This window comes from Streptomyces sp. NPDC019937 (assembly GCF_040631655.1).
In the GTDB taxonomy this organism is placed as follows: Bacteria; Actinomycetota; Actinomycetes; order Streptomycetales; family Streptomycetaceae; genus Streptomyces.
Genome location: NZ_JBEYAL010000015.1, coordinates 1 through 57,671, shown reverse-complemented (window position 1 = coordinate 57,671; position 57,671 = coordinate 1). Strand labels below are relative to the sequence as shown.

46 protein-coding genes, 1 tRNA gene and 1 pseudogene (1 of these 48 running past the window's edge) are annotated in these 57,671 nt (G+C 71.1%); 20 read left to right on the top strand and 28 right to left on the bottom strand.

Features of this window, described 5'->3' with window-relative positions:
• Nucleotides 1–230, top strand: the 3' portion of a protein-coding gene (locus tag ABZ562_RS17005) for a ferredoxin (RefSeq protein WP_361479492.1). Its footprint begins 61 nt before the window's first position; the window shows 230 of its 291 coding nt (coding positions 62–291); the start codon falls outside the window, past its left edge; it ends in the stop codon at nt 228–230.
• 28 nt (nt 231–258) lie between these two features.
• Here ABZ562_RS17005 and ABZ562_RS17000 read toward each other — a convergent pair whose 3' ends face one another.
• From ABZ562_RS17000 to ABZ562_RS16990, 3 genes are all read right to left on the bottom strand, one after another.
• A complete protein-coding gene (locus tag ABZ562_RS17000) occupies nt 259–861 on the bottom strand; it encodes a hypothetical protein (protein WP_361479490.1) in 603 nt (200 codons plus the stop codon).
• A gap of 116 nt (nt 862–977) precedes the next feature.
• Nucleotides 978–1,943 (bottom strand): tRNA (adenine-N1)-methyltransferase, encoded by a 966-nt coding sequence (locus ABZ562_RS16995; RefSeq protein WP_361479488.1) that lies wholly within the window; start codon nt 1,941–1,943, stop codon nt 978–980.
• 59 nt (nt 1,944–2,002) lie between these two features.
• On the bottom strand, nt 2,003–3,247 hold the full coding sequence (locus tag ABZ562_RS16990; RefSeq protein WP_361479486.1) for a site-2 protease family protein: 1,245 nt from the start codon (nt 3,245–3,247) through the stop codon (nt 2,003–2,005).
• A gap of 128 nt (nt 3,248–3,375) precedes the next feature.
• Between ABZ562_RS16990 and ABZ562_RS16985 the strand changes: the two genes are divergently transcribed.
• Together ABZ562_RS16985 and ABZ562_RS16980 are read left to right on the top strand one after the other, a co-directional pair.
• A complete protein-coding gene (locus ABZ562_RS16985) occupies nt 3,376–4,308 on the top strand; it encodes a PD-(D/E)XK nuclease family protein (protein ID WP_361479483.1) in 933 nt (310 codons plus the stop codon).
• 13 nt (nt 4,309–4,321) lie between these two features.
• Entirely contained in the window at nt 4,322–4,993 is a 672-nt protein-coding gene (locus tag ABZ562_RS16980) for a response regulator transcription factor (protein WP_009719179.1), read from the top strand.
• Between the two features lie 57 nt (nt 4,994–5,050).
• On the opposite strand, the gene ABZ562_RS16975 is transcribed toward ABZ562_RS16980, so the two are convergent.
• The 4 genes from ABZ562_RS16975 to metH all read right to left on the bottom strand — a co-directional run bounded on the left by ABZ562_RS16975 (nt 5,051) and on the right by metH (nt 12,978).
• The gene (locus ABZ562_RS16975; RefSeq protein WP_361479480.1) at nt 5,051–6,646 is read right to left on the bottom strand and encodes an ABC transporter substrate-binding protein; all 1,596 of its coding nucleotides are present in this window, start codon (nt 6,644–6,646) and stop codon (nt 5,051–5,053) included.
• Nucleotides 6,647–6,701: 55 nt separating this feature from the next.
• Complete coding sequence (locus ABZ562_RS16970; protein ID WP_361479477.1) at nt 6,702–8,306, bottom strand: ABC transporter substrate-binding protein; 1,605 nt, start codon at nt 8,304–8,306, stop codon at nt 6,702–6,704.
• A 339-nt stretch (nt 8,307–8,645) separates the two neighbouring features.
• Nucleotides 8,646–9,347 carry an HAD family phosphatase gene (locus tag ABZ562_RS16965; protein ID WP_361479474.1) on the bottom strand — a complete coding sequence of 234 codons (702 nt, stop codon included), beginning with the start codon at nt 9,345–9,347 and terminating at the stop codon, nt 8,646–8,648.
• Between the two features lie 127 nt (nt 9,348–9,474).
• Entirely contained in the window at nt 9,475–12,978 is a 3,504-nt protein-coding gene (gene metH / locus ABZ562_RS16960; protein ID WP_361479471.1) for a methionine synthase, read from the bottom strand.
• Nucleotides 12,979–13,214: 236 nt separating this feature from the next.
• Between metH and ABZ562_RS16955 the strand changes: the two genes are divergently transcribed.
• From ABZ562_RS16955 to ABZ562_RS16930, 6 genes are all read left to right on the top strand, one after another.
• The gene (locus ABZ562_RS16955; protein ID WP_361479468.1) at nt 13,215–13,979 is read left to right on the top strand and encodes an IclR family transcriptional regulator; all 765 of its coding nucleotides are present in this window, start codon (nt 13,215–13,217) and stop codon (nt 13,977–13,979) included.
• A gap of 323 nt (nt 13,980–14,302) precedes the next feature.
• Complete coding sequence (locus tag ABZ562_RS16950) at nt 14,303–15,097, top strand: MIP/aquaporin family protein (RefSeq protein ID WP_361479465.1); 795 nt, start codon at nt 14,303–14,305, stop codon at nt 15,095–15,097.
• A 37-nt stretch (nt 15,098–15,134) separates the two neighbouring features.
• Nucleotides 15,135–16,682, top strand: a complete 1,548-nt coding sequence (gene glpK, locus ABZ562_RS16945) for a glycerol kinase GlpK (RefSeq protein ID WP_361479462.1) — start codon at nt 15,135–15,137, stop codon at nt 16,680–16,682.
• 5 nt (nt 16,683–16,687) lie between these two features.
• On the top strand, nt 16,688–18,298 hold the full coding sequence (locus tag ABZ562_RS16940; RefSeq protein WP_361479459.1) for a glycerol-3-phosphate dehydrogenase/oxidase: 1,611 nt from the start codon (nt 16,688–16,690) through the stop codon (nt 18,296–18,298).
• 279 nt (nt 18,299–18,577) lie between these two features.
• Nucleotides 18,578–19,048 (top strand): hypothetical protein, encoded by a 471-nt coding sequence (locus ABZ562_RS16935; protein ID WP_361479456.1) that lies wholly within the window; start codon nt 18,578–18,580, stop codon nt 19,046–19,048.
• Between the two features lie 109 nt (nt 19,049–19,157).
• The gene (locus ABZ562_RS16930) at nt 19,158–19,829 is read left to right on the top strand and encodes a FadR/GntR family transcriptional regulator (RefSeq protein WP_361479453.1); all 672 of its coding nucleotides are present in this window, start codon (nt 19,158–19,160) and stop codon (nt 19,827–19,829) included.
• A gap of 272 nt (nt 19,830–20,101) precedes the next feature.
• On the opposite strand, the gene ABZ562_RS16925 is transcribed toward ABZ562_RS16930, so the two are convergent.
• The 7 genes from ABZ562_RS16925 to ABZ562_RS16895 form a co-directional block, all read right to left on the bottom strand.
• A complete protein-coding gene (locus ABZ562_RS16925) occupies nt 20,102–20,950 on the bottom strand; it encodes an amidohydrolase family protein (RefSeq protein WP_361479857.1) in 849 nt (282 codons plus the stop codon).
• Nucleotides 20,951–20,979: 29 nt separating this feature from the next.
• Entirely contained in the window at nt 20,980–21,975 is a 996-nt protein-coding gene (locus ABZ562_RS16920) for an aldo/keto reductase (protein WP_361479450.1), read from the bottom strand.
• Between the two features lie 39 nt (nt 21,976–22,014).
• Nucleotides 22,015–23,055: an ABC transporter permease gene (locus ABZ562_RS16915; RefSeq protein WP_361479447.1), complete on the bottom strand. Its 1,041-nt coding sequence runs from the start codon at nt 23,053–23,055 to the stop codon at nt 22,015–22,017.
• Nucleotides 23,052–24,674 (bottom strand): sugar ABC transporter ATP-binding protein, encoded by a 1,623-nt coding sequence (locus ABZ562_RS16910; RefSeq protein WP_361479444.1) that lies wholly within the window; start codon nt 24,672–24,674, stop codon nt 23,052–23,054. The genes ABZ562_RS16915 and ABZ562_RS16910 overlap by 4 nt, the downstream gene beginning before the upstream one ends.
• A gap of 2 nt (nt 24,675–24,676) precedes the next feature.
• On the bottom strand, nt 24,677–25,711 hold the full coding sequence (locus ABZ562_RS16905) for a sugar ABC transporter substrate-binding protein (protein ID WP_361479441.1): 1,035 nt from the start codon (nt 25,709–25,711) through the stop codon (nt 24,677–24,679).
• Between the two features lie 160 nt (nt 25,712–25,871).
• On the bottom strand, nt 25,872–26,648 hold the full coding sequence (locus ABZ562_RS16900; RefSeq protein ID WP_361479438.1) for an SDR family oxidoreductase: 777 nt from the start codon (nt 26,646–26,648) through the stop codon (nt 25,872–25,874).
• The gene (locus tag ABZ562_RS16895; protein ID WP_361479855.1) at nt 26,645–28,015 is read right to left on the bottom strand and encodes an enolase C-terminal domain-like protein; all 1,371 of its coding nucleotides are present in this window, start codon (nt 28,013–28,015) and stop codon (nt 26,645–26,647) included. Before ABZ562_RS16895 ends, ABZ562_RS16900 begins: the two co-directional genes overlap by 4 nt.
• 257 nt (nt 28,016–28,272) lie before the next feature.
• Between ABZ562_RS16895 and ABZ562_RS16890 the strand changes: the two genes are divergently transcribed.
• Entirely contained in the window at nt 28,273–29,331 is a 1,059-nt protein-coding gene (locus tag ABZ562_RS16890; RefSeq protein WP_361479435.1) for a PAC2 family protein, read from the top strand.
• Between the two features lie 125 nt (nt 29,332–29,456).
• Here the strand turns inward: ABZ562_RS16890 and mshC are convergent, their stop codons facing one another.
• The 4 genes from mshC to ABZ562_RS16870 all read right to left on the bottom strand — a co-directional run bounded on the left by mshC (nt 29,457) and on the right by ABZ562_RS16870 (nt 33,058).
• Nucleotides 29,457–30,686 (bottom strand): cysteine--1-D-myo-inosityl 2-amino-2-deoxy-alpha-D-glucopyranoside ligase, encoded by a 1,230-nt coding sequence (gene mshC / locus ABZ562_RS16885; protein WP_361479432.1) that lies wholly within the window; start codon nt 30,684–30,686, stop codon nt 29,457–29,459.
• A gap of 142 nt (nt 30,687–30,828) precedes the next feature.
• Nucleotides 30,829–31,707 (bottom strand): SCO1664 family protein, encoded by an 879-nt coding sequence (locus tag ABZ562_RS16880; protein WP_361479429.1) that lies wholly within the window; start codon nt 31,705–31,707, stop codon nt 30,829–30,831.
• Nucleotides 31,671–32,261: a DUF3090 domain-containing protein gene (locus ABZ562_RS16875; RefSeq protein ID WP_361479426.1), complete on the bottom strand. Its 591-nt coding sequence runs from the start codon at nt 32,259–32,261 to the stop codon at nt 31,671–31,673. The genes ABZ562_RS16880 and ABZ562_RS16875 overlap by 37 nt, the downstream gene beginning before the upstream one ends.
• 101 nt (nt 32,262–32,362) lie before the next feature.
• A complete protein-coding gene (locus ABZ562_RS16870) occupies nt 32,363–33,058 on the bottom strand; it encodes a histidine phosphatase family protein (protein ID WP_361479423.1) in 696 nt (231 codons plus the stop codon).
• A gap of 97 nt (nt 33,059–33,155) precedes the next feature.
• Between ABZ562_RS16870 and ABZ562_RS16865 the strand changes: the two genes are divergently transcribed.
• Entirely contained in the window at nt 33,156–34,148 is a 993-nt protein-coding gene (locus ABZ562_RS16865; protein ID WP_361479420.1) for a magnesium and cobalt transport protein CorA, read from the top strand.
• 27 nt (nt 34,149–34,175) lie between these two features.
• Here the strand turns inward: ABZ562_RS16865 and ABZ562_RS16860 are convergent, their stop codons facing one another.
• On the bottom strand, nt 34,176–34,973 hold the full coding sequence (locus tag ABZ562_RS16860) for a ferritin-like domain-containing protein (RefSeq protein ID WP_361479417.1): 798 nt from the start codon (nt 34,971–34,973) through the stop codon (nt 34,176–34,178).
• A gap of 255 nt (nt 34,974–35,228) precedes the next feature.
• Complete coding sequence (locus tag ABZ562_RS16855) at nt 35,229–36,278, bottom strand: LLM class F420-dependent oxidoreductase (protein ID WP_361479852.1); 1,050 nt, start codon at nt 36,276–36,278, stop codon at nt 35,229–35,231.
• A gap of 150 nt (nt 36,279–36,428) precedes the next feature.
• Between ABZ562_RS16855 and ABZ562_RS16850 the strand changes: the two genes are divergently transcribed.
• Nucleotides 36,429–37,409 carry an aldo/keto reductase gene (locus ABZ562_RS16850; protein WP_361479414.1) on the top strand — a complete coding sequence of 327 codons (981 nt, stop codon included), beginning with the start codon at nt 36,429–36,431 and terminating at the stop codon, nt 37,407–37,409.
• Nucleotides 37,406–39,691 carry a helix-hairpin-helix domain-containing protein gene (locus ABZ562_RS16845; protein ID WP_361479411.1) on the top strand — a complete coding sequence of 762 codons (2,286 nt, stop codon included), beginning with the start codon at nt 37,406–37,408 and terminating at the stop codon, nt 39,689–39,691. The genes ABZ562_RS16850 and ABZ562_RS16845 overlap by 4 nt, the downstream gene beginning before the upstream one ends.
• Before the next feature lie 72 nt (nt 39,692–39,763).
• Here ABZ562_RS16845 and ABZ562_RS16840 read toward each other — a convergent pair whose 3' ends face one another.
• On the bottom strand, nt 39,764–40,441 hold the full coding sequence (locus ABZ562_RS16840; RefSeq protein ID WP_361479408.1) for a hypothetical protein: 678 nt from the start codon (nt 40,439–40,441) through the stop codon (nt 39,764–39,766).
• 47 nt (nt 40,442–40,488) lie between these two features.
• On the opposite strand from ABZ562_RS16840, the gene ABZ562_RS16835 reads away from it, so the two are divergent.
• Nucleotides 40,489–40,677 carry a DUF5703 family protein gene (locus ABZ562_RS16835; protein WP_079152252.1) on the top strand — a complete coding sequence of 63 codons (189 nt, stop codon included), beginning with the start codon at nt 40,489–40,491 and terminating at the stop codon, nt 40,675–40,677.
• A gap of 77 nt (nt 40,678–40,754) precedes the next feature.
• Here ABZ562_RS16835 and ABZ562_RS16830 read toward each other — a convergent pair whose 3' ends face one another.
• Together ABZ562_RS16830 and ABZ562_RS16825 are read right to left on the bottom strand one after the other, a co-directional pair.
• Nucleotides 40,755–41,669 (bottom strand): chaplin, encoded by a 915-nt coding sequence (locus ABZ562_RS16830; RefSeq protein ID WP_361479405.1) that lies wholly within the window; start codon nt 41,667–41,669, stop codon nt 40,755–40,757.
• A gap of 333 nt (nt 41,670–42,002) precedes the next feature.
• The gene (locus tag ABZ562_RS16825) at nt 42,003–43,343 is read right to left on the bottom strand and encodes a M20/M25/M40 family metallo-hydrolase (RefSeq protein ID WP_361479403.1); all 1,341 of its coding nucleotides are present in this window, start codon (nt 43,341–43,343) and stop codon (nt 42,003–42,005) included.
• 248 nt (nt 43,344–43,591) lie between these two features.
• On the opposite strand from ABZ562_RS16825, the gene ABZ562_RS16820 reads away from it, so the two are divergent.
• Nucleotides 43,592–43,676: transfer RNA gene (locus ABZ562_RS16820), tRNA-Leu, on the top strand.
• A 279-nt stretch (nt 43,677–43,955) separates the two neighbouring features.
• On the opposite strand, the gene ABZ562_RS16815 is transcribed toward ABZ562_RS16820, so the two are convergent.
• From ABZ562_RS16815 to ABZ562_RS16795, 5 genes are all read right to left on the bottom strand, one after another.
• Nucleotides 43,956–45,965: a right-handed parallel beta-helix repeat-containing protein gene (locus ABZ562_RS16815; protein WP_361479400.1), complete on the bottom strand. Its 2,010-nt coding sequence runs from the start codon at nt 45,963–45,965 to the stop codon at nt 43,956–43,958.
• Between the two features lie 288 nt (nt 45,966–46,253).
• Nucleotides 46,254–48,185 (bottom strand): hypothetical protein, encoded by a 1,932-nt coding sequence (locus ABZ562_RS16810; RefSeq protein ID WP_361479397.1) that lies wholly within the window; start codon nt 48,183–48,185, stop codon nt 46,254–46,256.
• 89 nt (nt 48,186–48,274) lie between these two features.
• On the bottom strand, nt 48,275–49,168 hold the full coding sequence (locus ABZ562_RS16805) for a carbohydrate ABC transporter permease (protein WP_361479394.1): 894 nt from the start codon (nt 49,166–49,168) through the stop codon (nt 48,275–48,277).
• Nucleotides 49,169–49,205: 37 nt separating this feature from the next.
• On the bottom strand, nt 49,206–50,084 hold the full coding sequence (locus ABZ562_RS16800; protein ID WP_361479849.1) for a sugar ABC transporter permease: 879 nt from the start codon (nt 50,082–50,084) through the stop codon (nt 49,206–49,208).
• A 35-nt stretch (nt 50,085–50,119) separates the two neighbouring features.
• Nucleotides 50,120–51,388, bottom strand: a complete 1,269-nt coding sequence (locus ABZ562_RS16795; RefSeq protein WP_361479846.1) for an extracellular solute-binding protein — start codon at nt 51,386–51,388, stop codon at nt 50,120–50,122.
• A 519-nt stretch (nt 51,389–51,907) separates the two neighbouring features.
• On the opposite strand from ABZ562_RS16795, the gene ABZ562_RS16790 reads away from it, so the two are divergent.
• From ABZ562_RS16790 to ABZ562_RS16770, 5 genes and pseudogenes are all read left to right on the top strand, one after another.
• Entirely contained in the window at nt 51,908–52,654 is a 747-nt protein-coding gene (locus ABZ562_RS16790; protein ID WP_361479843.1) for a FadR/GntR family transcriptional regulator, read from the top strand.
• Between the two features lie 399 nt (nt 52,655–53,053).
• Nucleotides 53,054–54,019 (top strand): annotated as a pseudogene (locus tag ABZ562_RS16785) (arabinofuranosidase catalytic domain-containing protein); the annotation flags it as partial.
• A 191-nt stretch (nt 54,020–54,210) separates the two neighbouring features.
• Nucleotides 54,211–55,566 (top strand): glycoside hydrolase family 43 protein, encoded by a 1,356-nt coding sequence (locus ABZ562_RS16780; protein ID WP_361479391.1) that lies wholly within the window; start codon nt 54,211–54,213, stop codon nt 55,564–55,566.
• A gap of 166 nt (nt 55,567–55,732) precedes the next feature.
• On the top strand, nt 55,733–56,647 hold the full coding sequence (locus tag ABZ562_RS16775) for an alpha/beta hydrolase (RefSeq protein WP_361479388.1): 915 nt from the start codon (nt 55,733–55,735) through the stop codon (nt 56,645–56,647).
• A 366-nt stretch (nt 56,648–57,013) separates the two neighbouring features.
• Nucleotides 57,014–57,499, top strand: coding sequence for a helix-turn-helix transcriptional regulator (locus ABZ562_RS16770; RefSeq protein ID WP_361479385.1), 486 nt, complete (start codon nt 57,014–57,016; stop codon nt 57,497–57,499).
• Nucleotides 57,500–57,671 lie beyond the last annotated feature (172 nt).

The following is a 57,671-nucleotide window of genomic DNA, read 5'->3' as shown; positions in this document are numbered from 1 at the left end:
ATGGGATCTGTGCCCAGTACGCGCCCGAGGTCTTCGAACTCGACATCGACGGTCTAGCCTACGTCAAGAGCGCCGACGACGAGCTTCTGCAGGACAAGGGCGCGACGACCAAGGTGCCGCTGCCGCTGCTCACCGAGGTCGTGGACTCCGCCAAGGAGTGCCCGGGCGACTGCATCCATGTGCGGCGCGCCGCGGACAAGGTCGAGGTGTACGGCCCGGACGCGGAGTAGCGCCCGGCGCGCGACAGCGCGTGACCGGTCAGACACTCCCCGGCACGGGAAGGGCCTTCAGTACGAACTCGCCGTCCCGCCACTGCCAGTTGACCTTGCGCTGCAGATCGGGACAGCACCGCGGAACCTTGGTGGACGAGTAGCCCAGCAAAGTGGCCGAAACCTTCGTTCCGCGCACGGCGAAATCCTTGACGCTCATCCCCTCCTTCGGATCGACGAAGGTCGCAACGATCCGGGGGGCCGCACCCGCGCGCTCCGGCTGGGCGAGCACGTAGACGCCGCTGGGCGGGTTGCCGGCCGCGGTCTCGCAGCGGACCACGGCGACGGTTTCCGGCCGCCCGTCCCCGTCGAGGTCTCCCGAGGCCCGGTCCACGACGCCGGGCTCGGCCCGGCCGCAGTCCATCGGGTAGTGCGCGGCCCGTGGATCGGGGGCCAGCAGGGCCGGAAGGCCGTCGGCGCGGTGCGCGGAGAGGGTGGTGGGGGCCGAGGTGGCCTTGGCGGCGGGGGGCTGGAAGACCGCCGCCCCGGCGACGACGGCGGCCACGGCGGCCGCGGTCGCGATCCAGTGCACCGGACGGGTGCGGGTGTGTGCGAGATCCGGGCCCAGAGACTGCACGCGGGACGACTCCATGACATGGCTGCGGCGGAGGGGGTGCTCCGCATCGTGCCACATCTCACACCGGCGCGGCCACCGCCCCGCAGGGGGGAAGTCGGTGGCCGCGCCGAGTCGTTGACGTGACCGGGCGGTCAGCCGCCGTCGGCCGCGGGGGCCTGGCCGCCGGACGCGCCCCGCTTGCCCTCCGGGGCGCCGCCGGCGCCGGTGTCCTTCCCGCTGCCGTAGCCGGGGTAGTCGTCGCCGTACGCGCCCTTGGCGGGCCGGCGGCGGCGCAGCGGCGGCTCCACGCCGTCCGCGAGGCGGCGGGCGGTGAGCAGGAAGCCGGTGTGGCCGATCATGCGGTGGTCGGGGCGCACCGCCAGGCCCTCGACGTGCCAGGTGCGGACCATGGTCTCCCAGGCGGACGGCTCGTTGAAGGTGCCGTGCTCGCGGATGGACTCCACGGTGCGGGCCAGCTGGGTGGTGGTGGCCACGTAGGCGCACAGGATGCCGCCGGGCACGAGCGCCTTGGACACCGCCTCCAGGCACTCCCAGGGGGCGAGCATGTCCAGGATGACGCGGTCGACGTCGGTGTCGGACAGGTTGTCCTGGAGGTCGCCGACGGTGAGCCGCCAGGCGGGGTGCGGGGCGCCGAAGTAGCGCTCGACGTTCTGGGAGGCGATCTCGGCGAAGTCGGCCCGGCGCTCGTAGGAGTGCAGCATGCCCTGGTCGCCGATGGCCCGCAGCAGGAAGGTGGAGAGCGAGCCGGAGCCGACGCCCGCCTCGACGACGCGTGCGCCGGGGAAGATGTCGGCCATCGCCAGGATCTGCCCCGCGTCCTTGGGGTAGACCACGGCGGCACCGCGTGGCATGGACAGGACATAGTCGGGGAGCAGGGGACGCAGCGCGAGATACGCGACGTTTCCCGTGGTGCGCACGACAGTTCCCTCGGGGGCGCCGATCAGCTCGTCATGGGGGAAGGAACCCTTGTGGGTGTGGAAATTCTTCCCGGCTTCGAGCGTGAACGTGTAGTGGCGTCCCTTGGGGTCGGTGAGCTGGACCTGGTCCCCGACCTGGAAGGGCCCGCGACGGCGGGCGGCACCGGTCGGTTCGGACATGTGAACAGCCTACCGGGGCCGGGAGGCTGTCCGGGACGGCGGGCCCCGGGGCGCCCGCCTCAGGCGGTCGGGGTGCGTGCCATGGCGTTGACGAAGGCGCGCTCGACGTCCGCCGTGGAGAGCACCCCGTAGATCTCGCCCGTCTCCTCCACCACCAGGTACTCGGTCGCCGGGGTGGCGCGCAGGGTGTCCAGCAGCTCCTCGCCGGTCAGCTCGGCGGAGACCCGCATCCCGTCCTTGAGGTCCTGGGCGAGGCCGCTGACCGCGACCCAGGGGCGCCGGTGCTCCGGGACCCCGACGATGGCCGCCTCCCGCACCACGGCGGTCGGGGCGCCGTGGCCGTCCACCACGACCAGGGCGCGCGCCCCGGCCTCGTTGGCCCGCCGCAGCGCCTCGGACAGCGGGGTGTCGGCGGCGACGGGCACGGCGCGCCGGGTGAGGTTGCGGGCGCGCAGGTCCGGCAGGCGCTCCCGCAGCCGGGCCATGCGCAGGCTGTTGCCCGCGCCGGTCCAGATGATCGCGGCCAGTATGGCGGCGAGCAGCGCGTCGGTGAGCGAGTCGACGCTGCCGAAGTCCTTGGGCTCGCCGCCGAGGCCGCCCGCCTGGGTGAGCAGCGGCAGTCCCACCAGGACGGCGACGGCGAGCGCCCGGCCGGTCCAGGCGGCGGCGACGGTGCCGGCCATGGGCCTGCCGCTGATCTTCCAGACGACGGCGCGCAGCATCCGCCCGCCGTCCAGCGGAAGGCCGGGGAGCAGGTTGAAGGCGGCCACGATGAGGTTGGAGATCATCAGCCCGGCGAGCAGCACCCCGGGCACCGAGTCGGGCTCCACGACCAGCATCCCGAGGTAGAAGACCCCGGAGAGGACCAGGGAGAGCAGCGGGCCGACGAAGGCGAGGACGAACTCCCGGCCGGGGGTCTCGGACTCCTTCTCGATCTCCGAGACGCCGCCGAAGAACTGCAGCTGGATCCGGCGCACCGGCAGCTTGAAGCGCAGGGCGGCCACGGTGTGGGCCAGCTCGTGCACCAGGACGGAGGCGTAGAAGGCGACCGCGAAGAACAGTGACACCAGGTAGCGGGCGGCGCCCAGCTCCGGCAGCACCCGCTCCAGCTGGCCGCCGAAGACCCAGGTGATGAGGGCGGCCACCAGGAACCAGCTGGGCGAGACATAGACGGGTACGCCGAAGGGGCGCCCCATCAGGATGCCGCCGCCCGCCTCGGGTGGGCGGCGCGGCTTGTCCGCCTCGGGCTCGGTCGTGCGGTCCGCTCCCCCGTCGCCGGACTGCCGCTGCCCGCTGTTGTCCACGGTGTCCCCTCGTCGGGTGCGTCCGTCGCACCCTGTTTTGATACGGTCCCCACGATCATGCAGTGCGAGGGGCTCGGACGTCGATGGTATGCGTCCGGCTGTCGGTGGCGGGTCGTAGGGTCTTGGCCATGGGAATCACCTCAGGGCAGCCCGAACAGCCGGACGGGGCACCGCAGTCAGGCCGTGCCGCGTCGCTCTCCCCGTCCCGAGCGGCCGACTTCATGCGGTGCCCCTTGCTGTACCGCTTCCGGGTGATCGACAAACTGCCGGAGAAGCCGAGCGCGGCCGCGACCCGGGGCACGGTGGTGCACGCGGTGCTGGAGCGCTTGTTCGACGCGCCCGCCGCCGAGCGCACCGCGCCGCGCGCCCGGGCGATGGTGCCGGGCGAGTGGGAGCGGCTGCTGGCGGCCAAGCCGGAGCTGGCGGAGCTGTTCCGGGGGGAGGACGGCGCGGAGTCCCCGGAGCAGCTGACCGAGTGGCTGGCGGGGGCCGAGAAGCTGGTGGAGGAGTGGTTCTCGCTGGAGGACCCGACACGGCTGGAGCCCGCCGAGCGGGAGCTGTTCGTGGAGACCGCGCTGGAGTCGGGGCTGACGCTGCGCGGGATCATCGACCGGGTGGACATCGCGCCGACCGGTGAGGTGCGGATCGTCGACTACAAGACGGGGAAGGCGCCCGGGCCGCGGTACGCGGGCGAGGCGCTGTTCCAGATGAAGTTCTACGCCCTGGTGCTGTGGCGGCTGCGCGGCACGGTGCCGCGCCGGCTGCAGCTGGTCTACCTGGGCAGCGGCGATGTGCTGAGTTACGACCCGGACGAGCGGGATCTGCTCGGCGTGGAGCGCAAGGTGCTGGCCCTGTGGGAGGCGATCCGGCTGGCGACGGAGACGGGGGACTTCCTGCCGCGCCGGACCAAGCTGTGCGGCTGGTGCGATCACCAGGCGCGCTGTCCGGAATTCGGTGGCACTCCCCCGCCGTATCCGCTGCCCGTGATCCCGGCGCAGTCCCCGCCCCTGTCCCCCGCTCCCTCCGGGGGCGACGGCTCCGGCAGAATGGACGCGGTCTAGCGAAGGAGATCCCGTGGCGATCCGCGTCCTACTGGTCGATGATCAACCGCTGCTGCGCACCGGCTTCCGGATGATCCTGGAGGCGGAGCAGGATCTGGCGGTCGTCGGCGAGGCGGGGGACGGTCTGCAGGCCCTCGACCAGGTGCGGGCGCTCCAGCCCGACGTGGTGCTGATGGACATCCGGATGCCGCGGATGGACGGGGTGGAGGCGACCCGGCAGATCACCGGCCCCGGGCGGGACGGCCCGGCGAAGGTGCTGGTGCTGACCACTTTCGACCTCGACGAGTACGTGGTGGAGGCGCTGCGCGCCGGGGCCAGCGGCTTTCTGCTGAAGGACGCGCCGGCCACCGAGCTGGTGCAGGCCATCCGGGTGGTGGCGGCGGGCGAGGCGATGCTGGCGCCGAGCATCACGCGCCGGCTGCTCGACAAGTACGCCGGGCACCTGCCGTCGGGTGAGGAGCCGGTCCCGGACACCCTGCACACGCTCACCGAGCGCGAGGTCGAGGTGCTCAAGCTGGTGGCCCGGGGCCTGTCGAACGCGGAGATCGCCGCGGATCTGTTCGTGAGCGAGACGACGGTCAAGACGCATGTGGGCCATGTGCTGACCAAGCTGGGGCTGCGGGACCGGGTGCAGGCCGCGGTCTACGCCTACGAGAGCGGGCTGGTCCGCCCCGGCGCGCAGTAGCCGCACCGCACCCGGCGCGCGGTGCGGGGCAGGCGCGCGCCGGGGCGGGACGCCGCGTCAGTCGGTCGGCGACTTCTTGATCTCCCAGAAGCGGAAGACCGTCGAGGCGTCCAGGGTCCACTGCAGCCCGGAGATGGAATCCTGGGCCACCGCGTACTGCTTGCCCTGCCACAGCGGCAGCATCGGCACATCGTCGGCGACCAGGTTCTGGATCTTCTGGAAGTCGCCGACCGTGGCCGCGCGGCTGGGCTGGCCGGCGGTGGCCGGGATGAGCTGCCCGGTGAGCTGCGCCGAGGTGTAGTGGTTGGCCAGGACGTTGCCGGCGCCGAAGAACGGGGCGACGAAGTTGTCCGGGTCCGGGTAGTCGGGCACCCAGCCCTTGACGTAGACGGGGTAGTCGCCCGCGGCCACGCCCTTCTCATAGGCGGCGGCGTCGGTGCTCTTCACGTCGACGTCGAACAGCCCGCTGGCGTTGAGCTGCTTGGCGATCTCGTGCAGGCCCGGCACGGTGCCGGGGCCGTAGCGGATCGGGGTGCCCCACAGGGTGAGCTTGACCTTGTCGGTGATCCCCTCCTCCCGCAGCGCCTGCTTGGCCTTCTCCGGCTGCGGCCGGTCGCCGTACTTGTCGAAGAAGGCCGTGTTGTGGCCGGTGATCCCGGCCGGGACGACGGAGTACAGCGGCTCGGCGGTGCGCTTGTAGACGTCCCGGACCAGGGTGGAGCGGTCGATGAGGTACGCCATGGCCTTGCGGACGCCCAGCTTCCCGGCCACCGGGTCCTCCATGTTGAAGACCAGGTGCTGGATCTCGGCGCCGGTTCCCTCGACGACGTTCAGGTTCTTGCCGCCGCTGAGGGACTCGGCCTGCAGGTCGGCCAGGTCCTTCATGGCCAGTCCCCGGTAGGCCAGGTCCACGTCGCCGTTCTGGACGGCGTCCTTCAGCTCCTGCTGCCGGCCCTTGAAGAACTTCAGGGTCAGCCCGGTGTTCTGGGCCTTGGCAGGGCCCTTGTAACCGCCGTTGACCGAGAAGTCCGCCTCCTCCTTGCTGAAGGAGTCCAGCTTGTAGACGCCGGAGCCGACCGCCTTGTTGTCGGTGCGCAGCTTGTCGGCCGGGTAGGCGCTGTGGTCCACGATGGACCCGGCGCCGGAGGCGATCTTCTGCGGGAAGGTGGCGTCCGGGGTCTTCAGGTTGAAGACGACGGTCCGCTCGTCCGGGGTCTTGATGTTCCCGATGGTGGAGAGCATCACCGCCGGGCCGTTCTCGTCGTTGATCCGCAGGGTGCGCTCGAACGAGAACTTGACGTCCTCCGAGGTGAGCGGATGCCCGTTGGAGAACGTCAGGTCGTTCCGCAGGGTGCAGGTGAAGACCTGGCTGGAGCCGTCCTTGAAGCCGCACTTCTCCGCCGCCTCCGGCTGCGGGGTGGTGCCGCCCTTGGGGAAGCTCAGCAGCGACTGGAACACGTTGTTGAACAACAGCCAGGAGCCCGGGTCGTAGCCGGATGCCGGGTCGGTGGCCAGCACCTCGTCCGACATTCCCATGACGACGTGCTCACCGCTGCCCGCGGCGTCCCCGTCCTCGCTCCCACAGCCGGTGAGCAGGGCGGCGGCAAGTCCCGCACCGAGCGGAGCTGCCAGCCACTGGTCACGTTTCCTCACGGGTGGTTTCCTCACAGTTTCGTCGTCTCGTATCCGGCCCCCGTCTGGCGTCGCGTCAGCTGCCGGCGCCTCGGCCCAGCTCCCATAGCTGCAGCATGGTCGAGGAGTCGAACGCGTATTCGGCCCCGGTGATGTTCTCTCGGGCCGCCACGTAGGTGTTCCCCTGCCACAGCGGCAGATAGGGCACATCGTCGGCGATGGTGTTCTGAATGGTCTGGAAGTCTCCGGCCGCGCGGGTGCGCTGGCTCTCCTGCCGGGTGCGCGGGATCAGCTCGTCCTGCACGGTGCTGTCGCGGTAGGGCGAGCCCAGGAAATTGTCCTTGGTCAGGAAGGGCGCGATGTAGTTGTCCGGGTCCGGGAAGTCCGGCAGCCACCCCATGCCGTAGGCGGCGTACGCGTGCTTGGCGAGGTTGGGGCGGAACTCGGTCCAGCGGACGCCCTTGATCCTGACCTTGAACAGGCCGCTGCGGTTGAGCTGGCGCTGCAGCTCCTTGAACTCCCGGGCGGTCTCCGGACCGTAGTGGTCGGTCGTGTACGTCAGGGTCAGCTTCACCGGGGTGCTGATCCCGGCATCGCGCAGGGCGCCGCGGGCCGCGTCGGGGTCGGGGTCGCCGTACTCGTTGTGGAACGAGTTGGTGTGCGAGATGACGTTGTTCGGGATCATCGAGTACAGGGGCTCGGCGGTCCGCTTGTAGACGTCGCGCACCAGCGCCTGCCGGTCCACCAGATGGGCGATGGCCTGCCGTACGGCCTTGGCCCTCACCGACGGGTCCTCGGTGTCGAAGACGAGGTAGCGGATGCCCTGGCCCGAGGACTCGAAGAGCCGGACGCCCTTGACCTCGCCCTTGTTGAGCTTGTCGATCTGGCCGGGCGCGAAGCCGCGGTGCACCACGTCGATGTCGCCCTTGGCCAGCGCCTTCTCCATCGCCGAGGCGGATTCGAAGAACCGCAGCTCGACCTTGTCGCTGTCCGGCTTCACATCGCCCCGGTAGTGGGGGTTCCGGGTGAAGAGCACCTTCACCAGCCGGTCGCCCCGGACCTCGGTCTTCGCCTGGTACGGGCCCGAGCCCACGAGGTCGAAGCCCTTGCGCAGTGCGTTCCCCCGGTAGACCTCGCTGTCCAGGATGGCCGCGGCCGGGGTGGTGAGCTTGGACGGGAAGGTCGCGTCGGGCGCGCGGAGGTGGATGACGACCTCACGGGAGGTCGGGGTCTCGACCTTGTCCACGTTCGAGAGCAGGGAGACCGGGCCGTTGCGGTCCTTGATGCGCAGCATGCGGTCGAGGGAGAACTTGACGTCCTCGGAGGTGAGCTCGTGACCGTTGGAGAACGTGAGCCCGCTGCGCAGGGTGCAGCGGTACTGCTCGCTCCGCCGGTCCTGGAAGCCGCACTTCTGCGCGGCGTCGGGTATCGGCTCGGTGCCCGAGCGGGGCAGCCGCATCAGCGTCTGGAAGCTGTTGTGCAGGACGCTCCAGGAGGCGAAGTCATAGGCCTGGGCGGGGTCCAGCGGGGCGGGCGCCGCCTTCGAGGCCTCGATCCGGTCGGTGCTCCCCAGGACGATGGCGCCGTCGTCGGAGCCCGAGCCGCCGGATCCACCGCATGCGGTGAGCACTGACGTCAGTAGGCCCGCCGCGGCCGGCAGCGCGAGCGACTTGCGCTTCATTGTCGGGAGTCTCCCTGCGATCGATCAACCACTCGCGACGAGATTAGTCCGAGGCGCCAGCCATGCTCAGACACAACGAAGTTGAGGCGATATCACGCACCGATAACGGATATGAGCCGACCGATATCCGAACGCGGTCGCGTATCGTACGGCATGTCACCAATCCGGACACAAGGGCTCGCCCAAATCGCACCAGACGGGACGCGCAGCAGATACCCACCCCACCTGTCGACGGCATATGCAGTGACAAACATCACGCCCGAAATGCCGTCGCCGCCGCACAAAAACGGGGAGCGCGTTATTCAGTCTGCAATTTACAGAAATACGCTCAGTGCGCGATCAGTGCAGTGCTGTGACCAGCGAGCGGAGAAATGGAAGATCGACTTCTTCCAGCGACCCGACGACCGTACGGCCCGCCGCGGGCTCGATCGGTACGACGGAGGGCACCGCCACCACCCGGCACCCGGCCGCCTCGGCGGCCCGTACCCCGGTCGCCGTGTCCTCGATGACCACGCACCGCGCCGGGTCGGCGGCCAGCCCCGCGGCGGCGAACAGATACGGGTCGGGGTGCGGCTTGGTGCGGCCGATCTCGTCTCCCGCGACCGTCAGCGCGAAGTTCTCGGGTCCGATGGACCGCAGCAGCCGGTCCATCACCCGCCGGTGCGAGGCGGAGACCAGGGCGGTCGGCACCTCGTGCGCGGCCAGCTCGGTGAGCAGCCGGCGCGCGCCGGGCAGCATGGGCACGGTCCCGTCGAGCAGCTCGGTGAAACGGCTGTTCAGCAGGCCGGACAGCTCCGCGAGCGCGATGTCGGCGCCGGTGGCCTCGATGAGGAACGAGGCGCTGCGGGCCATCGGGCCGCCGACCACCACCTCGCGGTACTCCTCGGCGAGGGCGTGGCCCAGCTCGGCGAAGATGGACACTTCCGCGTCCCACCAGATGTCCTCGGTGTCCACCAGGGTGCCGTCCATGTCGAGCAGGACCGCCTGCAGGGCGGAGCCCTCGGCAAAACGGGTGTCGACGGCGGGGATGCTGCTGGTCATCCAAACACCTCCGGATAAGGGGCACGAAGGCCGGCCCCCTTCCGCTGTGGGAAGACGACCGGCCTCTACCGGATCGACCAGTCTACGACGCGGGGCGTCGCGGCGCCTCCTGTCGGGCGCCCACCGGTTACCGGGCGTTGAAGTACTTGGCCTCCGGGTGATGGATGACGATCGCGTCGGTCGACTGCTCGGGGTGCAGCTGGAACTCCTCGGAGAGCTTCACCCCGATCCGCTCCGGCTCCAGCAGATCGGCGATCTTCGCCCGGTCCTCCAGGTCGGGGCAGGCGCCGTAGCCGAGCGAGAAGCGCGCGCCGCGGTACTTCAGCGCGAACATGTCCTCGATGTCGCCGGGGTCCTCACCGGCGAAGCCCAGCTCGGACCGGACCCGGGCGTGCCAGTACTCCGCCAGCGCCTCGGCGAGCTGCACGGACAGCCCGTGCAGCTCCAGGTAGTCGCGGTAGGAGTCGGCGGCGAACAGCTCGGCGGTCGCCTCGCCGATCTTCGAGCCGACGGTGACCACCTGGAGCCCGACCACATCGGTCTCGCCGGACTCCTCGGGCCGGAAGAAGTCCGCCAGGCACAGGCGGCGGCCCCGGCGCTGGCGCGGGAAGGTGAAGCGGGTCCGCTCGCTGCCGTCGTCGTTGAGCAGGACGAGGTCGTCGCCCTTGGAGACGCAGGGGAAGTAGCCGTAGACCACGGCGGCCTCCAGCAGGTTCTCCGTACGCAGCCTGTCCAGCCAGCCGCGCAGCCGCGGGCGCCCCTCGGACTCCACCAGCTCCGCGTAGCTCGGCCCGTCGCCCGTACGGGCCTCCTTGAGCCCCCACTGGCCCTTGAACAGCGCGCCCTCGTCCAGCCAGGACGCGTAGTCGACCTGCTGGATGCCCTTGACGACGCGGGTGCCCCAGAAGGGCGGGGTGGGCACCGGGTTGTCGGTGGCCACGTCGGAGCGCGCGGGGCCCTCCGGCTCCGGGTCGCTCAGGCCTACGTCCCGCTTGGGCACGCGGCGCTGCTTGAGGGCGGGCAGCTCCGCGCCGGGGACGCCGCGCTTGACGGCGATGAGGGCGTCCATCAGGCGCAGGCCCTCGAAGGCGTCGCGGGCGTAGCGGACCTCGCCCTCGTAGATCTCGTGGAGGTCCTGTTCGACGTAGGCGCGGGTGAGGGCGGCCCCGCCGAGGATGACGGGGTAGTCGGCGGCCAGGCTGCGCTGGTTCAGCTCCTCCAGGTTCTCCTTCATGATCACCGTGGACTTCACCAGCAGCCCCGACATGCCGATGACGTCGGCGCGGTGCTCCTGGGCGGCGTCCAGGATCGCGGAGACCGGCTGCTTGATGCCGAGGTTGACGACGTTGTAGCCGTTGTTGGAGAGGATGATGTCGACGAGGTTCTTGCCGATGTCGTGGACGTCGCCGCGGACGGTGGCGAGCACGATGGTGCCCTTGCCCTCGTCGTCGGACTTCTCCATGTGCGGCTCCAGATGGGCCACCGCGGTCTTCATCACCTCGGCGGACTGGAGCACGAACGGCAGCTGCATCTGGCCGGAGCCGAACAGCTCACCGACGACCTTCATGCCCTCCAGCAGCGTCTCGTTGACGATGTCCAGGGCGGGCCGCTCGGCGAGGGCTTCGTCGAGGTCGGCCTCCAGGCCGTTGCGCTCGCCGTCGATGATGCGCCGCTGGAGGCGCTCGTCCAGCGGCAGGGCGGCCAGTTCCTCGGCCTTGCCCGCCTTCAGGGACTTCGCGGTGGCGCCCTCGAACAGCGCCATCAGCTTCTGCAGCGGGTCGTACCCCTCGGCGCGCCGGTCGTAGATCAGGTCCAGGGCCGTGGTGACCTGCTCCTCGTCGAACCGCGCGATCGGCAGGATCTTGCTCGCGTGCACGATCGCCGAGTCCAGCCCGGCCTTGACGCACTCGTCCAGGAAGACGGAGTTGAGGAGGATGCGGGCGGCCGGGTTGAGGCCGAAGGAGATGTTCGACAGCCCCAGCGTGGTCTGCACATCGGGGTGACGGCGCTTCAGCTCGCGGATCGCCTCGATGGTGTTGACGCCGTCCTTGCGGGACTCCTCCTGACCGGTACAGATGGTGAAGGTCAGGCAGTCGATGAGGATGTCGGACTCGTGGATGCCCCAGTTGCCGGTCAGGTCGGCGATGATCCGCTCGGCGATCTCCACCTTGTGCTCGGCGGTGCGGGCCTGGCCCTCCTCGTCGATGGTCAGCGCGATCAGCGCGGCGCCGTGTTCCCGGGCGAGCCGGGTGACCCTGGCGAAGCGGGACTCGGGGCCGTCGCCGTCCTCGTAGTTGACCGAGTTGATGACCGCGCGGCCGCCCAGCTTCTCCAGTCCGGCCTGGATGACGTCCACCTCGGTGGAGTCCAGCACGATGGGCAGGGTGGAGGCGGTGGCGAAGCGGCCGGCCAGCTCCCGCATGTCGGCGACGCCGTCGCGGCCGACGTAGTCCACGCACAGGTCGAGCAGATGGGCACCCTCGCGGATCTGCTCACGGGCGATCTCCACGCAGTCGTCCCAGCGGCCCTCCAGCATGGCCTCGCGGAACTTCTTCGACCCGTTGGCGTTCGTCCGCTCCCCGATGGCCAGGTACGAGGTGTCCTGGCGGAACGGCACCGTCTGGTACAGCGAGGCGGCGCCCGGCTCGGGGCGCGGGTCGCGCGCGGTCGGGGTCAGGTCGCGGACCCGCTCGACGACCTGGCGCAGATGCTCGGGCGTGGTGCCGCAGCAGCCGCCGACCAGGGACATCCCGTACTCGCGGACGAAGGTCTCCTGGGCGTCGGCCAGCTCGCCCGGGGTGAGCGGGTAGTGGGCGCCGTCCTTGCCGAGGACCGGCAGGCCCGCGTTCGGCATGCACGACAGGGGCACGCGGGCGTGGCGGGCGAGGTAGCGCAGGTGCTCGCTCATCTCGGCCGGGCCGGTGGCGCAGTTCAGGCCGATCATGTCGATGCCCAGCGGCTCCAGCGCGGTCAGCGCCGCGCCGATCTCGGAGCCCAGCAGCATGGTGCCGGTGGTCTCGACGGTGACCGAGCAGATGATGGGCAGGTTGCTGCCGGTGGCGTCCAGGGCACGGCGGGCGCCGAGGACCGCGGCCTTGGTCTGCAGCAGGTCCTGGGTGGTCTCGACCAGGAGGGCGTCCGCACCACCGGCGATCATGCCTTCGGCGTTCTGCTGATAGGCGTCGCGCAGCGTGGTGTACGGGGCGTGGCCGAGGGTGGGGAGCTTGGTGCCGGGGCCCATCGAGCCGAGCACCCAGCGGTGGCGCCCGTCGGCGGCGAACTCGTCGGCCACCTCTCGGGCGATCCGGACGCCCGCCTCGGACAGCTCGTAGACCCGCTCGGGGATGTCGTACTCGCCCAGCGCCGCGTGGTTGGCGCCGAAGGTGTTCGTCTCGACGCAGTCCACGCCCACCTCGAAGTACGCCTCGTGGACCGAGCGGACGATGTCGGGGCGGGTGATGTTCAGGATCTCGTTGCAGCCCTCGAGCTGCTGGAAGTCGTCGAGGCTGGGGTCCTGCGCCTGGAGCATCGTGCCCATCGCGCCGTCGGCGACCACCACGCGGGAGGCAAGTGCCTCGCGGAGGGCGTCGACTCGGACGGCGGATGCGGACGATGACGTGTGCGAGGCCATGGATGTGCTCCCTGGAGTGCGACGGCTGTCGGCTTTGCGCCCTCGCTCGGGGAGGACGCACCAGGCCAGCCTAGCTGCCGGGCGCAAGGGGCAGGTGTCCGTCCCAGCACCCGGACGAACATCCTTCGGTCGGCCGTCGCGGACTGGTGATCATTGACGTTCGGCTCCCTGTACCGCGGAGTCGGCATGGACCGATAGTGTTCAGCATTGTCGAACCGCAGTCAGGAGGGTTGGCGATGGCACGGAACATCCAGTCGCTGGAGCGGGCTGCCGCGATGCTACGCCTGCTCGCCGGGGGCGAGCGCCGGCTGGGACTGTCCGACATCGCCTCCACCCTCGGCCTCGCCAAGGGGACCGCCCACGGCATCCTGCGCACCCTCCAGCAGGAGGGGTTCGTCGAACAGGACGAGAACTCGGGCCGCTATCAGCTGGGCGCCGAGCTGCTGCGGCTGGGCAACAGCTATCTGGACGTCCACGAACTGCGCGCCCGGGCCCTGGTGTGGACGGACGACCTGGCGCGCTCCAGCGGCGAGAGCGTCTACCTCGGCGTGCTGCACCAGCAGGGCGTGCTCATCGTCCACCATGTCTTCCGGCCGGACGACAGCCGTCAGGTGCTGGAGGTCGGCGCCATGCAGCCGCTGCACTCCACCGCCCTGGGCAAGGTGCTCTCGGCGTACGACCCGGTGGCGCACAGCGAGGCGACCGAGGGCGACCGGAAGCCGTTCACCCCGCGCACGGTGACCGAGACGGACGCGTTCGAGGGTGTTCTGGCGCTCACCCGGGCGCGCGGCTGGGGCTCGGACGTGGAGGAGACCTGGGAGGGCGTCGCCTCGGTCGCGGCCCCGGTGCACGACCGGCGGCGGCTGCCGGTGGGGGCGGTGGGGATCGCGGGCGCGGTGGAGCGGGTGTGCGCGGACGGGGAGCTGCGCTCCGACCTGATCGCCGCCGTACGGGACTGCGCGCGGGCGGTCTCCCGCGACCTGGGCGCCGGCCGCTTCTGACCCCGGCGCCGACCCCGGCCCCTCCCCTGGCCCGGCGTAGACCCGCCCCCACCTGGACCGGGAGCCTGACCAGGACCTTTGGCCAGGTCGATGGTCATTCATCACGGTTTCACATCCTCCGCAGTTTTCCTCCACAGGACTCTTGACGGGGTCTTCGCCGTGAAGAAAACTGCCGTTCATCGGTCGGCATTGTCGAACACCTGACGACAATATTCGCTATGGTGGACTCGCCGCGGGCCGACCAACGCCCTCCCACGAGGGCGCGGATCCTCGGCGGGACCGGGGGTTCGCCTTCCCCTGGACGAAGGACAAAGGAGTCGCGGGTGTCCAGCTCCGACATCTTCATCGGCGAGACCATCGGTACCGCCGTACTCACCCTGCTCGGCTGTGGTGTCGTCGCAGGCGTTCTCTTGAAGCGGTCCAAGGCGTTCGACGCGGGATGGCTGGCGATCACCTTCGGGTGGGGCTTCGCCGTCCTCACGGGCGCGTACATCTCGGCGCCGCTCTCCGGTGCGCACCTCAACCCGGCGGTGACGCTCGGCCTCGCGATCGAGGGCGGCACCGAGTGGAGCGACGTACCGGTCTACTTCCTCGGGCAGATCACCGGCGCCATGATCGGCGCGGTGCTGATGTGGATCGCGTACGTGGGCCACTTCCGGGCGCATCTCACCGACCGCGAGATCGTCGGCGGTCCGGGCGCCCAGGACACGAAGACGGCCGACGCCGCTCAGGCCAGCGACGCGGGCCCGGTGCTGGGGATCTTCTCCACCGGCCCGGAGATCCGCAACACCGCCCAGAACCTGGCCACCGAGATCATCGCCACCACGGTGCTGGTCCTCGCCATCCTCACCCAGGGTCTGAACGGCGAGGGCAAGGGCCTGGGCGTGATCGGCGTCCTGATCACCGCCCTGGTCGTGGTCGGCATCGGCCTCTCGCTCGGCGGCCCGACCGGCTACGCCATCAACCCGGTCCGTGACCTGGGCCCGCGCATCGTGCACGCCCTCCTGCCGCTGCCCAACAAGGGTGGCTCGGACTGGGGCTACGCCTGGATCCCCGTCGTCGGCCCGCTCCTCGGTGGAGCCCTCGCCGGCGGCATCTACCAGATCGCCTTCGCCTAGCCCCCACCCCATCGGACTCGCAGGAGAGCAACCCACCATGACCGACACCCACACCACGAGCGCCTCCTCCCACGGACACGGTCCGTTCATCGCCGCCATCGACCAGGGCACCACGTCCAGCCGCTGCATCGTCTTCGACCGGGACGGGCGCATCGTCTCGGTCGACCAGAAGGAGCACGAGCAGATTTTCCCCAAGCCGGGCTGGGTCGAACACAACGCGGCCGAGATCTGGCAGAACGTGCAGGAGGTCGTGACCGGCGCGATCACCAAGGCCGAGATCACCTCCGCCGACGTCAAGGCGATCGGCATCACCAACCAGCGCGAGACCACCCTGCTGTGGGACAAGAACACCGGTGAGCCGGTGCACAACGCGCTGGTGTGGCAGGACACCCGCACCGACGCCCTGTGCCGGGAGCTGGGCCGCAACGTCGGCCAGGACCGCTTCCGCCGCGAGACGGGCCTGCCCCTGGCGTCCTACTTCGCCGGGCCCAAGATCCGCTGGCTGCTGGACAACGTCGAGGGCCTGCGCGAGCGGGCCGAGGCGGGCGAGATCCTCTTCGGCACCATGGACTCCTGGGTCATCTGGAACCTGACCGGCGGGGTCGACGGCGGGGTGCACGTCACCGACGTCACCAACGCCTCCCGCACCATGCTGATGAACCTCCACACCCTCGACTGGGACCAGAAGATCCTGCACTCGATGGACATCCCGGCCGCCGTGCTGCCGGAGATCCGCTCCTCCGCGGAGGTCTACGGGCACACCGCCGACGGCATCCTCGCGGGCGTGCCCGTCGCCTCCGCGCTCGGCGACCAGCAGGCGGCCCTGTTCGGCCAGACCTGCTTCGCCGAGGGCGAGGCCAAGTCCACCTACGGCACCGGCACCTTCCTGCTGATGAACACCGCCGACAAGCCGGTCAACTCCTACAACGGCCTGCTGACCACCGTCGGCTACCGGATCGGCGACCAGAAGCCGGTGTACGCCCTGGAGGGCTCCATCGCGGTCACCGGTTCGCTGGTGCAGTGGATGCGCGACCAGATGGGGCTGATCAACAGCGCCGCCGAGATCGAGACCCTGGCCAGCTCGGTGGAGGACAACGGCGGCGCGTACTTCGTGCCCGCGTTCTCCGGCCTGTTCGCCCCGTACTGGCGCGACGACGCGCGCGGCGTGATCGCGGGCCTGACCCGCTACGTCACCAAGGCGCACATCGCGCGGGCCGTGCTGGAGGCCACCGCCTGGCAGACCCGCGAGATCGTCGACGCGATGACCAAGGACTCCGGCGTCGAGCTGACCGCGCTCAAGGTCGACGGCGGCATGACCTCCAACAACCTGCTGATGCAGACCCTCTCGGACGCCCTCGACGCACCCGTGGTGCGCCCGATGGTCGCCGAGACCACCTGCCTCGGCGCCGCCTACGCCGCCGGCCTGGCCGTCGGCTTCTGGCCGGACACCGACGCGCTGCGCGCCAACTGGCGCCGGGCCGCCGAGTGGACCCCCCGTATGGACGCGGACATACGGGACCGCGAGTACAAGAACTGGCTCAAGGCCGTGCAGCGGACCATGGGCTGGATCGAGGACGAGGAGTAATCCCAATGACCCCCCTGCAGAGCGTTCCTTCCCTCGGGACGCACCCGGCTGCCGGTTCGCACCCGACCCGCGCCGAAACCCGGGAACAGCTGTCCAAGGCTTCGTACGACCTCCTGGTGATCGGCGGCGGCATCCTGGGCATCACCACTGCCTGGCACGCCGCGCAGTCCGGACTGCGGGTGGCCATGGTGGACGCCGGCGACTTCGCCGGCGCCACCTCCTCCGCCTCCTCCAAGCTGCTCCACGGCGGCCTGCGCTATCTCCAGACCGGCGCGGTCAAGCTCGTCGCCGAGAACCACTTCGAGCGGCGCGCCGTCTCGCGCAGCGTCGCGCCCCACCTGTCCAACCCGCTCACCTTCTACCTGCCGGTCTACAAGGGCGGCCCGCACGGCGCGGCCAAGCTGGGCGCGGGTGTCTTCGCGTACTCGGCGCTCTCCGCGTTCCGTGACGGCGTCGGCCATGTGATCAACGCCGAGAAGGCCGCGCGGGACGTCCCGGAGCTGCGCACCGAGGGGCTGCGGGCGGTCGCCGTGTACGGCGACGGGCAGATGAACGACAGCCGCATGGCCCTGATGACGGTCCGGGCCGCGGTCGACGCGGGCGCCACCGTCCTCAACCACGCCGAGGTCACCGGGCTGCGCAAGACCGGCGGCCGGGTCACCGGGGCGGAGCTGAAGGACCGCACCGACGGCACCGAGTTCGGCGTCGACGCCCGGCTGGTGCTCAACGCCACCGGCCCGTGGGTGGACCACCTGCGCCGGATGGAGGACCCGCACGCGGCGCCGTCCATCCGCCTCTCCAAGGGCGCTCACCTGGTCCTCAAGCGCACCTCCCCCTGGCGGGCGGCGCTGGCGACGCCCATCGACAAGTACCGCATCACCTTCGCCCTCCCCTGGGAGGACATGCTGCTGCTGGGCACCACCGACGAGCCGTACGAGGGCGACCCGGCCGACGTCGCGGTCAACGAGGCGGACATCACCCAGATCCTGGACGAGGCCGCCTTCTCCATCCGCGACCAGCAGCTCTCCCGCGATCTGATCACCTACTCGTTCGCGGGGCTTCGGGTGCTGCCCGGCGGCCCCGGCGACACCGCCAAGGCCAAGCGGGAGACGGTGGTCACCGAGGGCAAGGGCGGCATGCTCTCCATAGCCGGCGGCAAGTGGACCACCTTCCGCCACATCGGCCGCACCGTGATGAGCAAGCTCGCCCAGCTGCCGGGCCGCCCGCTCGCGGACGACATGGAGCCGGTCGGGCAGCTGCCCAAGCACATGCCGCTGCCGGGCCTGGCCAATCCGCACGCGGTCGCCCACCGGCTGCTGGTGGACGGCGGTACGCCCGGCCCGCGCATGGCCGCGGACACCGCGCGCCATCTGGCGACCCACTACGGTTCGCTCTCCTTCGACATCGCGCGGCTGGCGAGCGGCGACGCGGCGCTCGCCGAGCGGATCCACCCGGACGCCCCGGAGATCTGGGCCCAGGTGGTCTACGCCCGTGATCACGAGTGGGCGCAGACGGCGGACGACGTGCTGCGGCGCCGCACCACGCTGACGATCCGCGGTCTGGACGACGACGGCATCCGCGGGCGGGTCGAGGAGCTGCTGGCCAAGCGCGGCTGACGGCAGGCGGCAGGCGGGCGGCCGGGTGAGGAGATCTTTCTCCTCACCCGGCCGCCCGTTTGTCGCTGCCCGTTGCTGCCTGTCGCTGCTTGTCACTGTGCGGGGTGCGACCTTACTCGCGCGTTAAATAGTTGCGGAATCACTCTTGCCTTCTTCGGCTGCGCGCGCGTCAATAGCTTCCGCCCGCACGGCACATGACGGACCGTCAGCGCGTGCGGTCGCACCGCACCCCCCACAAGCCCACCGCTCACTTCCCCCACTTCCGGAAGGCAGTCCCCCATGAGACGCATCAAGCTCGGGATCGGCACGGCAATGGGAGCAGCAGCACTGGCCGCCGGCGCGCTCGCGCTGGCGCCGAGCGCGGTCGCGGTCACCCCGACCACCGCGACCATCACGGCCGAGTGCGGAACATTCGGTTCGGGCCTCGCGACGCTGACGGCCACGCAGAACGGCACCGCCGCGACCATCACCCTCTCCTCGGGTGCGATCAAGGCGCCGATCGACGTCCCGGCGGGCGCGGTCGCCTCCACCCTGACGCTGTCGAAGAACGGCTCCGGCACCACGACGTTCACCGGCAACGCCAACCCGGCGATCAAGACCGGCTCCGATGTGACCACCGGCCCGCTCAAGGGCACCGTGGCCGCGGGCGACAAGCTGGAGGCCAAGTCGCTGAAGCTGGTGATCTTCGGCCTGATCACGGTCAACTGCACCGCCACCTCGGCCCAGTCCCCGGGCCCCTTCACCTTCTGAGCCACCTCGGCGGAAGCCGGCAGCGGACCGGCGGCGTCCCTGAAGACGCCGCCGGTCCGCGCGCGTCATAATGGACCCATACATCGGATGTTTCACCCGGAGGTCCATCATGGCGGTCACCGACGAGGCGATCGAAAAAATCAAGGGCATGATCGTCTCGGGTGCGCTGCGCCCGGGTGACCGGCTTCCCAAGGAGAGCGAGCTGGCCGCGGACCTGGGCCTGTCCCGCAACTCGCTGCGCGAGGCCGTCCGCGCGCTGTCCCTGATCCGCATCCTCGACGTACGGCAGGGCGACGGTACGTACGTCACCAGCCTCGACCCCCAGTTGCTGCTGGAGGCGCTGAGCTTCGTGGTCGACTTCCACCGGGACGACACCGTCCTGGAGTTCCTGGCCGTGCGCCGCATCCTGGAGCCCGCGGCGACGGCGCAGGCGTGCGGCCGGATCAGCGACGCCGCGCTGGACGCGCTCGGCGCCCAGCTGGACGCGCTGGGGCAGACGCCGTCGGTGGAGGAGCTGGTCGCCTGCGATCTCGAATTCCACCGGGGGATCGTCCACGCGTCGGGCAATTCGGTGCTGTGCTCCCTCCTGGACGGGCTCTCCGGCCCCACGACCCGCGCCCGCGTCTGGCGCGGCCTCACGCAGGAGGACGCCGTCAGCCGCACCCTGCACGAGCACCGGGCGATCCTGGGCGCGCTCCGGGACCGGGACGCGGAGGCGGCGCGGTCGTGGGCGACGGTGCATGTGGCGAGCGTGGAGCAGTGGCTGCGCTCGACGCTGTGACGGCGGGCCTTTCCCCACCCCGCCCCTTCCCGAACCGGGGCTCCGCCCCGGACCCCGCTGGGGCTCCGCCCCGGACCCCGGCCCGGGGCCGAGGACCGGCCGCCCGCGTTGGGGTGCGGGGGCCGGACCGACCCACCGGGGCACCGCCCCGGCCCCTGGCTCAGGGCGCCACCCCGGACCCCTCGGACGCTCCGCCCCGGAGCCCACAGGGGGCTCCGCCCCCACGCCCCCGGCCCAGGCCGGCGAACGGCCGCGGCGGGGTGGGCTGAGCGCTAGGGTTTCAGGCCGTACGCGCGGGTGGCGCTCGCGCCGAAGACCGAGGCGCGCTCGGCGGCGGTGAGGCCGGCCGTCGCCCGGTCGGCGAGGGACACGACGTCCGCGTACGTCGCGGCCAGTTCGCACACCGGCCAGTCCGACCCGAACAGCACCCGCTCCGGGCCGAACACCTCCAGCACATGGCGGGCGTAGGGCAGCACCTGCTCCGGCTTCCAGGCCGTCCAGTCGGCCTCGGTGACCAGTCCCGACAGCTTGCAGTCGACGTTGGGCAGGGCGGCCAGTTCCGTCAGGAGGCCGGTCCACGGCTCGCGCTCGCCGCCGGCGACCGGCGGTTTCGCCGCGTGGTCGAGGACGAAGCGCACGCCGGGCAGTTCCCGTACCGCCGTGATCGCGGCGGGCAGTTCGCGCGGGGTGACCAGCAGATCGTAGACGAGCCCCGCGTCGGCCGCCGTGGCGAGGCCGCGCCGTACGTCGGGGCGTGCCAGCCAGTCGGGGTCGGCCTCGTCCTGCACCTGGTGCCGCAGTCCGACCAGCCGGTCGCCGCCCGGTCCCGCGGCCAGGGCGGCGAGCACCGCGGGCAGCTCGGGGTCGGTGAGGTCGGCCCAGCCGACGACGCCCGCGATCCGGTCCGAGGCGCCCGCCAGGGCGAGGAGTTCGCGGGTCTCGTCGTACGAGGAGCTGGACTGGACGAGGACCGTGGCGTCGATCCCGTGGGCGTCCAGATGCGGCAGCAGGTCCGCGGGGGTGACGGTGCGGGCGATGGGGTCGGCCCAGGGGCCGTCCATCCACGGCTGCGGCCGGCGGGAGAGGTCCCACAGGTGGTGGTGGGCGTCGATTCGGCTCAGCGGCACGGCATTTCCTCGGGATCGGGAAGTCAGAGCGGCAGCGGGATGTCGTCGTCGAGCAGGCCGCGCTCGACCAGCGCGTGCCACAGCTCGTCGGGGATGTCGTGGCCGAACATCTCGGCGTTGTCCCGCACCTCGGCCGGGGAGGCGCAGCCGACGACGGCGGTGGCCACGGCCGGATGGGCGAAGGGGAAGCGCAGGGCGGCGGCCCGCAGCGGCACCCCGAACTCGGCGCAGACGGTGGCGAGCCGCCGGGCCCGCTCGGCGATCTCCGGCGGGGCCTCCTCGTAGTTGTAGCGCGCGCCGGGGCGGGGGTCGGCGAGCAGGCCGGAGTTGTAGACGCCGCCGACCACCACCGAGGTGCCGCGCCGCTCGCACACCGGCAGCAGGTCGTCGTAGGCGGTGCGCTCCAGCAGGGTCCAGCGCCCGGCACACAGGACGACGTCCACGTCGAGGTCGGCGACGAAGCGGGCGAGGATGTCGCTGAAGTTCATGCCGAAGCCGATGGCCCGGACGAGCTTCTGGTCGCGCAGTTCGGCGAGCGCCGGGAAGGCCGTCTCGTACACCTCGCGGATGTGGTTCTCCGGGTCGTGGACGTAGACGATGTCGAGGGCGTCGACCCCGAGGCGTTCCAGGGAGGACTCCAGGGAGGCGCGGATGCCGTCCCGGGAGAAGTCCCACTCGCGGACGCGGTCGGGGGTGTCCGCGAACCCGTCCGGCTGGACGGGCTCGCCGGGCGCCCGGTCCCGCAGCCGCCGCCCCACCTTGGTGGAGAGCGTGTACGAGCCCCGCCCGCGCCCGGCGAGCGCGCGCCCCAGCCGCTCCTCGGAGAGCCCGACGCCGTAGTGCGGCGCGGTGTCCAGATAGGTGCAGCCGAGTTCCAGGGCGGTGTGGACGGTCGCCAGCGCGCGTTCCTCGGGCACGGCGGCGTACAGATTGGCGAGCGGGGCGCAGCCGAGCCCGAGAGGTGGTACGTAGACGCCCGAGCGCCCCAGTTCGCGCGTCCCTTGGGGTACCTGCGCCATGAGTCCTCGCCTCTGTTCCCTGTTCCCCGGTGCTGTGTGTCAGTCCTGCTTCTCGCCGCTCGCGTAGCGGGAGATGATCAGCGCGACGATGATGATGGAGCCGTTGATGAACTGGTTCCACAGTGGCGGAACGCCGCCGAGGGTCATCACATTGACGACCAATTGCAGCGTAAGCACACCCGTGAGGGCTCCGAAGAGCGTGCCGCGGCCGCCCTTGAGGCTGATGCCGCCGATGACCGCGGCGGCGAACACCTGGAAGATCCAGCCGTTGCCCTGGGTCGCGGCGACCGAGCCGTAGTGGCCGGTGTAGAGGATTCCGGCGAAGGCGGCCAGCACTCCGCCGGCGCTGAGCACGATCCAGGTGATGCGGTCGACGCGGATACCGGCGGCGCGCGCCGCCTCGGGGTTGCCGCCGATCGCGTACAGGGCGCGGCCGTGCCGCAGATACCCCAGCGCGAGGCCGCCGAGCGCGTACAGGCCCAGGCACAGCCAGACGGCGGCGGGCGCGCCCAGCCAGTCGGCCTTGCCGAGGTAGCGGAACGACTCGGGGACGTTGACGATGGACTGCCCCTCGGCGATGCCGACCTGGAGTCCGCGCAGCATGGTGAGCATGCCCAGGGTCGCGATGAAGCCGTTGACGCGCAGCTTGAGCATCAGGAAGCCGTTGGCCGCGCCGATCAGGCCGCCGACCGCCAGGCACAGCGGAATGGCGGTCCATACGGGCAGCAGCCCGAGCCCTGCGAAGCGTGCGCCGTGCGAGGGCAGCACCAGCCAGAGGGCGATCACGGGCGCCACGGCGATGGTGGACTCCAGGGAGAGGTCCATCCGGCCGCTGATCAGGATCAGCGCCTCGCCCAGCACCAGCAGCCCCAGCTCGGTGGACTGCTGGACGACGCCGATCAGGTTGTCCTCGGTGAGGAAGGCGGGCGAGACGATGAAGCCGATCACGCCCAGGACGAAGATCACCGGGACCAGGGACAGATCGCGCCAGCGCGCGATGTCGATCCGCGGACGGCTGCGGGCCCCCGTCGCCCCGTCCGCCACCGCCTCGGCGGGCTGCTGCCGTGCGGTACCGATCATGTCTGTGGTCCTCCCGTGCGGTCTTCGGTTCCCCCGGCCGTGCCGTGCGCCGTGCCGTTCATGCCGTGCGTGTCCGCGGTGCCCGGTTCCGTCATGCCTTCCATCGCGGCGACCAACTGGCGGTCGGTCCAGCCGCTGCCGAACTCGGCCACGACCCGCCCGTGGAAGAAGGCCAGGACCCGGTCGCAGACCCGCAGGTCGTCCAGCTCGTCGGAGACGATCAGCGCGCCGCTCCCGGCCGCCGCCACATCCCGTACGACGCCGAGCAGGGCGTCCTTGGACTTCACGTCCACCCCGGCGGTCGGCCGGATCGCGACCAGCACGCTCGGCTCGCGGGCCAGCGCCCGGGCGATGACGACCTTCTGCTGATTGCCGCCGGACAGGCCCGAGACGGGCTGCGAGGGCCCCGAGGTCTTGATGTCCAGCGAGGTGATCATGCGCTGGGCGAAGGCGCGGGTGCGGGACGGCAGCACCGTGCCGTACGGCCCGAGCTGGTCGGTGACGGTCAGCGTGGCGTTCTCGGCGACGCTGCGGCCCAGGACCAGGCCCTGGTCGTGGCGGTCCTCCGGGACGTAGCCGATGCCCGCGTCGATGGCGTGCGGCACGCTGCCGGGGCGCACCGGCCTGCCCCGTACCAGGACCCGGCCGTCGCCCGGTTTGCGCAGGCCCACCAGGGTCTCGCCGATCGCCGTGTTGCCGCTGGCGGTCGCCCCGGCCAGGCCCAGCACCTCGCCCGGCCGCACCACCAGGTCCAGCGGCGCGAACTCGTCCTCCAGGGTGAGCCCTTCGGTGCGCAGCACCGGTTCGCCGCCCTGGTCGGTCTTCCGCACGGTGACGGGAGCGTGGACGGCGGCCCGGGAGTCGCCCTCCCGGGCGGCTTCGCCGTCGCCGGTCATCGCCGCGACCAGGTTCTCCTTGGGGAGGTCGGCGACGGGGGCGGTCAGCACGTGGCGGGCGTCGCGGAAGACGGTGACGGTGTCGCAGAGGTCGTAGACCTCCTGGAGGTGGTGCGAGATGAACAGGAAGGCGACACCCTGGCGGCGCAGTTCGAGCAGCTTGGTGAAGAGCCGGTCGATGCCGCCCGCGTCGAGCTGTGCGGTGGGCTCGTCGAGGATGATCAGCCGGGCGCCGAAGGACAGGGCGCGGGCGATCTCCACGAACTGCCGCTGTTCGACGCCGAGGTCCTTCGCCCGGGTCCGGGGGTCCACGTCGACGCCGTACTCCCCCAGCAGCGCCCGGGCCTCCTCGCGCAGGGCGCGCCACCGGATGCGCCCGGTGCCCTGGAAGCGGCCCAGGTAGAGGTTCTCGGCGACCGTCAGATGCGGGACCACCATCGACTTCTGGTAGACGCAGGCGACCCGGCGCTGCCAGGCCCGGGTGTCGCCGTAGCCGGGGGCGGGTTCGCCGGAGAAGGTCACCTCGCCCTCGTCCGGGCGCTCCATGCCGGTGAGGACGGACACCAGCGTGGACTTGCCCGCCCCGTTGCGTCCGACGAGGGCGTGCGCCTCCCCGGGGCGCACGGCCAGGTGGGCGTGGTCCAGGGCGACGGTGGGTCCGAAGCGTTTGACGATGCCGTGCGCCCGGACCACGGTGGGCTGTGCTGCCGCTGCCGCTGTCATCGCTACTTCTTTTCGAGCTGGTTGGCCCACAGCTTCGGGTCGTCGACGTTCTTCTTGGTGACCAGCGGCGCCGGAAGCTGGTCCTCCAGACCGTTCTCGATCTTGACGATCTTCGAGCCGTGGTTGGTCGGTCCGGGCTTGAACTTCTCGCCGCCCAGCGCCGCCTTCGCGTAGTTCAGGGCCCACTGGGCGTAGAGGTCGGCGGGCTGGGAGAGGGTGGCGTCGATCTTCCCGGCGCGGATCGCGTCCAGCTCCTCCGGTATGCCGTCGTTGGAGATGATCGTGATGTGGCCCGTCTGTCCCGCGGGCTTGAGCAGCTTCTTCTGCTCCAGCAGCGCCAGGGTGGACTGCAGGAAGGCGCCGCCCGCCTGCATGTAGATGCCGTCGAGCTTGTGGTGCTGGGCCAGCAGGCTCTGCAGCTTCGCGGAGGCGACGTCGCCCTTCCAGTCGGTGGGCAGCTCGTGCACCGTGATGCCGGGGTACTTCTTCTTCATGCAGGAGGCGAACGCCTGCGACCGGTCGCGGCCGTTGATGGAGCTGAGGTCGCCCTGGAGTTCGGCGACCCGGCCCTTGCCGCCCAGCTGCCGGCCGAGGTATTCGCACGCCTTGGTGCCGTACGCCCGGTTGTCGGCCCGCACCACCATGTAGATCTTGCCGGAGTCGGGACGGGTGTCCACGCTGACGACGGGGATCTTCTTCTCCTCCAGCTGCTCCAGGGTGGAGGAGATGGCCCCGGTGTCCTGGGGCGCCATGACGATCGCCTTGGCGCCCTGGTCGGTGAACGCCTGGACGTTGGAGACGAGCTTGGAGATGTCGTTCTGCGAGTTGGACAGCGGGAGCGCGGAGACCGTGCCCTTGTCGATGCCCTTCTCCAGGTACTGCTGGTAGGAGTTCCAGAAGTCCGTGTCGGTGCGCGGCATGTCGATACCGACCTTGCCGCCTCCGGCGCCGTTGCTCTCACGGTTGCAGCCGGCCAGCCCGGCGACGGCGAGCAGCACGGCGCAGGCCGCGGCTCCGGTCGTGCGGAGTCTCGTCATCGAGTCCCGTCCTTGGTCGAGTGGTGCGACGTGCGTGGTGCGGGGTGCGATGGTGCGCGGTGCGATGGTGCGGCGGCGCGGGGTGGTGCGGTGTGCGGTGGCGCGGTGCGGTGCCGCGCGGCGCGTCGTACGGCGCGGGCGCGGCGGCGCGGGGTGGGGCTCAGGTGGCGGGGCGCAGGCGCAGCCCCTGCATCCCTCCGTCGACGGCCAGCGCGGTGCCGGTGACGGCCGCGGCGGCGGGACTCGCCAGGTACGCGACGGCCGCGGCGACCTCCTCGGCCGACACCAGCCGCCCGGTCGGCTGACGGGCCTCCAGGGCGGCGCGCTCGGCCGCCGGATCGGCGGCCTGGCCGAGCAGCCGCCCCACCCACGGGGTGTCGACGGTGCCGGGGTTGACGCAGTTGACGCGGACGCCCTCGCGTACGTGGTCGGCGGCCATGGCGAGGGTCAGCGACAGCACCGCGCCCTTGCTCGCGCTGTACGCGGCGCGCTGCGGCAGTCCGGCGGTGGCGGCGATCGAGCAGGTGTGGGTGATCGAGACGGCGCCGGGCCGGTCGGCCGCCGCAGCGCGCAGATGCGGCAGCGCGGCCCGCGCGGTGCGCACCAGGCCCAGCACGTTGACGTCCAGCAGCCGCTGCCACTCCTCGTCGGAGTTGTCCTCGACGGTGCCGATCGCGCCGATGCCCGCGTTGCCGACGACGGTGTGCAGGGCGCCGAATTCGGCCACCACCGCCTCCACCGCGGTCCGTACTCCCTCGTCGGAGGTGACGTCCGTCTTGACCGGCAGGGTGCCGGCCGGGGCGCCCGACGGGTCCCGGTCGAGCACGGCGACCCGCGCACCGCGGTCGCGCAGCGTGGCGGCGATGGCGGCGCCGATGCCCGAGGCGCCGCCGGTGACGAGCGCGGCCAGCCCTTCGAAGTCGCCGGTGGGGCTCAAGGGGTCTCCTCCTGTCGTACGGACTGCGGTGCCGGCTGCTGTGCGGCGTTCCGGGCCTGCCATTCGGGCCCGTCGGGATAGCGGTAGGCGGCGATCGACTCGGGCAGCATCCGGGCGGAGAACCCAGGGGCGGCCGGTGCGCGGTACCGGCCCGCCTCGACGACCACCGGATCGGCGAAGTGCTCGTGGAGGTGGTCGACGTACTCGATGACCCGATCCTCCCAGCTGCCCGAGACGGCCACGAAGTCGAACATGGCCAGATGCTGGACGAGTTCGCACAGCCCGACGCCGCCCGCGTGCGGGCACACCGGCACCCCGTGCTTGGCGGCGAGCAGCAGGATCGCCAGGTTCTCGTTGACCCCGGCCACCCGCGCCGCGTCGATCTGCACGAAGTCGACGGCTTCGGCCTGGAGCAGCTGTTTGAAGACGACGCGGTTGGCGACATGCTCACCGGTGGCGACCTTGACCGGCTGTCCGGCGCGGATGGCGGCGTGGCCGAGGACGTCGTCCGGGCTGGTCGGCTCCTCGATCCAGTGCGGGTCGTACGGCGCCAGCGCGCTCATCCAGCGCAGCGCGTCCGCGACGTCCCAGCGCTGGTTGGCGTCGACGGCTATCCGGATGTCCGGGCCGACCGCCTCGCGGGCCAGCCGCATCCGTCTGAGGTCCTCGTCGAGGTCGCCGCCCACCTTGAGCTTGATCTGATCGAAGCCGTCGGAGACCGCCTCCTGCGCCAGCTTGATCATTTTCTCGTCGGAGTAGCCGAGCCAGCCCGGCGAGGTGGTGTAGGCGGGGTAGCCGCGCTCGCGCAAGCGCGCGGCGCGCTCGGCGCGGCCGGGCTCGGCGGCGCGCAGGATCTCAAGCGCCTCGTCGCGGGTGAGGGCGTCGCTGAGGTAGCGGTAGTCGACGAGGTCGGCCAGCTCCTCGGGCGACATGTCGGCCAGGAACTGCCACAGCGGCTTTCCGGCCTGCCGGGCGGCGAGGTCCCAGGCGGCGTTCACCACCGCGCCCGCCGCCATGTGCATGACGCCCTTCTCCGGGCCGAGCCAGCGCAGCTGCGAGTCATGGGTGAGATCACGGTAGAGGTCGGCCAGCTCGGCCGCGGTGAGCGGGGCGGGACGGCCGACGACCTGGGGGCGCAGGGAGTGGATGGCGGCGGCGGTCACGTCGTTGCCGCGGCCGATGGTGAAGACGAAACCGTGGCCTTCCGCCCCGGCGGCGCCCTCGGTGGTGTCATCGGCGTCCGTGCGGAGCACCACATAGGCAGCGGAGTAGTCGGGGTCCGGATTCATGGCGTCCGAGCCGTCGAGCTGCTCCGAGGTGGGAAACCGGATGTCATGGACCTCGAACTCAGTGACGGTCGGGCGCAAACTCAATGGGGGGCTCCCTGAACGACGCGCAATAGAACATCGGACCTTTATCGGTGATCCGATGTATAGCGCTGACTTGGGGGTCTCGTCCAGAGGTGTGCCGGAACTTTCGGGAAACAGGTCGGATGAATCACTGTGGGTTGCTGTACGGGGGCTGCGGCGGGAGCCCCTTGAAGCCGTAGGCTTGGGGCGCACGCAAACGAACTGCAACCGGGGGCGGCACCAACCCGTCCGCCCCGGTCGGAAGGAGGCGCTGGGTGATCGAGCTTGAGGGGGTTCCCGAGCTGATCGACCCGGTCATGATCTGTGCCTTCGAGGGCTGGAACGACGCCGGAGACGCCGCCTCCACCGCGGTCGGGCACCTGGATCGGGAGTGGAAGGGCGAGGTCCTCGCCTCCCTCGACGCCGAGGACTACTACGACTTCCAGGTGAACCGGCCCACCGTCGCGCTGGACAACGGGGTCCGCAAGATCACCTGGCCGACCACCCGGCTCTCCGTGGTCCGCGCGGAGGGCGGCGAGAAGACCCGCGACCTGGTGCTGGTGCGCGGTATCGAGCCGAGCATGCGGTGGCGGTCGTTCTGCAACGAGATCCTCGGCTACGCCCATGAGTTGGGCGTCGAGATGGTCGTCGTCCTCGGGGCACTGCTCGGCGACACCCCGCACACCCGGCCGGTGCCGGTCAGCGGTGTCACCTCCGACCCGGACCTGGCCCGCAGCCTCGACCTCGAGGAGACCCGCTACGAGGGCCCGACCGGCATCGTCGGCATCCTCCAGGAGGCCTGCACCCACGCCGGTGTCCCCGCGGTGAGCCTGTGGGCGGCCGTCCCGCACTACGTCTCCCAGCCGCCGAACCCGAAGGCGACCCTGGCCCTGCTGAACCGCCTCGAGGACCTGATCGGCGTCCGCATCCCGCTCGGCGAGCTGACCGAGGACGCGCGCGCCTGGCAGCTCGGCGTGGACCAACTGGCCTCGGAGGACAGCGAGGTCGCCGAGTACGTCCAGTCGCTGGAGGAGGCCCGGGACACCGCGGAGCTGCCGGAGGCGTCGGGCGAGGCGATCGCGCGCGAATTCGAGCGCTACCTGCGCCGCCGGGACGGCTCACCGGGCACGCCGGGCGGCCATGCGACGGAGACGGGCACCGGCGGCATGGCCGACGGCCGCGAGGGCGCCCCGTACCTGCGCGACCCCGGCAGCGGCCACCCCCGCCCCCGGAAGCCGTCCGCGAAGGACGACGATTCCGGCGACGACGCCTCCGGCAGCGACGAGGACGCGGGCAGCACCGGCCCGGACGACCGCCCGGACGACCAGGGCTGACCCCGGCGAGCGCCGGGGCCGCCCCTCGGGGGGCCGGGGCGAAGCCAAGGCTGAAGCCCCCAGGACCCGGGGTCCTGAGGGCTTCACTCCGGTGCCGGGGGCCGGGCTGAGGCCTACAGGGAGGGCTACAGGGCTACGCCCAGCAGGGCGTCCACCGCTCGGGAGACCAGGCCCGGGGCTCCCTCGTCCGGGCCGCCGGAGGACGACTGGGCGGCGGCCCAGCGGTCCACGGCAGCCAGGGCCGCCGGGGAGTCGAGGTCGTTCGCCAGGGCCTCCCGCACCTCCTCCACCAGCGCGTCCGCCGACGGGCCGTCCGGCCGTGAGACGGCGGCGCGCCAGCGGGCGAGGCGGGCCTCGGCGTCCCGCAGGACGCCGTCGGTCCACTCCCAGTCGGAGCGGTAGTGGTGGGCCAGCAGCGCGAGCCGGATGGCGGCCGGGTCGACGCCGTCGCGGCGCAGCGCGGAGACGAAGACCAGATTGCCCTTGGACTTGGACATCTTCTCGCCGTCCAGCCCGACCATCCCGGCGTGCACGTACGACTGCGCGAACGGCCGCTCGCCGGTGAGGACCTGGGCGTGCGAGGCGCCCATCTCGTGATGCGGGAAGGCGAGATCCGAGCCGCCGCCCTGGACGTCGAAACCCATGCCGAGGTGGTCGAGGGCGATGGCCACGCACTCGATGTGCCAGCCGGGGCGGCCGCGGCCGAGCGAGCCGCCGTCCCAACTCGGCTCGCCCTCACGGGCGGCCACCCACAGCATCGGGTCCAGCGGGTTCTTCTTGCCCGGGCGCTCCGGGTCGCCGCCGCGCTCGGCGGACAGCAGCCGCATGGCCTCGGCGTCGAGGCGGCTGACCGAGCCGAAGGCGGGGTCGGACTCCACGGAGAAGTAGATGTCGCCCTCGACCTCGTAGGCCGCGCCCGCGTCCCGCAGCCGCTCCACGAGCGGCACGATCCCCGGTATGGACTCGACGGCGCCGATGAAGTGGCGCGGGGGCAGCATCCGCAGGGCCGTCATGTCCTCGCGGAAGAGGGCGGTCTCACGCTCGGCGAGGGCCGTCCAGTCGTCGCCGTTCGCCACGGCCCGCTCCAGCAGCGGATCGTCGATGTCGGTGACGTTCTGGACGTAGTGGACCTGGCGCTTGGTGTCGAGCCACACGCGCTGGACGAGGTCGAACGCGTTGTAGGTCGCCGCATGACCCATGTGGGTCGCGTCGTACGGCGTGATGCCGCAGACGTAGATGCGGGCGACGGGGCCGGGGGTGAGGGTGATCGGTCCCCCGGTCGCGGTGTCGTGGATCCTCAGGTCGCGGCCTCTGCCAGGCAGGGCGGGAACCTCGGAAGCGGGCCAGGCATACATGCAATGAGCGTAACCGGATGCCAGTTCCGGATACGAACCGGACCGGTCCCGCTGACCGTTTGTTGGCCGGATAGGCGGTCTTGCGCATACGGCCGTGAGCTGCTTGGCCGCTGCTGTCGTGGCCGCCCCGTACGCCCTCGGCTCAGACCGGCGGCCACGGGATGGCGGGCCACTGGCCGCTGGGCACGGGGTGCACCCCGGTCCGCAGCAGGGCCGCCACCCGGGCCCGCAGCGCCTCGATCTCGGCGTCGGTGATCAGCTTCGTCAGCCGGGCGTGGAGCGGGCCGTCGGCGAGCTGGTCCGCCAGTCGGCGCAGCACCTCCAGCATGTCGTCCGGCAGCGGCTCCCCGGCCCATCCCCACAGCAGGGTGCGCAGCTTGTCCTCGGCGTTGAAGGTCACACCGTGATCAATCGCATAGAGCCGGCCGCCCGCGGCGGGCAGCAGATGGCCGCCCTTGCGGTCGCCGTTGTTGATCACCGCGTCGAGTACGGCCAGCCGCCGCAGCCGTACGTCATCGGCGTGCACCAGCAGCGCGGTGCGGCCCTCGCCGACCTCCGCGAAGCCGACCGCCTTCCAGCCGGGGCCCGGCTCGTCGCCCTCGACGAGCGCGAGCAGTTCGGTCCCGTCGGCGGCCGACCCGCCGGTGCCGTCGAACTCATCGGAGCCCCGGGGCTCGCCGTCGGCCACCTCGACCCACAGCTGGCACATGCCCTGCCCGTACGGCCCGTCGCGCAGCACGGTGGGCGGGACCAGGCCCCAGCCGGTCGCCTCGGAGATCTCGTACGCCGCGACCTCGCGCTGCGCGAGCGTGCCGTCCGGGAAGTCCCACAGCGGCCGCTCCCCCGCCACCGGCTTGTAGACGCAGGGGGCGCTGTGGCCCTCGTACTCGACCGTGCAGTAGAGCACCGCGTTGGACGCCTCGCGGACCCGGCCGCGCACCGTCAGCTCGCCCCGGGCCAGCAGCTCGGACGGCTCGGGGGGCGTCAGGCTTCGCGGCGGTATCCGTTCTGGCGCGGACATACGTGTCCTTCCGGGTCGAGCGGCAGGCTGCACAGCGGGCAGGGCGGCCGGCCGGCGTTGACGACGTCCAGCGCCCGCTTGGCGAAGGCGCGTGCCTGGGTGCCGGTGAGCCGCACCCGCAGCATGGGAGGCCCGTTCACATCGTCCTGCAGGAGCCGTTCCTCGGCCTCGGCGAGGTCTTCCTCGGACTCGGCCTCCAGCTCGACGAGCGCCTGCGCCTCCACGACCATGCGCTGTTCCTCGCCGTCCCAGGCGAGGGCCATCGTGCCGACGCGGAATTCCTCTTCCACGGGGGCGTCCAGCGGTGCGGTGTCGCTGAGTTCGGAGGGGGCGACGGCCGGTACCGGCGCGTTGCCACCCGTGCGCCGCACCACCTCGTCGAGCAGCTCGTCTATCCGCTCGGCAAGCGCCGCGACCTGGGTCTTCTCCAGTGCCACGCTGGTGGTCCGGCCACCCGCGGACGCCTGCAGGAAAAAGGTACGGCGGCCAGGCAGCCCGACCGTACCGGCGACGAATCGGTCCGGCGGGTCATAGAGGAACACCTGACGGGACAACGTCCTGCTCCATTTGCGTCGACGGGTCGGCTGGTTGACTACTCAGGTCGCGGCTGCCGCGGCGCGGCCGCGCCGCGGGACCACCCTACTGCGCCCGGAGATCATGGTGCCCCCGCGTCGCCGCCCACCGCCGCGTCCCCGCCACGGTCGGCGGGGGCGTCCGCCCGGGGCGCGAGCCCCGCGAAGTCGCCGGTGTCCCCCAGCCGTACGACGAAGGGGCGGGTGGGGGTGTAGCGGATCGCGGTGACCGAGCAGGGCTCGACCGAGATCCGCTGGAAGAGGTCGAGGTGGAGGCCGAGCGCGTCCGCGACGATCGCCTTGATGATGTCGCCGTGCGAGCACATCAGGTAGGACGCGTCGGCGCCGTGCTCCTCCTCGACCCGGGCGTTCCAGTCGCGCACCGCGTCGACCGCGCGCGCCTGCATGGCGCGCATGGACTCGCCCCCGGGGAAGGCGGCGGCGGACGGATGCTGCTGGACGACGTTCATCAGCGGTTCATCGGCCAGCTCGGCGAGTTTGCGGCCCGACCAGTCGCCGTAGTGGCACTCCCCGATCCGCTCCTCGGCGTGCAGCGGCAGTCCGGGACGGGCGGCGAGCAGCGGGGCCAGCGTCTCCTGGCAGCGCTGGAGCGGGCTGGCGACGGCGGCGGCGAGCGGCAGCCCGGCGAGCCGCCCGGGCAGCGCCGCGGCCTGGGCGGCGCCGCGCTCGTCGAGGGCGACGCCGGGGGTCCAGCCCGCGAGGACGCCGGCCGTGTTCGCGGTGGACCGGCCGTGCCGGACGAGGATCAGCGTGGGCATGCCTGCCACCCTACGACCCCTCCGGGCCGCCTCAGGGAGGGTGTGCGCACGTCGTGTGCGCTTCCCCCCGGTGCGCTTCTTACCCGGGCGAGGCACAATGCCCCGCGTGATCGTGGATTGTGCCATCTACCAGGACGGGTGCCGCACCGAGGGACCCGCCGACTTCTCCGACGCCCTCGACCAGGCGCGTCTGACCGGGGGCTCCTTCCTCTGGATCGGGCTGCACGAGCCGACGGAGAAGGAGTTCGAGCTGGTCACCAGCGAGTTCGGGCTGCACCCGCTGGCCGTGGAGGACGCGCTGACCGCGCACCAGCGGCCCAAGCTGGAGATCTATGACGACTCGCTGTTCCTCGTGCTCAAGCCGGTCCAGTACGAGGAGAAGGCCGGGACCGTCACCGCCGGTGAGCTGATGGTGTTCGTGGGTGACTCCTTCGTGGTGACCGTACGGCACGGCGAGGCCAATCCGCTGAGCACGGTGCGGGAGCGGCTGGAGGAGACCCCGGATGTGCTCCAGCACGGGCCGACGGCGGTGATGTACGCGGTCGCCGACGCGGTCGTGGACCACTACCTGGACGTCGCGGACGCCCTCCACGAGGACCTGGACGGCCTGGAGACCGAGGTGTTCGCACCGGACGGCGGCGGGGGCCAGAACACCGCGGGCCGGATCTACGCCTTCAAGCGCGAGGTGCTCGAATTCCGCCGCGCCACGGGCCCGTTGGCGGAGCCGATGACCCGGCTCGCGGGCGCCGGGGTGCCGTTCGTCCACGAGGGCTCGCGGCCGTTCTTCCGCGACGTCAGCGACCATCTGACCCGGGTGAACGAGCATGTGGAGGGCCTGGACCGGCTGCTGTCGGACATCCTCTCGGCCCATCTGGCGCAGATGGGCGTGCGGCAGAACGACGACATGCGGAAGATCTCCGCGTGGGCGGCGATGGCGGCGGTGCCGACGCTGATCGCCGGCATCTACGGCATGAACTTCACGCACATGTGGGAGCTGCGCCAGCCGTGGGGCTATCCGGCCGCGCTGGGGCTGATGGCCGGAGTGATCGCGCTGCTGTACCGCATGTTCAAGCGGCGCGGCTGGCTCTGAACGGGCTTGGCCCTTCGGGATCGGGGTTCAGGCGAACTCGGGCGCCTCGGGGGCGGCCGTCTCCGTGGCCCCCAGCGCGTCCCGCCGCTCGGGCATCCGCAGCGTCACCATGCGCCGCCAGCCGCCCAGCCGCTCGTACCCGTACCCGGCCTTGATGCCCGCCGTCAGCACCGCGGTCTTCCACTTCGACCAGCCGAGGATGCGCCCCATCTGCGCCAGCACGGCGAGGCTGACGCACCGGTGAACCTCCATTTCCACCAGCGCGCACTCCCGCAGCGCCCGCTGGATGGTCCGGCCGTACCCGGCGGCGGCCAGCCGCAGCAACTCCTCGTGGCAGTAGGCGAGGTGGTTCTCCTCGTCCTTGGCGATCATCGTGACCGCCCGGCCGACCTCCGGATGGTCGCCGAAGCAGTCGCGCAACATGGTCATCTGCGCGGCGGCGCGCTGCTCGGTGACCCGGCTGTGGGCGAGGTAGAGGACGATGTCGTGCTCGGTGAGCGGTTCGTCGCGGCGCAGCTTCTCGTGGGCGAGGCCGACGCCGCGGGCCTCCAGCAGCATGGTGTAGTCCGCCGCCCGCGGCACCTCCACCGGCTCCAGGCCGCGCTTGCGGAGCAGGGCGTCGAAGATCCGGCCGTGCTTGTCCTCGTCCGCGCCATGGCGGGCGATCTTGGGGGCGAGGGAACGCCGGCTGTCGGGCACGAGCGCGGCGATCCGGCCGTTCTCCCAGCCGCCCTGCGCCTCGCCGCTGGCCGCGATGGAGCAGAACAGCCGGAACGACTCGTCGTTCCCGAGGATCTCCTGGAAGACGCTTTTCGCCGAGAGCATGACTGCCACCTCCGGGCACGGCATGCGCGATGGTCGCGATGTCCGCGCTGAAAAGAGTCAAATGCCGGGTATCGGCCGAGGCAACAGGTGGAGCGTCCGGCTCATCCGTACGAGGGAATCACGAGCGAATACCGAGGGTCCCGCCGGACGCGTAACCCGGCGGCACCGGAGGCGTTGTGCTCGGTGACGGCCGTGGCGGGGAAGACCCCCGAGCCCCCACCACGGCCGCGAAGACATCCCCCCGCGCGGACCCGGCTACGCGAGCCCCGCGCGCTCCAGCGCCTCGACACCGGCCCGCAGCCCGGCGACCCGCTCCTCCAGCGTGAATCCCGCGGGGCTGAGCGACAGGGTGGTGACACCGGCCTCGGCGTACGCCCGCATCCGGTCGGCGATGCGCTCGACCGGGCCGAGCAGCGTGGTGGAGTCGATCAGCTCGTGCGGGACGGCCGCGGCGGCGCCCTCCTTGTCCCCGGCCAGGTACTTCTCCTGGATCTCGGCGGCCTCCTTCTCGTACCCCATGCGCTGGGCGAGCTTGTTGTAGAAGTTCTGCTTGGCGCTGCCCATGCCGCCCACGTAGAGCGCGGTGTACGGGCGGAACTGGTCGGCGAGGCCGCGGACGTCCTGGCCCACCGCGAGCGGGACGGTGGGCACCAGGTCGAAGCCGTCGAGGGTCTTGCCCGCCTTCTCCCGGCCGGCCCGCAGCGAGCCGAGGGTGGTCGCCTCGGCGTGCTCGGGGGCGAAGAAGATGACCAGGGCGCCGTCGGCGATCTCGCCGGTCTGCTCCAGGTTCTTCGGACCGATGGCCGCGATGTAGAGCGGGATGTGCTCGCGCACCGGGTGCACCGTGAGCTTGATGGGCTTGCCCGGACCGCCGGGCAGCGGCAGGGTCCAGTTGGCGCCCTCGTGGGTCAGCCGCTCGCGCGACATCGCCTTGCGGATGATCTCCACGTACTCGCGGGTGCGGGCGAGCGGCTTGTCGAACCGCACGCCGTACCAGCCCTCCGAGACCTGCGGCCCCGAGACGCCGAGGCCGAGGCGGAACCGGCCGCCGGAGAGGGAGTCCAGGGTGGCGGCGGTCATCGCCGTCATCGCGGGCGTACGGGCCGGGATCTGGAAGATGGCCGAGCCGACGTCGATGCGCTCGGTCTGCGCGGCGACCCACGAGAGCACGGTGGCGGCATCCGATCCGTACGCCTCCGCCGCCCAGCAGACCGAGTAGCCGAGCCGGTCGGCCTCACGTGCCACCGCGAGGTTGTCCGCGTCCATCCCCGCGCCCCAGTAGCCGAGGTTGATTCCGAGCCGCATACCCATGGTGCCGCACCTCTTACTGATCAGTAACGTCGCTGTTCCGGGGACTCTAGCGCGCGAACCCGCGGTACGTCAGGGGTGGGTTATCCACAGGCTGACACGGTCCGCTTTCCGGCCAGTAATCTCGATGTTCATGGAGCGACGTACATGGAGCTAAGGCACCTGGGCCGCACCGGCCTGCGCGTATCCCGGCTCGGGCTCGGCACGCTCACCTGGGGGCGGGACACCGGCGAACATGAGGCGGCGGACCAGCTCAAGGCGTTCTGGGAGGCGGGCGGGACGCTGGTCGACACCGCCGATGTGTACGCGGACGGAGAGGCGGAGTATCTGCTCGGGCGGCTGCTGGAGGGGCTGGTGCCGCGGCGCGATCTGCAGATCGCCACCAAGGCGGGCAGCGTCCCCGACCCGGACCGCCGCTTCGACGGCTCCCGTGGCCATCTCCTGGCGGCCCTGGACGCCTCGCTGGAGCGGCTGGGCACGGACCACGTCGACCTGTGGCAGGTGCACGCCTTCGACCCCGTCACCCCGCTCGAGGAGACCCTGCAGGCGCTCGACATAGCGGTCAGCAGCGGGCGGGCGCGGTATGTCGGCGTGTCCAACTTCTGCGGCTGGCAGCTCGCCAAGGCCGCCACCTGGCAGCTGGCCTCCTCCGGTGCCCACACCCGGCTGGCCAGCACCCAGATGGAGTATTCGCTGCTCCAGCGCGGCGTCGAGCGCGAAGTGCTCCCCGCCGCCCTGGACCTCGGCATCGGCCTGCTGCCCTCCTCGCCCCTGGGGCGTGGCGTACTGACCGGAAAGTACCGCCACATGACGCCCTCCGACTCCCGTGGCGCCTCCGAGCTGGCCGCCTTCGTCGCCCCGTACCTCGACGAGGAGGCGAGCCGGATCGTCGACGCGGTGGCCATCGCCGCCGACGGCCTGGCCACCAGCGCCCTGCACGTCGCGCTCGCCTGGGTGCGCGACCGCCCGGGCGTGACCGCGCCCATCGTGGGCGCGCGCAACGCGCGGCAGTTGCGCACGGCGCTGTCGGTGGAGGCCCTTAGTCTTCCGGACGAGATCTGCCAGGCGCTCGACGATGTGTCGGCGCCCGTGCACCGCTATCCCGATCAGGACTGGAGCACGCTGTGACGACCGACCACCTCGCCGGCGACCCCCCGCCCGAGGAGGCCACCGAGGCGAGCGCGGAGCGCGCCGCGCCCGCCGATGCCCAAGCGGCGCCGTCGGCGCCGGGGAGCCCCGCCGACGGGCCCGACGCCGCGTCAGCAGCCGCCCGGCCGGGCGGCGAGCCGGATGAGGCCGCCCCGGCGGACGCGGAGAGCGCCACGACGGGATCGCCCCGGCCCGAGGCCGGGGGCGGCGCCCCCGCGGACGCGCACGCCGAGACCGGCGCCGGTGCCGAGCCGGCGGGGAGCGGCACCACCACATCGGGGGGCCCGGCTCCCGCGGATGCCCCCGGGCAGACACCCGGCGGGGCCGGGGCGGGATCCGGCGGGCGGTCGGCTGCCGCCGAGGCGCTGGCCGCCGCCGTGCGGGCCGTGGAGAGCGGGGAGCGGTCGGCGGCGTCGTTCTTCAACGAGCCCCGTCCGGCCGCGCCCGCCCGGCCACGCGCGGCCGCCGCTCCCGCGGCCGAACCGTCCCGTGCCCCCGGTCCGGCTCCCGTCCCGCCGCCGGTGCGGCCCGTGGCGGCGGGCGTGGACGGAGTCCGGGAGGTGCTGGCGGCGGGCGGGGCGCCCGAGGCGCTGGCCGTCCCGGTCGCCGAGACCCTCGGGGAGCGCGCCGCCGAGGCGTTGCGCGAGGACCCCTGGCAGCTGCTCGCCGTGCCCGGGGTGCGCCCCGACCAGGCCGACGGGTTCGCCCGTGCCCTGCTGGGGCCGGAGTGCGGGCCGGGCGACGAGCGCCGCTCGCAGGCGCTCACCGGCTGGTTGCTGGAGCGCGCCGCCCTCGAAGGGCACACCGCGCTGGAGTCGTCCGCACTGCGTGCCGCGCTCGCCGAGGTATCCGTACCGGACCCGGACGAGGCGCTGCGGGCGGCCATCGCGGGCGGCGGGGTGCTGGTCTTCCAGGACGCCCTGGAGGCCCCCGCGGGCGCCCGGCCCGCCGCGCCCGACGACGAGGAGGCCGAGCAGCCGGTCCGGGTCCTGCTGGGGCTCGACCGGTACGCGCTGGCCGAGGAGAGCCTGGCGGACGGGTTCGCGCGGCTGATCAGCACCTTCGTCGACGCGCACGAGTCCGCGCCGGACTGGGCGGCGGCGGCCGCCGCCGCGCCGTCCCCGTCCGCGGCGGAGCTGATCCGTACCGCCGCGGCACACGGCCTGGTCACGCACAGCGGCGGCGAGGCCGCCCGGGCCGAACCGGCGGCGCTGGTCGCCGCCGCGCAGTCGATGGGGCTGCGGGTCTGCGCCGCCGCGCACAGCGAGGACGGCAGGCGGCGGCTGGCCGCGGAGGTCGGCGCCGACGCGGCCGTCACCGTCGCCGGGCTGCTCGCGGGCAGCGAGGGCCCGGGGCGCGACGAGGACGGCGCGCTGGCGGTCGACCTGATCGCCGTGCTGGACGCCCCCCAGCTGGACGTGGAGACGGCGGCGATGCTCGTCGAATCCCTGCCGGACGGTGCCCGGCTGGTGCTGAGCGGGGATCCGGGCGTGCTGTGGTCGGCCGGGCCCGGCCGGGTCTTCGCGGATCTGGTCGCGGCCCGCCGCTGCCCGCAGGTGGTCTCCCGTACACCCGACCCGGGGCCGATCGGCGAGCTGGTCTCGGGCATCGGCATCGGTGAGCTGAACCAGGTGGAGGCACCGGGCAAGGAGGTCGTGATCGTCCCCGTGCGCGACGCGGGCGAGGCGGTGCACCGCACCGTGCAGCTGGTCGCGGACTCGGTGCCGCGCGCGATCGGCGTGCCGTCGGAGCAGACGCAGGTGATCACGCCGGGCCATGGTGGCGCGGCCGGGACGCGGGCCCTCAACGCCGCCCTGAAGGAGCGGCTGAACCCCGGTCCCGGCAGGTTCGCCGGGTTCGACCCGGGCGACCGTGTCGCCTACACCCCGGCGCCGGGCCGTGCCCTCCCGGGCACGGTGGTGTCGGCGGATGCCGAGGGGCTGCGGCTGGACTGCGCGGGCGCGCCGGTGGTGGTGCCCCGTGAGCAGGTCGGCGACCTGGTGCGGCACGGCTGGGCGCTCACCGCGCACCAGGCGGCCGGAATGCGCTGGTCCGCGGCGGTCGTGGTGCTCCCGGGGGACGCGGCGGCCGGGCTGACCCGGGCCTGGGTCTACACGGCGTTCAGCCGGGGTGAGCGGCATCTGTCCGTGGTGCACGGCGTGGAGGCGGCGCTGCCACGGGCGGTCGCGGAGATCCCGTTCAAGGACCGCACCACGCGCCTGCGGACCCTGCTCCAGACCCAGACGCCGCCCACGGGATGACGGGCGGCACGGGCCCTCGGGCCGCGGGGCGCGCGGCCGGAGGGCCCGGGGTGCGGCGTGGTGCGGCCGGGTTCAGCTCCCCGGGCCCAGCACCTCGAGATCGTCCTCGTCCTCCTCGTCCAGCTCCTCGTCGAAGACCGAGCTGACGTCGAAACGGCACACGATCTGCTCCGGATCGGCCTGGTCGAACGGGGCGGACAGCCACTCGCCCGGTTCGGCCGCCTCCTCGACGGCCGAGACCCAGAGGGTCGAGTCGCCCTCCTCCAGGCCGAACTCCTTGTGCCGGGAGGCGATCTCGTCCGGCTCGAACTCGCCGAAGACGACCCCGAGGGCGGCGTGGACGCTTTCCCCGGCACCGGCCGTCCCAGCGCCCAGGCGGCCGCCCCCGGTGTCGAGGTCCGGATCGAGGTCGACGATGCGCTGGGCCTGCGACAGCAGCCGCTGCGGTTCGACGACCGCGTAGTCCCGGCGGATCAGCACGCTGAGCGCGCTGGGTTCGTCCGGCCCCGCGTAGGCGGGGAGGCTGTCGTCGCCCGGGATCTCGAAGGGCGTGACTTCGTCGTAGGTGTCGTAGAGCAGTTCGTCGTAGACCTCGGCTGCCGCCGCCAGTTCGTTGAATGCGGCGTAGACGGCCGGGTCGCCTTCCCCCGACCGGCGTTCGACGGCGTCGAGGTGACGGTCCAGTGCGACTTTCACCGCTTCGGCGGCGGCGCGTACCTCGGCAGCGGATGGCTGCGCAGCATCAGACATAGTGCAGACGCTATCCGTACCAGGGCAGTTCCCGCACAATAGATGCGATGCCGGAATACGAATTCTGCGACGTGTATGTGCCACGCGGGGTGTCCCGCAACGCCACTACCCGCCTGCTCACCGACCATGCCGAATACGGACACTGGGAGTTGGATCGACTGAGACTCAACCCCGACGGCAGCCGAAGAGTGCGGCTGCGGCGTCGCATCATCCGCCAGCTGCGTGCCACCTGGTGACGCGCAGCGGGCCCCGCACGATGCGGGGCCCGCTGCGGTCCGACCGGATCAGACCAGGTCAGACGGGGTAGGCGAGATCAGCGCCGGGCGACGCGCGCCCTGCGGTAGATCACCGTGCCCGCGAGCAGCATGCCCGCGGCGGCCGGAATGGCCAGTTCCATCGGTCCGGCACCGGTGTGGGCGAGCTGCTCGCTGCCGGTGAGGTGGGAACCGCCGAGGTTCGCGGCCTGCTCGGCGCCGTGGGCTCCGTTCTGGCCGTGCCCGGCGCCGTTCCCGTTCCCGTTCCCGTTGCCACCGTGGTTGCCGTGGTTGCCGGGGGTGTCATCGCCCGGGTTGTTCGGCTGGCCGGGGTTGCCGGGGGTACCGGGCTGACCCGGATTACCGGGGTTGCCCGGGGTACCAGGATTCCCCGGGTTACCGGGATTCCCGGGGTTGCCAGGATTCCCCGGGTTACCGGGGTTCCCAGGATTGCCCGGGTTGCCGGGGTTCCCAGGGTTGCCCGGGTTCCCCGGGTTGTTCGGTACGGCTTCGACCACGCCGTCGCAGTCGCCCCCGCTGCTGTTCCCGGCCGCGATCACGCCGATGTTGTTCCCGCACACGTGGACCGGAACGTGCACCGGGGCCTGGATGTTGTTGCCGGAGCCGACGCCCGGCGACGTCTGGGTGGCGCCCTGGGCGGAGGAGCCCCCCGCCTGGGAGCCACTGGCGGAACTGCCGGAGCCGCTGGAGCCGCTGCCCGAGCTGCCGGAGCCCGCCTGCGCACCGGCGCCGCACCGGGCCTCGTTCATGAACCCGAGGACGTTCACGGTGTTCCCGCACAGGCTCACCGGCACATGCACCGGGGCCTGGATGTTGTTGCCCGACACGATCCCGGGCGAGTACCCGGCGCTGCCGTTCGCCCCCGAATCCGCGTGGGCGTAGCCCCCGGTCACGGCCAGCACGCCGCTCGCCGCCGCTACGGTGATCAGGCCCTTTTTCGCAACCTGTCGCATAACTCTTCGCTCCCCTGCCGGTGGCCCGGCCGGAACGCGTGCGGGCGGTGTCGCCCGCACCCCCATGCCCGGGCGGCCCCGGAGTGCGTGGCGCACACTCCGGGCCCGCCGGGATCACGTTCCGGTGGACCGTGACTCAACGTCACGTGATCGATGCGGTAGTCGCCGAAGGCCGGGGTTCTTCATCCCGCCCCCTCTTCGGCATCGCGGCCCGGTCACGAGCCGCACACCCCATGTAACGAGGAGGGAGCAATCAAGCTATCAAGCTACGACAGCATTCACCCTTTGTGATGCATTCGGTATGTGTGATCGATTAGGCCATCCGGGAAGGGCTCAGCACCCGTCCAGGAACCGGTCGAGGACCCGCACGCCGAACTTCAGCCCGTCCACCGGCACCCGCTCGTCCACCCCGTGGAACATCCCGGCGAAGTCCAGCTCCGGGGGCAGCCGCAGCGGCGCGAAGCCGAAGCAGCGGATGCCGAGGTCGTCGAAGGACTTGGCGTCCGTACCGCCGGAGAGGCAGTACGGCACGGCGCGCGCGATCGGGTCCTCGGCCTTGAGCGCCGTCTGCATGGCCTCGACCAGCGCCCCGTCGAAGCTCGTCTCCAGGGCCTTGTCCGCGTGCACGTCCTCGCGCTTGACCCGCGGGCCGAGGATGCGGTCGAGGTCGGCCAGGAACTCGTCCTCCAGCCCCGGCAGGAACCGGCCGTCCACATGGGCCGTCGCCTGCCCGGGGATCACGTTGACCTTGTAACCGGCGCCGAGCATGGTCGGCGCGGCGGTGTTCTGCAGCGTCGCCCCGATGAGCTTCGCGATCCCGCCGAGCTTGGCCAGCGTCTCGTCCATGTTCTCCGGGTCGAGCGGGGTGCCGAGCGCGTCGGACAGCTCGTCCAGGAAGGACCGTACGGTCTTGGTCACCCGGATCGGGAACTTGTGCCGGCCGAGCCGCCCGACCGCCTCCGACAGCTCGGTGATGGCGTTGTCGTTGTTGGTCATCGAGCCGTGGCCCGCGGTGCCGTCCACCGTGAGCCGCATCCAGTGCATGCCCTTCTGGGCGGTCTCGATCAGGTACAGCCGCAGGTCCTCGTTGACGGTGAACGAGAAGCCGCCGACCTCGCCGATCGCCTCCGTCACGCCCTCGAACAGCTCCGGGTGCTTGTTGACCAGGTGCCGCGCGCCGAACACGCCACCGGCCTCCTCGTCGGCGAGGAAGGCGAGCACGATGTCGCGCGGGGGCTTGCGGCCGGTGCGCAGCCGCTCCCGTACGACCGCGAGCGTCATGGCGTCCATGTCCTTCATGTCCACCGCGCCCCGGCCCCAGACGCAGTCGTCGACGATCTCGCCGGAGAAGGGGTGATGGGTCCAGTCCTCAGCGTTGGCCGGGACGACATCGGTGTGGCCGTGGATGAGCAGCGCGGGCCGGGACGGGTCCTCGCCCTCGATGCGCGCCACCGTCGAGGCCCGGCCCTTGCGCGACTCGAAGATCTGCGGTTCGAGCCCCACCTCGGCGAGCTTCTCGGCGACGTACTCGGCGGCGGCCCGCTCGCCGGGGCCGGAGTGGTCGGGGCCGTAGTTACTGGTGTCGATCCGGATCAGATCACGGCACAGATCGACGACCTCGTCCTCGCCTTTGACCGTTCCGGCTTTCGTCCCGCCCGCTTGCGACTCACTCACGCTGCCTCCTCATCGTTCCCTGCCCCCGGGCCGGGTCCACCCGGACCGGCCCGCCGCGGGGCTCTCCCGCCATCCTCCCCCTCCCGACGCCGCAGCCCAAGGCCGCAATGCTGCCGTCATGCTCCCGACACACAGCGACGGCCACCGGCCGCCGCCGGCCGCGCGACCGTCCGCGTGATCGAGCACGCTCTGATGTTTGCTATGGTTTTCCACGTCGGAACGGCCGCGGGCCGACCGGCAGACACCTGGTCCGGGTGGCGGAATGGCAGACGCGCTAGCTTGAGGTGCTAGTGCCCTTTATCGGGCGTGGGGGTTCAAGTCCCCCCTCGGACACGTACTGATGGCCCACGGGCATCGCGAGAGTGCTGGTCGAGTCTCATCTCGGCCGGCACTTTGTGTTTCCCGGAGTCGTACATGAGCCGCACCCCGAGCTGGCGGTAGATCCCGGCCTTGCCCTCGGGCTCGGCCTGGCGCACCACGGCGGCCAGATCCTTGATCGGGCGGGCGAGCCGGGCGATCTCATCGCGGGAAATCGGGCCCGCTCCCCTCGACGGCGCGCCTCGGCGGCCCACGGCCTCTGGCGCCTCATCCCGGCCATCGCCGGCCCCTTCCTCAGCGGCCGATGGAGGCCCGCAGGCCGGGCTCGATGCCGGCCTGGTCCATGACCTGTCGTGCGGCCGTCGGCCAGTTGCCGTCGCTCACCTGGACGTTTCCGCTCAGGACGTTGTTGTGCGGGGAACCGGTCGCCACCTGCGTCGCGCCGGTGTTGTACCAGTTCCCTGAGAAGGTGCTGTCGTTGGTGTTGTTGGTGGAACTGGCGTTGGTGAAGGCCCACACCCCGGAGTCCCGGATCACGTTGCGCGACAGTGTCACAAAGCGTGAGCCCTCGTCCAAGTAGAGGCCGACGGTGTAGCGGTTGTCGTAGATGTAGTTGCCTTCGATGACGGTGCGGGGACTCGCTGACAAGTTGTACAGGCTGCCGCCGTCGTGGAAGACCTTCTTGGTGCCATGGATGAGGTTGTAGCGCACGGAGTTGTCCGACAACGTGGTCGGTGTGCTGTAGACCGGTTGGTAGTTGTACAGGCCCCGGTTCCTGTAGTCCGTGCTGCCGCCAGGGTCGTTGGCTCCCCAGCCCCAGCCGACATCGATGCCGTCGTAGGCGAGGTCGGAAACCTCGTTGTGCTCGATGACCGCGTGGCTGACGTAGGTGGACAGGATGCCGGACATGTCCTTGTAGTCTTCGGCGACCCTGGACACCAGGTTGTTCTTGATCGTTATGTCCTTGTTGACCATTGCAGGGCGGGACGGGTGGTGGGCGTCGGGTTGCACACCGCCGGCCACGATGCCGGCCCCCGCGTCGTCGGTGAAGGTGTTGCGCTGGACGGTGATGTTCGACGCGCCCAGACCGACGCCGGAAGCGTGGGCATTGGCGTCGTTGCCTATGCCGAGACCTACCTGGCCGAGATGGGTGAACGTGTTGTCGGTGAAGGTGATGCCGCGCGCGGCCGACACCTGTACGGCCGCGGGGATCTGGTGCCAGCTGTTACGCGCCGCCTCGAACAGCGGGCAGCCGGACTGGCAGGAAGTGAGGAAGTCGTTCGGCTGCTGGTGGGCGGCCGCGAGGAAGGTCCCGTTCTGCTGATCGGCGTAGCCGGTCGAGGTGCCCGGCTGGAGCCAGGTGGAGTACTCGAAGCGGACGTGCTGGACGGTGATGTCGTGGGCCGGGTTGTCGTAGGTGCCCCCAATCTGCATCAGCGAGGTGAGCTGCGGCAGCTCGATGTCGCTGTTGGCGGGGTTCTTGCCGGCCGGTGCCTTGTAGTAGAGCTGGCCGGCGTCCCGGTCGAGGTACCACTGCCCGGCCGTTTTGAGGAAGGAGTAGGAGTTCTGGAGCATGAGAGTGCCGCCGGCGAAGGGCTTGGCAAGGGTGTCGTAGCCCCAGTTGTTGTTGTTCCACGCCGGCTGCTGCATCGTGATGGTGGTGCCGTCGATGCTCTGGACGGGTGCGTAGCGGTCGGTGAAGGAGTTCTGGCTCTCCACCTCGATCCGGTTCTGCCGGGGCAGTGAGGCGAGGTAGTTCAGGTTCGGATTGACGATGGTCAGCCCGGTTTTGGTGACCTGGACGTCGTTGCGCGAGATCGTGATCGAGGCGCGGGGTGCGCCGGCGCCGTCGACGTAGAGCTGGCGCGAATCCGTTCCCTTCGGTACCGGTGCGGCGTAGATGTTCTCCGCCGCGTCATGGACCTTCCAGCCGGTCACCCGCAGCGCGCCGGATAGGACGGGGGCCTGCCCGGACCGCCCCCGCCAGGTGACGGTGTGACCGTTGCGCCCCGAGTCGGCGCCGGTGAGCCGTAATGGTTCCGTCAGGCGGTAGGTACCGCCCGTCAGCTCTACGACCACGTCGGATGTGTCGGACAGGGTCCGGGCGAGTTGCCGCGCCTTGGCAAGGGTGGCGACGGGGTGGTCAGCCGTGCCGACGTTGCGATCACTGCCTCCGGGGGACACGACGATCTTGGCGACGCCTGCGGCTCCGGCGTCTGCGTGGGCCGCGGACAGCGCGGCCCCGGTGAAGGCGGTGAGGGCCGCGGTGACGGCGGCCAGTGCCCTTCCTGAATGGCGGAACATGAGCATCCTCGGGAGTGAGAAGGTGAGGTGACGGTAGGCGGGTTGAGGAACGCCCACGCCGTGGGCGCAGGTGTCGCGCTGGTGTCGCCGGCCACGTGGGCCCGGGGGCCTCGCCGACCATCCGGCTGCGAAGCGATGGAACGGGGCCCGTGGTGGATCAGCGGTGACGTGGGAGTCGATCAACAAGGGTCGGCTCGTACGGTCGGTGGGCCGGGGTTCGTGAGTCGGAAGCGTCCTGGCCGCGGGCGCCAAGCGGCGCGGGGGCCGCCTCGCCCCATGGACTTCCTGTCATGACGTCTCCTCGGCACCCGGCCCGTCGAATGGTGTGCGATAGGACGGCGGTCGGCTGCGCAGGTCGAGCCGGAGCGTCAGGCGGATCCGGGTGGAACGCGGCAGATCCACCCGCAGCCATGGCCCGTCGACTCGGACCACGGCGGATGTGACGACCGGCTGGCCGTGGCCGTAGTCATGGAGACCGCCGATCCAGGTGGGGTTCTCGCACATGGTGTGGCGCACGGTGCGGATGCTGTGTTCGGCGAACGCCCCCGCCTGCACGATCACCGATCGCGCGCCGTCGGGGTCGAGATTGACCAGATCGACCACCGTGGCCTCCGGGTCGACACAAGAGACCAGGGCCGCCACCGAGGGGGGCAAACCGGGGCGCCGGGCAACGGCGTCGTAGTACCGCACGCGTGCCTGTTGCAGTCCGCCGTTGTAGATGACCTGCGGCCCGCCCCAGGTCAGCTGGACCAGGGCCTCGGTGACCACCGGGTTCGACTGCTGCCACAGGTGGATGTCGGCCTCGGGCACATCCGTGCCGCGGTAGCGCTCCATCCGGGCCAGCCGGTGGCGTACCTGGGCCTGCGCGGCGGCCAGGATCCGCTCCGGGTAGCCGGGGTCGTCGCCGGTGACGAAAGCGAACCACGGTTCCTCGTGCCCTGCCTCCTCCTTGCTCCGGAAGGGACGCACGGTACGCCAGTCGTACCCGCTGGCCGAGCGGAGCCGTTCGAGGCGTTCCCGGTCCGCGGCCGATGCGGAGTGGTGCCACAGGGCGATCGGGACCGCCATCAGCATCGGGTTGTAGTCGAACCAGCCTCGGTCGGCGTACCGGAACGGCACGTGGAGCGTGGGGGTGATCACGTCCTCGCAGAGCTGGACCGTCCACTTGGACTGGAGGCTGGAGTCCGCGTCCATGAAAGTCATGATCTTGCCCTGGGAGATGATCTCGTCCAGCGTGGGGCGGACCAGATCCAGGTAGGAGTCGTCCCCTGTGACGGCCGCGCCCGCCAGGGCCGCGATCATCGCGGCGTGCCCGACGCTGTACCAGCCGTGCGGCCAGGACCAGCCGTAGTGCCCGCCGTACCAGCGACCGTCCAGCAGCCCGCCCACCGTGCCGTCCGGGGCGACGTTGTCGGGGAGGATCCCCCCGTGAATGGTTGCGCGGTCGCGCCAGGCGTCCACGTACTCGGCGATCCAGTCGCGATAGCGCGGATCACCGGTCAGTATCAGGGCGTTGAGGACGAGTCCGGAGACGGCCAGGTTGACCGCGGTGTCTCCCGAGCCGATCCGCCGGCGCATGTCGTCGCCCAGTCGCGGGTCGCGGTCGAGCGGTGGGGCATCGGCGCCGGCCGGCAACGTCCACTCCAGAGGGAAGCCGTACATTCGGGCCTCCTGGGGAAGCCAGGGGTAGGCGTCGCCGTCGAAGAGCCCCTCGCGGTCGGGGTCGCTGCCATTGTGCGGTCGGCGGATGATGCGGTGTTCCGGGTCGTAGTTGCCGTGCCGCGGATCCACGTAGAGGTCCGCGAAACGCCGTGCCCGCTGTTCCCAATGGTCGGGGGCGGCCATGCACAGGAAGTAGAACAGCAGCAGGCTCTCACCCTGGTGGAACCAGTCGTAGCCGCGCTCGTACTCGTCTTTGAGCATGCCCAGTTCGGTCAGCTGCCGGGTGACTCCCTCCCAGTGCCGCTCGGACTGGGCCAGCAGGTCCTCGTGCCCGCCGAGGAGGTAGAGCTGTGGCCAGTTGAAGAAGACCTCGTAGAAATCGTCCGCGCCGTCGCGCGAACTGAGTCCGCCGGTGTACCGCAGTCGCCCGTCGGAGTCGGTGAAATCGTCGGCGAACCGGCGCCAGGCCTGGTCGAGCAGGTCGAACAGAGCACGCTGCGCCGTCGACCAGCCCGGCGGTTCCAGCAGCGGTACCGAGGCCGTGATGACGGATCCCATCAGATCTCCATTCCGAGCAGGGTGGTACGGGAACATGGCCGGGAGGGGGGCGTGGCGCGGTGCTCGCGGTCGTACGGCGGGCGGGTGGTTCAGCTCTTGGTGGCGCCGGCGAGCATGCCGGCCACCAGAAAGCGTTGCGAGAAGAGGAAGACGGCCAACACGGGAGTGATCGCCAGCAGGGTGGCCAGCGCCAGTTCGGGACGCTGGACGGCGAGCGAGCCGACGGTCGGGTTGAACTGGGGGACCTCGTTCAGCAGCGTCCCCAGGCCCACCTGCACCGGGAACTGGTGGCTCTCGGGCAGCATGACGTACGGGAGGTAGTAGTTCGTCCAGTTGGCGACGAAGCTGAAGAAGCCGACCAGGGCGACCACCGGGGCGGCCAGCGGAAGGGCGATCCGGCGGAACACGGCGAGCTCCGAGCAGCCGTCGAGCCGCGCGGCGTCCAGTAGTTCCCGGGGCAGCGCCGTGCTGAAGTAGATGTAGGTCAGGTAGACGCCGAACGGGTAGAACGCGTACGGCAGGACGATCGACCACATCGAGCCGATCAGGTGAAACGCGTTGATCTCCAGGAACAACGGCACCACCAGCGTGGCGTTCGGCATGAGCATCACGACGAGGGTGGCGATCAGCAGCGTGTGACGACCGCGGAATTCGGTCATGGCGAGCCCGTACCCGGCGGGGACCGCGACGCACAGGGTGATCACCAGGGCGAGGACCGAGTACAGCGCCGAGTTGCGCAGCCACCCGAAAACGGCGGCGTCCTGGTGCGCCGCCAGCGCGTTCCAATTCGCCCGCAACGCGTGCCAGGAGCCGAAGGACAGGGGGTTGTCGTGCACCAGCTGGCTGTCGGTCTTCGTTGCTGCCAGCAGAAGCCAGAGCGCGGGGAGCACGAAGAAGACCAGGAACAGCGGGAGTACGACGGTGGGTAGCGGATTGACCCGGCGGCGGGGGGTGCGGAACAGACCGACACCTTGGTGTGCCATCACCGCGCGGGTCGGGAGGGAAGCGGTGGGCCTCGTGTCAGTCCGCATCGAAGAACCCCGATCGGGCAACGAAGACTCCCGCGACGGCCAACGCGGCCACCAGTAGCTCCACGGAGATGGCCGCCGCGATGTTGATGTTGTTGTTCTGGAAGGCGAAGTCGTACGACAACTGATTGAGCGAGTAGTCACGGCCGGCGACTCCGACGCTGGCCTGGGAGAGCAGTTGGGGCTCGACGAACAGCTGGGTGCCCCCGGCGAAGGCGAGGATCACCATGTAGACGATCCATTTGCGCAGCAGGGGGATCTGGATCCGCCGCGCCGTCTGCCAGGGGCCCGCGCCGTCGATCCTCGCCGCTTGCAGGATGTCCGGCGAGATGTTGTCGAGGGCCCCGTACATGACGACGATCCATCCACCGGCGCCCGTCCAGAAGGCGATCAGGGTGAACAGGACGGGCAGGTGGGAGGGCGCGATGACCTGGCTGAAGGTCTGGAAGCCGGAGGCGCGCAGCAGGAATCCGATCGGGCTGACCGCCGGGTCGAGCAGGAACAGCCAGACCATGACACTCGCCGTGCCCGCGAGGGCCCCGGGGACGTAGTACAGGAAGCGCAGGGCCCTGCTCACCCCCTGGGCCGCCAGCCGGTGCAGCAACAGCGCCAGTCCTACGACGAACAGGACCAGTGCCGCCACCCAGAAGACCAGGTACAGCGCCACGTGCTCGACGGCGGGGAAGAACCGGAAGTCCCCCGCGGCCGTCGCGAAGTTCGACAGGCCGACGAAAGTGCCGCCGGCATCGGTGAAGGCGAAGTAGACCGCGTAGCCGGTCGGCACCACACCGAACGCGACCAGCAGCACCAGGTAGGCGGCGACGAAGCCGTGGCCGGTCCGGACGGACCACAGCGCTCTGCGCGCCAGCAGTGCGCGGACCCGATCGGCTCCCCTGGCCGGCCCGCTCACCGGGTCACCTTGTACCCATCGACGCGTGCGTAGTTCACGATCGCGTTCTCCCAGGCCGGCAGCATCGAGACGATGCTCTTGCCCGCGGTCAGCCCGGGGGTGACCGTGGCCGCCCAGATGGCCTCCTGGCTGAACTGCCCGTAGCCCCAGCCGGGCCACACCTGGTTCGCCGCGGTCCGAACGGGCCGGGTGATGTCGCCCGCGTAGTAGCCGGAAGACGCCTGGCGGGCCAGCCAGGTCTTGGCCGCGGGTGCGTACGCGGGATAACCGGGGGCGATCGTGCCCTGGTAGTCGTCCGAGGTGGCCACCCAGATGAGGAAGGCGGTCGCGGCCTTGAGGTGCGCGCTGTGCGCGGAGAGCAGCCAGGTGCCTCCCCCGACGTTACCGACCGACGGCCGGGAGTCGCCGGACCACTGGGGCATCGGCGCGACGGCGATCTGGTGAGCGGGGGTCTTGAACGTTCCGCGGAACAGCGACCCGCCGTACCACGACGGGCCGGGCATCATGAGGATCTTGTCGGCGGCGTTCTTGCCGAAGTCCGAGCTGAACACGCTGCTCCGGGAGATGGTCTTGTTCTTGACCAGCGTGTCCAGGAGCGAGGCCATCCGCTCGCAGCGCGGGCCGGTGGCGTCGACCGTGACCGCTTGTCGACCGGTGATGCGGTTGGCCCCGCACTTGCCCGCCCACAGGTAGATCTCCGGGGTGAAGGCGTCACCCGCGGAGCCGACCAGGTAGCCGGGGTGCTCGGTGGCGACCTTCCGGCCCAGTGCCTCGTACTGCTCCCATGTCGTGGGGACCTGATAACCCCACTTCTTCATCAGGACCGCGTTGTACCAGAGCACGGTCTGCGCCAGGTCGTTGCGCAGGCAGTAGAGCGTGTCGTCGACGGTGCACGGATCGTTCGCCCCCTTCGCCCAGTTCGCGAGGGTGGAGTGGGGGATCAACCCCTTGTTCAGCGGGGCGGTGAAGCCCGCCTGCACGGCCCAGGACGTCTCGTTGTTCTGCGAGCTGAAGGCCACGTCCGGCCAGCCGTGCCCGGTGCGGTTGAACAGGCTCACCTTGGTACGCAGGTAGTTGGAGCCGTTGGCGTCCCCGTCGTAGGTGGCGATGTCCATCTTCACCGAGGGGTGCCTCTTCTGGTACAGCTTGGCGGCCGCCAGGCGCGAGGAGTCGACCCACACCGTTAACGCGCCGTCGGTCTGTTTCACCGGCCGGAAGCCGTCCTGGGCGCCGGCCGGGCCACCGCCACAGCCGGCCACGGCCATCAGGGCGAGCGCGCCGGCCGCGGCCAGAAGCCCTTTGGGCGTACGGCCCCTTCCTGATCTCCTGGCGTAGACCGCGCGGACCTTCGCTGTCATGAGCGACTCCACTCAGTGTTCGTGTCAGCCGGCGGAAGAACGTGGCCTGTCAGGCGGACGCTCCCGCCCCTGCCCGGGCTCGGCCCATGACCCCGTCCGGGGAAGGGGCGTACGGGCCTCCGGGAGTGCTGTGGACAAAATGCCGACTTGGTCACACATAAGAACCGCCCGCATGGGCGCCGTCAACGGGATGGGTGAGCCTATTTTCCAAACTTTTCGGCGCCGACAACTTCACGATGGAGCTTTACTGCCTCATTTACGGATAAATTGCTCCGCACGTTCCCGAGAATAAGTCGGACACATTTTTCAAACATGGCCAGGTATATGCTCTTCAAGCACGGGGGCGCAGCCGAGCACCGGGCGCGTGGCCCCTCCGTTGAAGGAGGAAAGCGGTTGGACGGACAGCCTGTACCGGCGACCGGCCACATGACGCCTTCGCAGCGGCGCCGTGCCGAGTCGACGGGCGCCTACCGCCCCGGGTACGAGCTCGTGGCCGAGCAGATCCTCGAACTCATCGCCGAGTCGCAGTTGCAGCCGGGTGACCGGATGCCGACGGAGAACGAGCTGGCCTCACGTCTGGGCACGAGTCGCACGGTGGTGCGGGAGGCGGTGAAGATCCTCTCTGCGATCGGGCGGGTGCGCGCGCACAAGGGGCGCGGCCTCTACGTGACGGACGACGAAGGTCTACTGGGCTCCTCGCGCTGGGGAAGCTTCTTCCTGCCGACCGACCTGGAGCACGTCTACCAGCTCTTCGAATTCCGGCGAGTACAGGAAGCCGCGGCGAGCCGGCTGGCCGCCACCCGGGCGACCCCCGCCGAGTTGCGCGCCATCGAGACCGCGGCAGAGATGTGCCGGGAGGGGCACGCGACGAGGCAGTGGACGTTGTTCGACCGCGGTGACGACGACTTCCACATCGGCATCGCCACCGCCTCACACAATCCGTTCCTCGTCGCGGCGGTACGCGAGGCGCGCCGGTTGCAGCGCCAATCCAGCACGATCGGACTGCACGGCACGGTCGGCGGCCATGCCGCGGAAGCCGTGGAGGAACACGCCTCGATCTGCCGGGCCATCAGGGACGGCGATCCGGAGGCGGCGGCTCAGGCCGCCACGGCTCATCTCGACAACACGCTCGAGGACTACCGGCGTGAGATCCAGCGCCGGGTCTTCGGCTGACCCGCCCGACCGGTCGCGGCCGGCGAGTCGGCATCCCTCTCGTCACCGAAAGGGTTGACAAACCTCAGGGCCTCTCTACGATCCTGGCCTACCGAGAGTACGACCAATGTTCGACATATCGAAAACCATGCTGCTTGTGGGCTCCGTAGACCGCGTGCACAGACTTCAGTGATTTTGTCATGCGCATGCCCAGACTCGACGTCCACGACGTGGCCGCTCACCGCACCATCGTCGACACGTCCCTCCGGGAGGAGAGTCATGCAGCCTTCGTCAGCATTCCCGTCGGAGCTACGGCCCCGCAGGCGGCATTCACCCGTGGCTGTTGCCGCACGCTCGGCGCTGATGTCGATCGCAGTGCTGGCGACCGTGTCCACCTGGCCGATGTCGGCGTCGGCGGCCGGCACCGCGCCGTGCGACATCTACGCCTCGGGCGGAACCCCGTGTGTGGCCGCGCACAGTACGGTCCGCGCGCTCTACGGGTCCTACGGGGGCAACCTGTACCAGGTCAGGCGTTCGTCGGACAACGCCACCCGGGACATCGGCGTCCTCGGCGCCGGCGGCGTCGCCAACGCCGCGGCCCAGGACTCGTTCTGTTCCGGCACCACCTGCGTGATAACCGTCGTCTATGACCAGTCCGGTCGCGGCAACGACCTGTGGTACCAGGGATCCAGGCAGGTCCCCGGCTCGAGCCAGAGCAGTCCCGCGAAGGCGACTTCCGAGTCCCTGACCGCCGGCGGCAGCAAGGCCTACTCCCTGTACATCAACCCCGGCAACAGCTACTGGCGCGACGGCCACGCCACCGGCATCCCCACCGGCAGCAGCCCTGAGGGCATGTACATGGTGACGAGCGGCGCGCACGTGAACAACGGCTGTTGCTTCGACTACGGCAACAGCGAGACCACGCGGAAGGCGGATGCCGCCGGCGCCATGGATGCCATCAACTTCAGCACTTCGTGCTGGTTCGGCGGATGCTCCGGCCGCGGCCCGTGGGTCCAGGCGGACCTCGAATGGGGCCTGTACCCGGGTGGAAGCCAGTCCTGGAATCCCAAACAGCGGGCCTTCACCAGCAAGTTCGTCACCGCCACCCTGAAGAACAACGGCACCTCCCGCTTCGCCATCAAGGGCAGCGATGCCCAGTCCGGCAGCCTGACCACCCTGTGGGACGGCGCCCTGCCGGGCGGCTACAGCCCCATGAAGAAGCAGGGCGCCATCGTCCTGGGCAGCGGGGGCGACTGCTGCAAGCCCGGCGGCGGCGCCAACCTCAGCGCCGGCACCTTCTACGAGGGCGCCATGGTCATGGGCTATCCGTCCGACCAGACGGAGAACGCCGTCCAGGCCAACGTGGTCGCCGCCGGCTACCGCTGACCCGCCGTTCCGACTCGAGGCCGGACGCCGCCCTCGTCCTGATCGCGGCGGGGACCCTCTCGGCTGTCAACCCTCTGCGTCAGCCAGTGCCTTTGGAGCCGACGATGACCTATGCCCGACCGCTTTCGCCAGCGCTACCGCTTTCGCCCGGCAGGAGACTCAGACGAGCAGTCGCCTGGGTAGTGGGCCTCATGCTCGCTTTCGCCGTCCCCGCCGCCGTCCAGCCCACCGCGGCAAGGGCGGACAACCCGATCGTGCAGACCATCTACACCGCCGACCCCGCGCCGCTGGTCCACAACGGCCGGGTGTACCTCTACACCGGGCACGACGAGGACAACTCCACCAACTACACCATGAAGGAATGGCGGGTGTGGTCCTCCGACGACATGGTCAACTGGACCGATCACGGCTCCCCGCTCGGCCTGTCCTCCTTCAGCTGGGCATCCTCCAACGCCTGGGCGGGACAGTCCGTCTACCGCAACGGCAAGTTCTACTGGTACGTGCCGATGACGAACCGGGCGACCGGCCGGATGGCCATCGGCGTGGCGGTGGCCGACAGCCCCACGGGGCCGTTCCGTGACGCCCTCGGTCATCCGCTGGTGGAGAACGGCCAGATCGACCCGACGGTCTTCATCGACGACGACGGCCAGGCGTACCTGTACTGGGGCAACCCGGACCTGTGGTACGTCAAGCTGAACGCGGACATGACCTCCTACTCGGGCAGCCCCACCAAGATCCCGCTCACCACCGCGGGCTTCGGCACCCGTACGGGAGACGCCAACCGGCCCACCCTGTTCGAAGAAGGGCCCTGGGTCTACAAGCGGGGCGGCCTGTACTACATCATCTTCGCGGCCAAGTGCTGCTCGGAGTTCATCGCCTATTCGACCGCCCCCGGCCCGACCGGGCCGTGGACCTACCGGGGCACGGTCATGCCCACACAGGGTGGCAGCTTCACCAATCACCCGGGGATCACCGACTTCAAGGGAGGTTCCTACTTTTTCTACCACAATGGCGCCCTCCCGGGCGGGGGCGGCTACACGCGCTCGGTCGCCGTGGAGAAGTTCTCCTACAGGTCCGACGGCACGATCCCGACGATCAACATGACCAACGCCGGGGCGCCTCAGGTCGGCACGCTCAATCCGTACACACGTCAGGAAGCCGAGACGATGGCCTATGAGTCGGGAGTCGAGACCGAGCCGTCCGGCGAGGGAGGGCTGAACGTCGGATACATCGACAACGGCGACTCCATCAAGGTCAAGGGCGTCGGGTTCGGTGCGGGTGCGTCGTCCTTCACGGCACGCGTGGCCTCGACGGTCGACGGCAGCGCCGTCGAACTGCGCCTGGGCGGCCCCAGCGGGACCGTGGCGGGCCGGTGCAGTGTGCCGAACACCGGTGGGTGGCAGACCTGGACGACGGTGTCCTGTCCGGTCAGCGGCGCGACGGGCACCCAGGACCTGTATCTGAGGTTCACCGGCGGCAGTGGCTATCTGCTCAACATGAACTGGTGGCAGTTCACCGCCGCATCCGCCGCGACAGCTTCGAAGTAGCGCCGCGCCAAGGTGCTGCCCCATCCGCCACGGGCCCGACAGGAGCGGCATCCGTGCTCGGGCCCGGAGCCGCAGCCCGGCCCGTACCACCGCAAGTGATCGCTCACAGGCTCAGGCGACTGAGCCCGGCAACACATCCCCCCTCCTCCACAACCAGGAGTCATCGATGTCGATGCGACGGCGCACCTTCCTCGGCACGGCCGCGGCGGCCGGCGTGGGCTTGTCCCTGGTCGGCGGCACAGCGGCCGCCGGCACCCGGACACCCCGGACGGCCTCCCCGCGCCAGGCGCCCACCCAGAAGTTCCCCATCGGGGTGCGGCAGTTCGACTGGTCCCGCGGTGGACGCCGGCTCCTCACCAAGATCTTCTACCCGGCCGCCACCGGCAACCCGGGCGGCAACCCCGTCCCGGACGCCCCCATCGCGGGCGGCGTCTTCCCCATCGCCGAGTGGAGCCACGGCATGGGGTGCAACTCCGACTGCTACTCCTCGCAGACCCACGACCTGGCCGCCGCCGGCTTCATCTGTCCCGCTCCCTCGTTCTCCGACAACACCAACATCGGCAGCGTCTACAACGGCAACTGGTCGAAGGACGTCTCCGAGGTCCTCACCCGGACACTGGCGCTGAACAGCGCGTCGGGCAGTCCGTTCGCCGGACACATCGACACCAGGGCCGGTGTCGGCGTCTCCGGCCACTCGATGGGCGGGATGACCACCCACGGCCTGCTCACCGCCTGGCCGGACAACCGCATCGTCGCCGCCGTCCCGGTCGCCTGCGTGGACATGGGCAACCCCGCCGGCCTCCACGCCAAGGTGCTGTTCATCCACGGCAGCAACGACGGGACCTGCAACATCAACTCGGCGCGGCAGGCGTACAACGAACTCCCCGCGCCGAAGGCGTTCCTCACCCAGAACGGTGCCGATCACGGCTCGTTCCTGACTCCGCAATACCCGTACTACGCCCAGACGGAGAACACCTTCCTGGACTGGTTCCGCTGGGGCCTGTACGGCGACACCGCCGCCCGTGACCGCCTCCGGGGCGACGCCACCAGCAACGGAACGTCCTGGGTCGCGGCTTTGTGACAGGCGTGATCCACCACTCGCCCTGCCCGCCGCGGCAACCGTTGCGGGCAGGGCGTCCGCGTCCCGGGGCCGGGTTCGCCTCGCCCGCACGTGGGCCCCGGGGTCGCGCCGTCCGGAGGGCCGCCTGCGAGACCCGCGGCGTGGGGGCGGGGGGAACGAAACGGGAAGCGGGTCGTCGAGACTGCACGGCAGTCGTTGACCCGGCCCCCCGAGGAGCCCCCATGGCCGCAGGCTTGCCCCCTACCGTGCGCCGCGCCGCGGCGCCGCGACCCTGGCCGCCGGAGGCCGGGCGGCTGCTCGGAGCCGGCCGGAGCCCTGCCCGCGTCCCGGCCGCCCGACGATCGGCTGCCGCGGCGCGGGGTCCGGGTGCGTACGGTCTACCCCGGCGACAGCCGCCATGACCCCGCCACGCTGGCGCACGCCAGGTGGCTCACCGAGCACGGCGGGCAGGCCAGAACCGTGCCCTCGCTGCCGAGCCAGATGGTCATCTGCGACGGCCGGGTGGCCGTCATCGCCCTGGACGACGGCACCTCCCACGGGGCCGCGGTGCTCAGCGCCCCTGGCATGATCGCCGCACTCCAGGCACTGTTCGAGAACACCTGGCGGTCCGCGCAGCCGCTCGGCACACCGTTCCGCTCCGACCCCGGCTGCCTCAGCCGGCGCCACGCCGAGGCGCTGCGGCTGCTCGCGGAGGGATACACCGACGGGGCGATCGCCCGGAAGCTCGGGGTCTCCACACGCACCGCGCGGCGGATCGCCCAGACCCTGATGGCCCGCCTCGACGCGCGGAGCCGCTTCCAGGCGGGGACCCGCGCCGTGCAGCGCGGCCATCTCCCCGCCTCGGGCGGCTAGGGGGTGTCGTGTGGATCAGGCCGAATCAGCGAGCGGCGTCTGGCGCAGGGGGCACCTCCCAGCGGTAGCTGGGGGACCCTCGCAACCCGCGTGAGGAGAGCGCAGCGGCGCTGCGTGCGACGAGCGCGGGGCCGCGAGGTGCCGCCCGCCGCGGCAGCGGCTGATGTCACAG

Bases quoted from the DNA above. Each gene is read 5' to 3' on its own strand.
- ABZ562_RS17000 (WP_361479490.1), bottom strand. From the start codon at position 861: ATGGAGTCGTCCCGCGTGCAGTCTCTGGGCCCGGATCTCGCACACACC.
- ABZ562_RS16995 (WP_361479488.1), bottom strand. From the start codon at position 1,943: ATGTCCGAACCGACCGGTGCCGCCCGCCGTCGCGGGCCCTTCCAGGTC.
- ABZ562_RS16985 (WP_361479483.1), top strand. From the start codon at position 3,376: ATGGGAATCACCTCAGGGCAGCCCGAACAGCCGGACGGGGCACCGCAG.
- ABZ562_RS16970 (WP_361479477.1), bottom strand. From the start codon at position 8,306: ATGAAGCGCAAGTCGCTCGCGCTGCCGGCCGCGGCGGGCCTACTGACG.
- ABZ562_RS16965 (WP_361479474.1), bottom strand. From the start codon at position 9,347: ATGACCAGCAGCATCCCCGCCGTCGACACCCGTTTTGCCGAGGGCTCC.
- metH (WP_361479471.1), bottom strand. From the start codon at position 12,978: ATGGCCTCGCACACGTCATCGTCCGCATCCGCCGTCCGAGTCGACGCC.
- ABZ562_RS16955 (WP_361479468.1), top strand. From the start codon at position 13,215: ATGGCACGGAACATCCAGTCGCTGGAGCGGGCTGCCGCGATGCTACGC.
- glpK (WP_361479462.1), top strand. From the start codon at position 15,135: ATGACCGACACCCACACCACGAGCGCCTCCTCCCACGGACACGGTCCG.
- ABZ562_RS16940 (WP_361479459.1), top strand. From the start codon at position 16,688: ATGACCCCCCTGCAGAGCGTTCCTTCCCTCGGGACGCACCCGGCTGCC.
- ABZ562_RS16935 (WP_361479456.1), top strand. From the start codon at position 18,578: ATGAGACGCATCAAGCTCGGGATCGGCACGGCAATGGGAGCAGCAGCA.
- ABZ562_RS16930 (WP_361479453.1), top strand. From the start codon at position 19,158: ATGGCGGTCACCGACGAGGCGATCGAAAAAATCAAGGGCATGATCGTC.
- ABZ562_RS16920 (WP_361479450.1), bottom strand. From the start codon at position 21,975: ATGGCGCAGGTACCCCAAGGGACGCGCGAACTGGGGCGCTCGGGCGTC.
- ABZ562_RS16915 (WP_361479447.1), bottom strand. From the start codon at position 23,055: ATGATCGGTACCGCACGGCAGCAGCCCGCCGAGGCGGTGGCGGACGGG.
- ABZ562_RS16910 (WP_361479444.1), bottom strand. From the start codon at position 24,674: ATGACAGCGGCAGCGGCAGCACAGCCCACCGTGGTCCGGGCGCACGGC.
- ABZ562_RS16905 (WP_361479441.1), bottom strand. From the start codon at position 25,711: ATGACGAGACTCCGCACGACCGGAGCCGCGGCCTGCGCCGTGCTGCTC.
- mshC (WP_361479432.1), bottom strand. From the start codon at position 30,686: ATGTATGCCTGGCCCGCTTCCGAGGTTCCCGCCCTGCCTGGCAGAGGC.
- ABZ562_RS16880 (WP_361479429.1), bottom strand. From the start codon at position 31,707: ATGTCCGCGCCAGAACGGATACCGCCGCGAAGCCTGACGCCCCCCGAG.
- ABZ562_RS16870 (WP_361479423.1), bottom strand. From the start codon at position 33,058: ATGCCCACGCTGATCCTCGTCCGGCACGGCCGGTCCACCGCGAACACG.
- ABZ562_RS16865 (WP_361479420.1), top strand. From the start codon at position 33,156: ATGCCCCGCGTGATCGTGGATTGTGCCATCTACCAGGACGGGTGCCGC.
- ABZ562_RS16860 (WP_361479417.1), bottom strand. From the start codon at position 34,973: ATGCTCTCGGCGAAAAGCGTCTTCCAGGAGATCCTCGGGAACGACGAG.
- ABZ562_RS16855 (WP_361479852.1), bottom strand. From the start codon at position 36,278: ATGCGGCTCGGAATCAACCTCGGCTACTGGGGCGCGGGGATGGACGCG.
- ABZ562_RS16850 (WP_361479414.1), top strand. From the start codon at position 36,429: ATGGAGCTAAGGCACCTGGGCCGCACCGGCCTGCGCGTATCCCGGCTC.
- ABZ562_RS16840 (WP_361479408.1), bottom strand. From the start codon at position 40,441: ATGTCTGATGCTGCGCAGCCATCCGCTGCCGAGGTACGCGCCGCCGCC.
- ABZ562_RS16835 (WP_079152252.1), top strand. From the start codon at position 40,489: ATGCCGGAATACGAATTCTGCGACGTGTATGTGCCACGCGGGGTGTCC.
- ABZ562_RS16830 (WP_361479405.1), bottom strand. From the start codon at position 41,669: ATGCGACAGGTTGCGAAAAAGGGCCTGATCACCGTAGCGGCGGCGAGC.
- ABZ562_RS16815 (WP_361479400.1), bottom strand. From the start codon at position 45,965: ATGTTCCGCCATTCAGGAAGGGCACTGGCCGCCGTCACCGCGGCCCTC.
- ABZ562_RS16810 (WP_361479397.1), bottom strand. From the start codon at position 48,185: ATGGGATCCGTCATCACGGCCTCGGTACCGCTGCTGGAACCGCCGGGC.
- ABZ562_RS16805 (WP_361479394.1), bottom strand. From the start codon at position 49,168: ATGGCACACCAAGGTGTCGGTCTGTTCCGCACCCCCCGCCGCCGGGTC.
- ABZ562_RS16795 (WP_361479846.1), bottom strand. From the start codon at position 51,388: ATGGCCGTGGCCGGCTGTGGCGGTGGCCCGGCCGGCGCCCAGGACGGC.
- ABZ562_RS16790 (WP_361479843.1), top strand. From the start codon at position 51,908: ATGACGCCTTCGCAGCGGCGCCGTGCCGAGTCGACGGGCGCCTACCGC.
- ABZ562_RS16780 (WP_361479391.1), top strand. From the start codon at position 54,211: ATGCTCGCTTTCGCCGTCCCCGCCGCCGTCCAGCCCACCGCGGCAAGG.
- ABZ562_RS16775 (WP_361479388.1), top strand. From the start codon at position 55,733: ATGTCGATGCGACGGCGCACCTTCCTCGGCACGGCCGCGGCGGCCGGC.